The following is a 56,962-nucleotide window of genomic DNA, read 5'->3' as shown; positions in this document are numbered from 1 at the left end:
GCAGGAAGCTTTTGCTGACACCATCAGGAACACCCCTGCCCTGCAAAGCCGCAATTCCGTGATCCTCGACCGATCAGGCCTGCAAGCCTTCGATACCACGGCCGGATTGGGCGAATACGCCGGGCTGCATGAATCCGCGACCGGGAAGCGTGATGCATTGATCCTGAATTATGATTCCATGATCGCTTATGGCGGCTGGTCTGGATTTGTGAGTAAATTTGGAAGGTTCTTAGGCGCCTGGACGAAAGTCGAAGACGCGGCGTTTGATGTTCCAGGATGCCTCTATATCATTCACCGCGGACGCGCCGGGCAAAACAAATGGTCCTATGCGGCCAATGCTTTTATTGTCAAGATAACGTATCCAGAACGCTACGTGGCAAGAGATCTCTTGAGATTTGACGGTCCCTTTTGCCAATCGACCCGGTGAAAGTTGAAGGCGATGCGGCGGCAAGTGGTCTGACAGATCCGGATCATCTGTGCGCGCCCTTCCAATCCAGCGGTAGAAGCCATTGGCTATCGAATCTGCCCCAGACGTCCGCGCTGATATCTGCCAGCCTGTACGCGTTTGCACCAATCGAGTTTGTCGAGATTCCACTGTACGGTTTTTCGAACGCCGCTCTCGAAAGTCACCGTCGGGCCCCAGCCCAATTCGCGCTTTTGCTGGCATCGACGGCGTAGCGGCGGTCGAGCCTGGGTGATCCTGCAAGGCTACCCCAGCACAAACTCCAGCAGCCAAGCTTGTCCTCTTGGTTGCTGAGCAAATATCCGTTCCAACTCGGTACGGTTGCATATATCGGCCGCTCTAACACACAGCGATCTGAGCCATCGCCCTCGCCGAGTTTTCAAGGTTTCCAGCATAGGTCAGCTTGTCGACGTTGATGATCGAGTGTTCAGTATTCTGGATGATGTGACGGATAACTGCCGACCCGATAAAGCCAGCGCCCCGCCCATCACCAGAATTTCCATTACCATCGATGCTTTTGATGGGTCACCCGATGGCATCTTCCAAAACCCTGACAACGTGTTCCTGCTGCTCAGCAGTCAGATCAACCCATAAGGGCAGACGCACCAGCCTTTCCGACTGGACGTTGGTCACCGGCAAGTCGCCCCGCGTGCGGCCATACCGTCTTCCGGCGGGCGAGGAGTGCAGGGGCACATAATGGAAGACCGAATAGATATTGCTCCTCTTCAGCTCACTGAGTACCTTCTGACGATCGATCTCCGGCGCCAGCAAAACGTAGTACATGTGGGCATTGTGCTGGCATTCGTCTGGGACGATGGGCCGGCGAAGCAATCCTTTAGCCTCGAGCGGTTCAAGAAGCGTGTGATAATGTTGCCAGATGCTCAAGCGATGATTGGTGATGCGCTCGGCTTCTTCAAGCTGGGCAAATAGGAAAGCCGAGATCAGCTCGCCCGGTAAGAACGAAGAGCCCACCTCCTGCCAAGTGTATTTATCGACCTCTCCCCGGAAAAAGCGACCACGGTCCGTGCCTTTCTCGCGGATGATTTCGGCTCGCACCGCCAGAGCAGGGTCGTTTACCAGCAGGGCCCCGCCTTCCCCTGAAATTACATTCTTGGTTTCGTGAAAGCTGTAGGTCCCGAGGTCACCAATGCTGCCCAGTGCCCGGCCTTTATAGGCTGCCATCACGCCCTGTGCCGCATCTTCCACGACCCTGAGGCCATGGCATTTGGCAATGCTCATGATAGCGTCCATCTCGCAGGCGACACCCGCATAATGAACCGGGACGATAGCGCGAGTGCGCGAGGTGATAGCCGACTCGATCAGGCGTTCGTCCAGGTTCAAAGTATCTTCCCGGATGTCGACGAACACCGGCACACCGCCGCGCAGCACGAACGCATTGGCGGTAGAGACGAAAGTATATGAGGGCATGATGATCTCGTCACCAGGCTCGATGTCGAGAAGCAAAGCCGCCATCTCCAGCGCGGCGGTGCATGAGTGCGTCAGCAGCGGTTTTGCACATCCACTTTTATTTTCCAGCCACTCGTGGCAACGTTTCGTGAAAGGCCCGTCACCAGCAAGCATGTTGCCGAACTTCGCTTCCGCGATGTAATATAGCTCTTTGCCGGTCATGAACGGCCGGTTGAACGGGATTTTCTCGCTCACTGCTTATCCTCTTGAAGCCTGTGCCACTCGTCGGCGACGCCGCGCAGATAGTCGCTGTACTCGCATGCCGGCATGCGCCCAATCAAGGTTTCAAATTGAGCAATGCTGAGGAACCCTCGAACCAACGCCGCCTCTTCCGGACAACCGATTTTTAAGCCTTGCCGTTGCTCTATTGTCTCGATGTAGGACCCCCGACGCAATCAGAACGGTCAGAGGGTAATAGATCTAGGTTTGTCGAAAACAGCCTGGAGCTGCTTACTGGAGACTTGCGTCAGAGGATGCAGGCGCAACCCCGCGCCGCCAGCAAGAACAATCGCTTTCATTCATGTCTCCCCACACGATAGCCTCGCCGCGACCGGTGTCGGTTAGATGAACGCCCTTCCACTCGACAAAATGGAAAGGGACAACATCAGCCTCACATCTTTCTGGCGACCAGCAGTCGCGAACCACCCAAAGGGAAATCCAAACCAGTTCCGATGAGAGCGCTTTCCGCACGCAATATCCATCTGAAAGCGTTATTGAGCAGGCTTGGAAGTTGCATCTCGGTTCGAACGTCGATCTCGTCAACCGATTTATTTCGGCTTAGTAAACGGGAAGCAAGCATCGCCGGCAGCAGGAACGAGACGAAGGAGGTGTTGCGAAGGATGGTGAAGCCCGCGGCAGTAACTTTCCTGTTCAATTCGCTGGCCGTGTACCGACGGCAATGGTGAGCGTAATCGTCAAGGGGACTCCACAGCCATGGATGTTGCGGAACAGTCACCAGCAGCGTACCTTTAGGCTTGAGCGCGGCGTGCATTTGCTGCAGGACGGTTTCATCTTCCTCGATGTGCTCAAGAACATCAAATGCGCCGATGGCATCAAATTCCTCCGCGAATGGAATTGCCCGGGCATCCATTTGCATGAGCCTTGCATTAGGCAATCTCTGAGAAGCGAATCGCAGACCCTCGATAAATATCTCGCTTCCGAAAATCTCAGCTTCAGGATATTTGCCGGTGACGCCGGAAAGAACAAACCCCGTTCCACAGCCAATTTCCAGAAAAGAGCGGAATTTGGGATGGTACTTCCCTAAAGCCCATAGGATAAGATCGTTTCGGGACCGGAACCAGAAATTCGTCGCCTCTAATTCCGACAAAACCTTGAAATAAGAAGCCTCAAATCCCCCTCCTTGGTTAGCAAATTGTGGAGCGTAGGCTGCTATTCCACCTATTTCGTCAGGCTCCCAACGGCAAGCGGGGCAACGAGGCGTGCCGGCTTCGCTGTCGAATTTCGTTCCACAAACCAGACAACGTGAGTTCACGGGTTTTGTTTTCTCTTGCTAGTGGACGGGAAGGCATAAATGTTGGACGCCAGATATACGAATGCGGCCACAGCAACTATACCAAATGGTTGCACATAGAAGTGCGCGTAATGGAGCCTATCCACAAACACGTAGAGGATGCTGTAGTTCAGCGCGTAACCAATGCCATAGATGATTCCATATCGGACTAGGGCCCCCTGCTGCTCCGCAGCCTGAATAAAAACCCAGCGCCGATTGGCGGCAAAGCTCATCAAAACTCCGACCAAATAAAGTATAGTCATCGCCAACTTTGGCGAAATCCCAGAAAACGTGACAATGAGGTAAAGGATATATCCGAAGCCGTTGGTCAATAAGCCGATAAATCCAAAACGGGCCAGCTGCAACATACTATTTCTAGACAGAATCAGATCTCTCCACCTTATTGTCGCCCAGAACAGCCAAGCCAAAACCCGTTTTACCGTAGCCATCGCCATTGTATAGCATATAGGTATTGTCCTCGTGCCGAAACACGTAAGGGTACTCGATCATCGCGCTATCCCAGCCGTTTTCGGAAATGTCTATACCCGCCTGGTCCAATTTCAAGATCCACGCGATTCCGTCCCGGCTTTCAGAATACCCGATCCGATAGGCTTCGCCCTGACCGCTGCGGTAAGAAAACCACATCCGGTAACCACACGCCGCATCAATGAGAACCGTGGGCCTGGAGAAGGCTTGCGCCCTACCAATTTCAAAGGGAATTGCCACACCTTCCTTGTGCCATATATGTCCATCCCTTGAACTTGCGGACTTGATAACATGGAGCATTTCACCGTTGCCCGCGTCCCAGGTTAGGGTGGACCCATACCACATCCTGAACGTTTCACTATCCGTCTTTTCAACCCATGGATAGGAAAGACTGACGGAATCTTCCTCATCCGAAGCCATGAACGCTACGTCGGCGTCCAGCTCAAGCGTCAGATCGGGTCGAACCTTTACACGGCCTATATCGCCACGCCAGTGCCCTCCCGGAGGTCTCTGCCATCCCATGAATAGCATATAGCGCTGCACCCCCGCATAATAGCAGTTACCGATGCTAATACCCGCTTCAAAGAAACTGCCGCCAGCACCGTGTACCAGAAAGGGCTGCTTGTGTTCGTGAACGACTTCTCGCGTCAAGAGATTAATATCAACGGCGCCCACAGAGGAACGATTCTCGCTGTCACGCCCGCTAAAAAACACCCTGTATGTGTCACGTTCGAGGTGAAGTGCGAGCGGGTTCGCAGCGTGACTCCTCAACTTGGGGTGAACGCCGGACGGCTTGAAGAGCAGGCCGGTTTTGATCCATGTGCCGGTCATATCTTGCGCAGTTTTGAGCTGGGAACACGCGAGCGCTCAGTGGTGCTAGATACGTAGACTCCATCAGCCTCGGCATCGGACAGTATCAGCGCTGCGGCACCGATAACGCATCTTGCCCCGATACTAACGTGATCGCGAAGCGTAGCATTGACCCCTATGAAACATTGCTCGCCGATCCTGACACCACCGGACACCACAACATGGGAGGATATGAACGTGTGACTTCCAATATCCGAATGATGACCGATGTGGTTACCGCTCCACAACGTGACATTGTCACCAATATGCGAAAATGGTTGGATCGTATTGTCTTCAAGAATAAAACAATTACGCCCGAAGGAATGCCCGTTGAGGACTGTTGCGCTAGAACTGATATAGCTTGCAAGATCGTAACCGAGAGCCAGCCCGGCCTCGAATTTCTGCTTGCGGATTTGGTTCAGCTTGGAGTAGCTGAGTGCGACGAAAAGGGCATGGTCGGCCGGTGGATAGAGATCAGCGACGTTTTCGAAGGCAACGACCGGCAGGCCACAAAATTCTCGTTCAGCTAAATAGGCTTCGTCCACAGTGAACGCGACCACATCATGATCGCTGTCATTTTCAAAATAGTAATGGGCGAGTTGGGCGATATCACCAGCCCCAAAAATGACGAGCTTCCGCGTCATAGCTACTTCCTCACGATCATCGTAAACTCGTATAACTCATAATCATGCAACAAAGCCACCTGCCGTGAATAGCGCCGTTTGCAAAGATCGAATAAGTCCAGCGGGTTGGCGTAAAAAAGGTCACCCCGCATCCGGTCTCCGTCAGAATAGGATGTTAGACAGTTGAAAGAAAAACCCGTCCGACTGGATATGTCCATCATGTCCAGTGTCTCCACCAGATACGCAAGCCACTCCTCGTCCGTCCGACCAAGCCGCACATTGAAAATTCCCGACGCTACAGAATAATCGACCATCTCACCTGGCGAGTTACCCAGTCTAAAAGTCACGTCCGGCGACGCGGCGATACGCGAACGGGCGGCTTCAATCATCGGCAGAGAAATGTCGACACCTATGTACCGAGTGACGTGTCCCAACTGCGAGAGGTGGTCAAGCAACGCTCCATATCCGCATCCTATGTCGGCGATAGAGTATGGTTGCGAAGAATTGACCACTTTGAGAAGTTGATTGAAGCGCATGATTTGGCCGGCTTGGCTGTTCCAGTCAACACCTGCTGCGGTTTGGCCATGTTCAGCGATCCGTCCCGAATAATAGTTAGCCACATCCTTCAGAATGTCGTCACTCGATTCAACCATGAATGTCCCACAACGTGTAAGGGCGCTGATGTTTAGCGGCGCTAATTGTTCTCAAAATCCTATAAACACACTACCAGCCCGCCACTCAAAGAAATATGAGCTCTTCCTCCGATCTTCGTTATCGCTTTCAGCGCTCGCATTTGTGAGGGACCAGCAACATCTCGTAACCCAATTTGGTCATTTCCGTGAGCCTGTTACCGCGTCCGAATACTCGCGCGACGGGTGTCTGCGATTAACTCGGACGATCGTCAACATGAACCCCAGGCAGGTCACGCCACGGTAGCCATTCCAGCAATACTTCAACACCCGCGACAGCATATACCGCTCGGCTGACGACGTTGGAAACGCCCCTCCAACTTTTGTAAAGCGCGTGAGTATTTTTCGGAATACATCGGCTAGGTCTCTGAGGAATTCCTTTTAGAATAGATATCTTGAATGATTGAGCGGGGTCTATCCTTCACCTCCTCCAGGATCTGCTTGACATAAAGGCCCATGAGCCCCGTAAAAACAGCATTCAAGCTGAAGAAAAAGACCACGACGGCCATGAGTGACGCCCATCCGTCTTGGACCGGTCCGATCAGCGCGCGCACCACAACAAACCCGCCGTAGACGATACCTAAGAAAGCCATCATTAAGCTGAAGCACAGCATTAATATCAGTGGCTTGGCTGAGAACGTCGTGATAGCAAGGGCGGTCAGAGCAATCCGCCTTCCTAGCGAGTAGGTCGTATCCGAGGTGCTGGCTTTGATAAAAGGGAACGATGCCTGGGGATAGCCAACAAGAATGCTTAGTGGAACGAAGACTGGGTTTTTGTCGCGAAATTTAAGTAGAGCGGATACATAGCGACGGGTCATCAATCGCATCGTTGATACGTTCTGGGGTATGCCTACCTCGCTTAACGCGGAGAAAAGCCAATAAAAAAGGTGCCCCGATATCCGCTCCATCCGGCTCCCTTTCCGACGTTCCTGCAGCCCGTACAGACAATCAACGGCTTTTCCCCGCAAAACCTGCGCCATTTCCGAAAGCAACTCGGGAGGCTCCTCGAGATCGCTGTCAATCAGGAATATCAGGTCGCCTTGAGCATGCTCCAAACCCACGAGCATCGCTTTATGATGTCCGAAATTTCTGCTCAAGCGTAATAGCGAGATCCGAGCGTCGCGCTCAACCCAATTTCGCACGATGTTCGCCGAAGCGTCCGGACTGCCATCATCGACAATCACGATTTCAATATCATCCGACACCGCCTCTCCCGCGGCCAAGGCACGTTGGATGAACTCATCGATTGTGTCCATTGACCTGTATAGAGTGGTAACAATGGATAACTTGCGTGTCATGGAACTCATTTGACTTTCGGCAACCGAGACTTGAACCAGTCGCCAACTGAACGAAATTCATCTAGGCCATAGCCCAGTATTTTCTTTTGCTGCTCGGTAAAATCTGGAGCTTCACCTAGCACAGAAGGAATATGGAACTGCTGACGCAGCATAGGAATCGTGAAGACGTGATTAATGGCGCGACGATTTTTATCGGTCTTATTGGTGCTGCCGGCGTGATAAACCATGCAGTCCAAGACAATGAACGTGCCCCGCTTGACGGTGAGGTGGGTCTCCAACCGCCGAACAACTTCGTCAGGTGGAAACGCTTCACGATGATGTGTTCCAGGGATCACGCGCGTGGAGCCATTTTCGATAGTGAAGTCGTCTAATGCGAAGAGTGCATTGATAGCGAGCGGCCGAGAGCTAGTGAAATGCTGATACGGAAGATCTCTGTGATACTGGGCTTGGTGGTATTTGCTTTGGTGGCCGCGGTTTATCAGGCCGTTCACCTGGTTCAGGATGAAGTAACCGCCGAGGAGCCGCGACAATAACGCATGAAGTGGCCGATTGAAAACGACCTCCCAGAAATTGGGGCACACCATCGGAAGGAGGCGAATCGTATCACGCTCATTAATCTTGCTAAGATCATAACCTCGGTCTGTTGCCTCGGCATCGTATTCCAACTCCGCTCTATTGAACAACTGCGAGAGTTCATCGAGCTGAGCCCCGGCCAATCCGGAATCTAGCGTAGTGTATCCCAGTAGCCTGACCTCCTCCGCGAGGATGTCGTAAATGTCGTTTGCTTCAGTTGTCGCAATAACGCCGTAGCGAGAAATTTCCGTCATAGGATGGCATCCTGCCTTGCAATTTCAAGAGAATGAAAGATCGGAACATCCTCCGATCCAAAACGATCTCGGATAAGCGTCCAGCTTCGCTCATGCACAGCCGCGATCAGGGGCATTCTTGGAAAGCTCAAGAAGTCTTTGACCGATACAACAGGTTTACCATAGAAATCCGCCTCTACCGGTTGATCCCTAACAAAAAACTCTGCGTTTTCGATCACGGACGGGCTATAGGCGTGAAGAAGATCCGAATACTCACCCGTGCCGAAGATGCCATACTTCCGGCCCTTAAGCACCCGGTTGGTCGCGTCTCGTATCCTGCTCCAGGTGTTCACATACTCTGCGCGCTCCTGAGAAAGAAAGGCGAAGCCGCGAGTCTGACTGTCAACGTCAGCGTTGCCGACCTGCAACAGGTAAATCCTAAATCCCTGCAGGCTGCCCGTTAAGGGGGAGTTCGCAACCATCCGCAGGTTTGCACCCGCTACAATCATTGCCAAGGAAGCGGACGTAAAGTTGGATATATGATCGTAAAAGAGCAACTCCGACCCTACGATTTCTCCATCCGGACAAATGACGACAATATTCCCCGTTTTATCAATGACGCGTCGGCATACTTGCAGAAAACCGAGGGGATTACGTGTGTGCTCTATCACGTTAACGGACAGGCAAAGATTGTAGCCGGGGGGGGAGGCCTCGAACTGCTCAGCAAAACCCTCGTGGATGGAAATTCGACCTCCCACGTTTGAACGCGCATTCGCGGCTACCCGGGAACTAGGCTCCACTCCGGTTGAAATTTGAGCGCCAAGCCTATTGGTCAGATAACCGAGCAACGTACCGCTGCCGCATCCAAACTCTATGATTTTGGAAAAATTGGCTTCATTCCCCAGATGATGCGTCAAGAAAGCTTCTATCTGTCGGCTATATTCGGCGGAGCGCGCAGCGTCCGCCACCGCGTCTCGCAGGCCGATCGAGTAGTCGGCGCTATAAATCTCTTTTATTTGCTCTTCTGAAAAACTCTGGGTGTGAAAGCCATGGCCGCAGTTGTTACAAGAACAGCGCCTAAGAGGATTCGATACCACCTTGCCGTCGCTAACCATCGAGCGGGCTGCATGCGGAATAGGTAGATTTCTACAATCTGCTGATCCACATGCGGGACACCTAGAAATATATTCCGTCAAGCGAAGTCCCCCGCAGTGCTTGCTAGCGGACCGCAATAACGCAATTTTGTCACCACGCGCAAGCCTTAAAAATGTGAAGGATTGGCGCCAGTATCCGGTACGCTTTCTTCTTTCTGCACACGCGCACCAATGCTCCAAAGGGTGGTGCGGCACCGGAAACCCACGCCAAAGGTTCAAATGTTAGTCAACTCAAGATGCCTCTTCCAAGGATCAAAACTGCCCACGCTATTTACATTGCAACTCCAAGCTTCAGAGGGCGCCGATTATCCACCCTTCGTACCTTGTTCGCGGGAGTGGGCAAGAGTGTCGAAACACCGCCAGCGGTGCCCAATCATTTCCGCCACTCTCAAAAGTGCAACTCACCAGCGGACCAGAAATTTGGCGCTGTGAAGGTTTCATTTCAGGTATCTCATGTAATTTCGCGTGTCCCTTCCACAATTAAAGAGAAGATCAAGGATCGTCACTCCATGAACGAATTCACCCCAGAGCTGGGGGTATTTAGGATAGTCGGCATAGTCGAACCAGGTAAGCCTAATTCCTCGTTCTTCAAAGACTTCTTCATCTACATAGTCTTTTGCCGCGGGGCCAGATACGTACTCTGTGCCACCCGCTTGAGCACAAAGCGCAGCCAGACGCTCTGTCTTTCCTTCCACTAACGTGTAGTCCCATGAATGGGAAATTACAGTTTGGATTGAGAGATAATTGCAGATTGCTTCAATGAATTGGCGATTGAGCGGCGAAAGGTGACTTGGCGGTTCATTCAGGTAAAGAGGCTCCAGCCACGCAGCGATTTCCTCAAAGTGTGCAGCACGACGATAGTTCTGGATCAGGCTCTTCCAATGGGCGTTCGCCCACTCGGTGCCTTCTGTCTCAGTTTCTCGAATTTTCTGGTAGTACTTTCCCTTTACCTGAACGGGGACTGTGAGCCATTGAATCCCCTGAGGCGTCTTGATCTGATTGCGATTGCGCCAATCACGTCGCGTATATTGCATGTCATCGTAGAGGATAAACTCATCCACGGCAGCGATCATATCGAAATAACCCTTCCACGGGATATAGTTTGACTGGACGATAGCCACCTTCTTCACTTCATTTCCTTCTTCGAATGGCACCGCAGGCGTTCAAAGCCGCACTCGCTGCCGTCGGTTTGTAAAGCCCTTGAGTACGGCTGGCATCATAGCCGCGTACGCCTGCGGCTGCACATCATTGTTTGTTGAGAGATCGTCACGCGCCTGATCAGGGCATCCTGGGAAATGTAGAATGAGAGGCTAAAAGAAGTCATCAGCGCCTTTCAGTGGGTTCGCCCTGTCTGGTCAAAGTATGTGGTGACAGTTCAAGAAGATTGGCAGCGCCTGCTGATCGTTCATGGGCTGACCAGAGTGTCGACAATCAGATGGTATGGTTCGCGTCTTGATGAGCCCGCGATGATAGGAGGCCGATACGGCGGCGTGCTCGCGAAGGAGCTCTTGGTTGAACTGAACCAGTCACGTCACAGGGCAGCAGCTCGACGGTTCGCAGGAGCCGCCGACGAAGGACGATAATCCTCTTGACCACGAGGGTTTTAACAAGAAGCCGGAGCAGAAAAAGTCCTTTTGGGTCATCGCAGAAAAAACGGTTCAGGATTAGCCAACTCGCCTCCCCAGTCCTGATGAAAGATGATTGTATATGGACAGCCGCCCCTCAAACGTTGACAGTTCCGCTAAAACGTCACTTCGCAAACCAGTCGTCTCTCGCTCGCCATATATTGGCCCCGCAATAGCAAATCCACGCTGGGTAGCGGCTCCACGTACTGACGATAAATGAGGGTCTCACCGCTTGAATGTTCGTTTTCGCCAAGGTAGCTGACTTGCTGGCGAAACGCTTCAAATTGGCAGCCCTCCTTCCCGATTACGCCGCGCCTGAAAGCCACAGTGTGCCCAAAATAGACCCGGTCCGATCTGTGAGCAGCTAGACGTTTCCCGTCCTCGGAGAATATTGGAAGAAGCTGTTCGAGGCCGTCCTTGGTCTTCTTGCTGAGGGTAAACCAGTTCTCAGCCATCCGAAGATCGGTAGAATTAAACACATTGATTGGACCGACCCCGTAGATACCAGCTGCGTCGGTCGGCGCCGCAACGGATCTTTGGATTTTCCGCAGGACCGTCAGATCGTTCTTCACCAGGTACGGCAGAGGAAGCGAGATAACAAAGCATGCCAGCAAAATCATTACATGACAGAAGACGGTGGAGATCGGATCACCCGGGACGATGTCCTTGTGGACCATCTGGCCAGTTGGCAACAGAGTATACTCTGGCTTTGGCGTAGGGATTTGACAGACGCCGAACATCCTCGTCCGACGCTCGGCAACAAACCTATACACTGCCGGTCCGCCCAAATATCGACCGATTACGAGCAACGGATGAAGCGGCAGCAAAAGGAACACGTGCTTCGATAAAAGCACGTAGAACTCATAACCTTTGACGGCATTCCCGCTGCTGACGTCGACAGCGTAAAGGTCCTTTCGTGCTTCATCTGGATCGATGCCGACTTCCATCAGCCAAGGAATGTTCTTGGACAACGGCTTAAGGTGGACTCGCCTGAAGAGATCGACGGCCTTTACGAACGTCACCGTTCTATCGCACAGATTGCAGCGGTCATCGTACGCCACCTGAAGCCTGTTTGCGCCACTGATGAACGTCTTGGTCCAAAACAAAGCGGCCACGAACAGGAACTCGAATTGGGCTAGCCATCCGAGTTGGAGGACGAGTAGGCTCAGCCCGAAGAACAGCAAGCCCCACATGATTACATACTTGCGAAACACTCCGCCGAGCAGCACAAACGGAAGCAGCAGAAGATACCACGGCAACATCGCCCAGAGTGACACGCGCGCCAGGAAAACCGGGATCGGGCCTTGCGAAAGCAGCCAGCTAAACTCACTCGAATATCTGGACATGAAGTTATTGGTGAGCAGCAGTGGGCCAGCCGAACCTGACATCCAGGCAGGCTCGCCCAAATGGATCGAAAGCGAGTACAGGCACACGCACCAATAACAAGCGAGCGTCATCAACTTTGCGAGTTGCAGCCCGGATTCACTTGGCAAACCGTTGTCATAGTAGAAGGCTGAGATGACCTTGCACGCGAACGTGCTTCTTTTCATAAGCAGCCGGTCCAGCGAAAAATTCGCTCCGGCGTTTGTGAATATCAGAAGCACCGAAAGCATCGCTGCGATCCAGTTTCCCAATGTGGATGTGCGGAGCAGCATGTCTCCCATCTGCCACTGAAAAACGATCAGGTACACGAGAGCGTACTGCGTCAGCAGACCCGCTGTCACCAAGACGCCGCAGAGCAATCCCATCATGGCAGTCAACCAAATCGACGGCTGCCCCCAGTCCGAAGGCTCAAGATAGGAGATCATCCAGAAGGCGCGCTCGATCATGAAGAGCCCAAATACTATTCGGATCAGCGCGAATTTCGGTGCTTCCTCCTCTGGATTTGATACGAAGGCCCCGCGTCTAGAGAGCCAATCCCCAAGACCACTTAGTGCTACTGCGGCCTTCACTCTAACTACGGGGTGGATGCCGAGTACGAACAAACCGATCAGCAGCGGGAAAAAGCCGAAAAAGCGCTTCGCGAACCAGTCCCAAGTTCCGGTAAGAGCGACCAGGGAAAGAGCAATAATGAATATCAGGCTGGTTACGAGGATCCCTTTGCTGCGGCGCACGTTTGAAAGGGACTCCACGCCCGCTGATATATCCGTCGCATCAACCATGCCCAACCGTCGCCTTCGATGTCTTCGCTAAGTCTCATTAGGGGCGTACTGTTCAGCGCCCTGGAGATTAGCGCCTCCTGCTTCCATGACCTCTGTCCAGGCGAACGCTTACTTTAGAATCGAACGAAGCTCAAGGCACGACCGCGGAAGCCAATCGCCGCCAAGTGGCCAAATACGGCAAGTAAGCCGGACTGGTGACGAAGTCGGCCGGGATCGGACCCTTACTCTCTAGATCTTTACTCAGATCCTCCTTCTTTGATCCATATCGATCGCCACTACGATGCCTTGGGTTCAATTTGCGACAGCATGTGCAGGTCATGCCCGACTTGCGCGGTCTCTCGATCACAGACTATCTTGGTGCAGGTGTGAAACTGGGCGTTCAGTTTCCCCTCTTCAGATGGGACAATAACCTCTCGCTCTATTTGGCCGCTGCCTGTCCCAAACTGCAGACGTTCCGATGCCTTACCCAACATGACGGTGACAAACCTCTTTCCGAGGGGATGATGGAACCGACCTGCCGCAGAATTTCGACTACAGGCTCGAGCGAGGTCGATCGGTAAACGGGGCGAAGGGACGATGCCGCAAGCTCTCCGTTCCCACCATCTCTCGCGGGGCACGTCCCCTCTCCCCGTCAGAACGGGGGTCCGCAGGACGGGTCGAGACCAGTGGCTCGACCCAGGAAAGGTTAGGGTGAGGGGCAAGCGGTCGACGCGAGCCGGACAGCAGCGGCACAAGGCCGAGGATGGCGCCGAGTAAGGAACGACGTTGGTCAATAAGATAAGCCGGTGAAGAGATTCACCGGCTTCAAGCAGTCTCAAACCTGTGCGACCTTAGTCGAGCGCGGCCGTGACGATGAACTCGACCTTGTATTTCGGCGCGGCGAGCTTGGCTTCGCTGGTGGCGCGTGCCGGCGGATTGGCCGGATCGATCCAGGCTTCCCAGGCTGCGTTCATCTCGCCGAAATAAGCAATGTCGGAAAGATAGACGAGGGTCTGCAGGATCTTCGACTTGTTGCTGCCGGAGGCGGCAAGCAGACGGTCAACCTCGGCAAGCGCAGACTTGCACTGATCTGTGACGCTTTCGCCTTCGCCCACCTGGCCTGCGAGGTAGACCGTGTTGCCGTGAATGACGGCGCCGCTCATGCGTGCGCCGACGTCGATACGCTTAATGCTCATTATCGTCTCCTGAGTGAATGGAAGTGGCGGCGCTGCGGAGCAGCGCCTGAAAATCAGCGCCCCGTACGACGCTCAATTGCGGATATGCTGAGTTTTCTGGTAGATCGCCGTCGAGCGCGCCCCCGAGCGGCAATAGCCGAGCATTGGCCGCGGGAATTCGTCCAGCGCATCGACCATACCCTGCACCGCCTCTTCGGTCACGCCCATCGGTCCAACCGGGACATGGGCGATATCGAGTCCGAGCTCTTTGGCACGCGCCTCGATGAAGGAGAATGATGTCTGGTCGGGGCTTTCATGATCGGGGCGATGGCAGACGATCGATTTGAAGCCCAGCGCTTTGATCTCATCGAGGTCCTCAAGCGTGATCTGCCCCGAAACCGAATATTCATCGTCGATCTGGCGAATATCCATCGTCTTGTCTCCTCAAAGATCGTGGGCTGATGGTCTACGACGGGAGGCCCGCAAGCGTCAACAACACTTCACTCACAGGAACGCAAAGGTCAGCGCATAGCTGCGGCTTTCGCCTGGGGCGAGCATGTTAAATTCACCGGCCGCCTGAAGCTCGTCGCGCGATTCCCAGCGATGCGACACCGGCTCGATGCCGATAATATGAGCGGGCGCCTTCTGGTTTCGCCAGACCTGCAGATAAGGCAGCGTATCGGCGCGGAAGCGCACGCTGAGCGTCCTGCCGCCGATTGCGGCGATCGGCCCGAGCCGGACTTCCGCCAAGCCCTCCGCCGTCGCCGTCGCCGGCACACAGAAGATGCCGCCCGGCTCCTCGCCGAATGTCCAGGGGAAGCCGCCATTCTCCAGCATCCGGCCTTCGAGCCGCGTGCCGTCATCCAGCCATTTGCCGCCGACATTCATATGGTACATCAGGAAGGCCGGCACCACCTGATCGCTGGTATTGATAACCCGGTCTTCGAGCCGCACCTCGCCGGTTGTCCCGTCGATCCGCCACAGCCGCTCGATGCGCTGCGGCAATCCCTCGACGGTGATGATGTCGATATCGGCGCGGCATTCGGCATTGCCATTCTCGTGTTTCGTCCACAGGATCTTGGCGGCGTGGCCGGAGGCCGATCCGTGCAGCGGATAGACCTTGCCGTCGGCACGGCCGGCGATCAGCTGGCGATGGCGGATATGATCCGGCCCGCAGGTGAAGAGAAAACCTTCGAGCGAGTGGTCGATTCGCGGATCCCCATCGTCGGGAATGGCACGCTTTGGCGCGATATCCACGCCTTCGACGATGCATCCGCCGATATCCAGCACCGATGTTTCATCGAGCATCAGGCGCGGCCCACTTGCAGCGGCAAATTCGATCATCTCGGGTCTCCTCAAGGATTTATCGGCCGCCGTAGCGTTAGATTTCGCACTGGCCTTCGTCAATCGGCGGCGTTCTCCTCTTGCGCTTTTGCCGCAACCGTGGATTTTGCGGAACGGACACAAGGATGCAAACGTTTATGAGTAAAAGGAAATCTTAGGGATTTTCATATTTTGTTCAGCACGCTTTCATAAATTCCACACTAGCGTCAAAATTCGCGGGTGTGTGTCGGCCAGTCACTGTTCGAGGTGTGAGACGTGAATCGCTTTTTGAAGTCGGCATTTTCGCTTGCGGCCCTGCTGGCAGCCGTTTCGGCTGCAGCACCACAGGCTGGCGCGCAGCAGTTTCGTGACCGCCGCCAGAGCGATGTCGTGCTGGTCACTCCGAACGGCGAAATCCTCGATTATGTCCCCCGCGGCTTTGCCTATGCCCGCGACCGCAGCGGCAACCGCGTGCTGATCGACGCCTACGGCAACGTCGTCGCCACCGAAATGCGCGCCCGCGGTTACTATCCGCCCCGGTCCCGTCCAGGCGAGGTCTATGCCGACCAAGGCGGCAACGATCCTTACTATGCCGACGACAACCCCTATGGCGACACGCGTTATTCCGAGCGTGGCGCCGTCACCGGCGGCATTCCGCGCGACGCAGCGATCGAGCGCCTGCCGCTCGGCGAGGAGCCCTATCCGGACGATAACAGCATCGGCAATCCGCAGTCGGGCGACGATTACGCCTCGATCGATCCCGATCAGCAGATCCCGCCCGCCGATGCGCCGAAGGCAGCACCTGACGAGCCCGTGATCACCCTGAAGAACAAGTCGAAGCCCGAGATCGTCGCGCTGCAGGTCTTCCTCGACCGCGCCGGCATCTCTCCCGGTGTCATTGACGGGCACATGGGCTCGAACGTCACCAAGGGCATTTATGCTTACGACCAGATGACGGGGTCAAAGCTCGACCCCAACGACACCGATGCCATTCTGGAAGAGCTGCGCATGAACGGCGGCCTGCCCGTCGTCACCTATACGATCACGCCGGCCGATGCCGCCGGCCCCTTCGTCGCGGAGATCCCGGAAGATTATTCGCATAAGGCGCTGCTACCGTCGCTCGCCTATACCTCGACCACTGAAATGCTCGCCGAGCGTTTCCATATGGACGAGGCCTTCCTCAAGGAGATGAACCCCGGCGCCGATTTCAGCGTTCCCGGCACGGTGATCAAGGTCGTCAATCCCGGCGAAGCGAAGACCGGCGAGGTCGCCCGCATCATCGCCGACAAGGGGCGCAAACAGGTTTTCGCCTATGACGGCGCCGGCAATCTCATCGCCGCCTACCCGGCTTCGATTGGCTCAACCGACACCCCCTCCCCGTCCGGCACGGTGACGGTCGAGCGCGTCGCGTTCAATCCCGGTTATACCTACAACCCGAAGATCAACTTTCAGCAGGGCGCCAACGACAAGATCCTCAACATTCCCCCAGGCCCGAACGGCCCTGTCGGCACCGTCTGGATGGCGCTTTCCAGGCCGACCTACGGCATCCACGGCACGCCGGAGCCCTCCAAGATCGGCCGCACCCAGAGCCACGGCTGCATTCGCCTGACCAACTGGGATGCAACCGAGCTTGCGAAAATGGTCAAACCCGGCGTAACGGTCGAGTTCGTCGACTGAGCCAAAGCCAAACTGGTCACAAACGATAAGGCCGCCGGATCGCTCCGACAGCCTTTCTGTTTCAATGCTTGGGTATTCAGGCCGCTGTCGCCATGCGAGCCGAGGCTGTCAACCGAACAGGCACCTTGCGCACGATTTCGTCGGCGAAACAGGTGGCGTTCTCACGCGCCTTGCCGAGATTGCTGACGCGCGTGGGGTCCATGGTCTGCAGCGTGCCGCCACAGTCGAAGATGTCGCGGAAGGCCGAACGTTCGATGATCGCAGTGTCCAGCACCGGCACGTGCCGCTCGCTGAGCAGCGACTTGACGAGCTGCAGCGCCCGCGTCGTCACCATCGAGTTGACCCGGGTCAGCACCACCGAATGACCGATCTTGATGCCCGCCTTCTCGTCCAGATACTGCAACAGTTCGAGCACCTGCGCGCCGCCGCGCGCATCCATGGCACAGCCTTGGATCGGGATCAGCACGTGATCGGAAAGGCCGACGGCGGTGGCAAGCAGCGGATTGCGGGCGCCCGGCAGATCCACAATGAAATAGTCGGTATTATGCTTGTTCTCGCTGATATGCTGCGGCAGCGAGGCGGTCGTCACGAAGTCGATCACCGAAATATTGGGCACGTGCCCCGATATCTCGTGCCAGCGTGAAATCCAATGCTGCGGATCGGCATCCAGAATGGTCACGCGATAGCCCTGACGGGCAAGCTCGGTCGCGAGCAGCAGAACAGCGGTCGTCTTGCCGGCGCCGCCCTTGGTATTTGCGAATGTAATGACTGGCATGTTCGGTCCTCGGAGGAAATGGCGCGAGTCGGCATCGCTCTTGTGCGCACTGTCGGAGCATCGTGCGGTTAACCCATCCTTTACAATCATGGTTAACAAATTGCGAACGCGCGCGGCGAAATTGCAGCCTGTATTTTTCACATCCCTAAAATTCAGGATGTTTCCGAGACGAAAAGGCCCGGAAAGCAAGAGCTTTCCGGGCCGGTCTGCAGGTCCGCCGCGATCTTGTCAGAAGCAATCCTTGAAAAGCGCCTTGGTATTTTCGAGCGTCATCGCCACCGGATTGCCGCCGGCGCTCGGATCCTCGATCGCCATGGCCGACAGTTCGTCGATGCGGTCGGGCGCGATTCCCATCGCCGTCAGCGTCTCCGGCACGCCGAGCTCGGAACGAAGCGTCAGCACATAGTCGTAGAAGCCGTCGAAGCCGCCCGATATGCCGAGATAGGCGGCTGCCCGGCCGATCTTCTCCTCGATCGCGGCGCGGTTGAAGCGCAGCACCGCCGGCATGACAACCGCATTGGTCATGCCGTGATGGGTGTTGTAGACGGCTCCGATCGGGTGCGAGAGCGCATGGATGGCGCCGAGCCCTTTCTGAAAAGCGACCGCGCCCATGGCGGCGGCCGACATCATGTTGGCGCGGGCTTCGAGATCGGTACCTTCCCGATAGGCGCGCGGCAGGAATTCCTTGACGAGGCGCATGCCTTCCAGCGCGATGCCGGCCGACATCGGGTGATAGAACGGCGAGGAATAGGCTTCCAGGCAATGGGCGAAGGCATCCATGCCGGTGCCGGCGGTGATGATTTTCGGCATGCCGACCGTCAGTTCCGGATCGGAGATGACGACGCCGGGCAGGAACTTCGGATGGAAGATGATCTTCTTCACATGCGTGACGGAATTGGTGATGACGCTGGCGCGCCCGACTTCCGAACCGGTGCCCGCCGTCGTCGGCACCGCGACGATCGGGGCGATGCCTTCGAGGCTCGCACGTGTCCACCAGTCGCCGATATCCTCGAAATCCCAGACCGGCCGCGTCTGGCCGGCCATGAACGCAACGCACTTGCCGAGATCGAGGCCCGAGCCGCCACCGAAGGCGACGACGCCATCATGGCCGCCATCCTTGAAGGCCTTAACGCCGGCCTCGAGGTTCTTCTCGTTCGGGTTCGGATCGACGTCGGCGAAGATCGCCCGGCCGAGGCCGGCATCTTCGAGGATATCGAGCGCGGTCTTGGTGATCGCCATCGAGGCGAGGCCGCGGTCGGTGACGAGCAGCGGCTTCTTCATGCCGAGGCTCTTGCAGGCGTCGGCCAGCTCCTTGATGCGGCCCCGGCCGAGCTTGACCGATGTCGGATAGCTCCAGTTTGCGGTGATGTTGCTGCTGATCATGCTGTGACTTTCTTCAGGTGGAAGGATTTCGGACGCGTCAGATTCTGGAAGCCGATGATCGACAGCGAGCCGCCGCGGCCGGTCTCCTTGACGCCGGTCCAGCAGAGCGCCGGATCGAGATAATCCGCGCGGTTCATGAAGACGGTGCCGGTTTCGATGTCGCGGCCAAGCCGCGCCGCCCGTTCGGTATCCTTGGTCCAGAGCGAAGCCGTCAGCCCGTACTGGCTGTCGTTCATCAAAGCCAGCGCCTCCTCGTCGCTCTTCACCTTCATGATGCCGACGGCCGGACCGAAGGTCTCCTCGCGCATGAAGGCCATGGAATGGTCGACATCGACGAGGACCTGCGGCGCGAGATAGGCGCCGCCGTCGTCCTGGGGAAAAAGCTTCGGATCGACAAGCGCCTTGGCGCCCTTGGAAACCGCCTCGGCGATCTGCTCGCGCACCACCTTGGCGAAACGCTTGTTCGCCATCGGCCCGAGCGAAGTTTCCGGATCGAGCGGATTGCCGAGCTTGTAGTTCGAAACCCAGGTAACCGATTTCTCGACGAAGGCGTCATAGAGAGACTCGTGCACATAGATGCGCTCGATGCCGCAGCAGCACTGGCCGGAATTGTAGGTCGCACCGTCCATCAGCGTGTCGACGGCCGCATCGAGATCGGCGTCTTCCATGACGTAACCTGGATCCTTGCCGCCGAGTTCGAGGCCGAGGCCGGTAAAGGTGCCGGCGGCGGCCCGCTCCATCGAGCGGCCGCCTTCGACCGATCCGGTGAAGTTGACGAAGTTGAAGCTGCCGGCGGCAATCAGCGCCGACGTCGTTTCATGGTCGAGGAAGACGTTCTGGAACACATCTTCGGGAATGCCGGCCTCGATAAAGGCCTGCACCAGCCGCTCGCCGACGAGCAATGTCTGCGAGGCATGTTTCAGCACCACGGTATTGCCGGCCATCAGTGCCGGAGCGATCGTGTTGATCGCCGTCATATAGGGATAGTTCCAGGGTGCGACGACGAAGACGACGCCGTGCGGCTCGCGCTCGATACGGCGCTCGAAACGATCACTCTCTTCGACGACGAGCGGCGCCAGCGCATCCGCCGCAATCGAGGCGACATAGTTGGAGCGCTCGTTAAAGCCCTTATATTCGCCGCCATACTTGATCGGCCGGCCCATCTGCCAGGCAAGCTCCGGCACGACGACGTCGGACATCTCGTTCAGCCGTGCGGCGCCCTTCAGGACAAGCTGGACACGCTCTTCAAGCGGCTGTTTCGCCCAGGCCTTCTGCGCCTTGCGGGCGCGCGCCACCACGTCCTTGGCGGCGTCGAGCGAAAGTGCTGCGCGCTCCGCGTAAACCGATCCGTCGACCGGTGAAATGCATTGGATCATTGCCATGATCGGTTCCTGTCCTCGTATTGATCAAAAATTTCGTCGAGGGCATAGCCCCTCATCCGCCTGCCGGCACCTTCTCCCCGCACGCGGGGCGAAGGGGGATGGCCGCAACCTCTCCGTTCCTCGCCAACGTCTCGCAGGGCACGTCCCCTCTCCCCGTAAAACGGGGAGAGGGTTAGGGTGAGGGGCAAACAACCCGCAATCCCGTACTAAGCCCTTTCGAAACCCCGCGCCACTTCCCAATCGGTGATGCGGCGGTCGTATTCTTCCTGCTCCCATTCGGCAGCACGAGTGTAGTGGTCGATGACGTCGTCACCGAAAGCTTTGCGTAGCATCGCCGATTCCGTCATTGCAGTCGTTGCTGCGCGCAGCGTGCGCGGGATTTCGCGAATGTCCTTGCCGCCATAGGCGTCGCCGACGAAGGGGGCTTCGAGCTCCAGCTTGTTCTCTATGCCGTCGATACCGGCGGCAAGCAGCGCGGCGAAGGCGAGATAGGGATTGAGATCGGAGCCTCCGACCCGGCACTCGATGCGGATACCCTTGGTCTCCTCGCCGCAGAGACGATAGCCGGCCGTGCGGTTGTCCTTGCTCCAGATCGCCTTGGTCGGCGCGAAGGTGCCGGCCATGAAGCGCTTGTAGGAATTGATGTAAGGCGCCAGGAAATAGGTGATCTCGCTCGCATGGGCGAGAAGCCCGGCAACGTAATTGTGCATCAGCGGCGACATGCCGTATTTGCCGGCATGGTCGAAGAACAGCGGCTTTTCCTCGAGGCTCCAGAGCGACTGGTGGATATGCGAGGAACTGCCGGCGGCATTGTAGTTCCACTTGGCCAGGAAGGTGATGGCCTTGCCCTTCGACCAGGCGATTTCCTTGCAGCCGTTCTTGATGATCGCATGCCGGTCGGCCATCGCGAGCGCGTCGGCATAACGCACATTGATCTCCTCCTGACCGGCCGAAGCCTCGCCCTTGGAGTTTTCGACCGGGATGCCGGCGCCCTGCAGCCCGGTGCGGATCGCCCGCATCACCTCTTCCTCCTTGGTGGTCTGAAAGATGTGGTAATCCTCGTTATAGGCGCTGGCGAGCTTCAGATTCCGGTAGCCTGAGGCATGCGCCGCCTCGTAACTCTGATCGAACAGGAAGAATTCCAGCTCCGAGGCCATATAGGCCTTCATGCCCATGTCCTCGAGGCGCTTCACCTGCCTCTTCAGGATTGCGCGCGGCGAATGGGCGACTTCCTCATGGGTGTGATGATCGAGCACGTCGCAGAGCACGAGCGCCGTGCCTTCGAGCCAGGGAATGCGGCGCAGCGTCGAAAGATCCGGCTTCATCGTATAGTCGCCGTAACCCTTTTCCCAGCTCGTCGCCTTGTAGCCGGAGACGGTTTCCATCTCCATGTCGGTGGCGATCAGGTAGTTGCAGCTGTGCGTTTCCTTCCAGGCGCTTTCGACGAAATATTCCGCCTGGAAGCGCTTGCCCATCAGCCGGCCCTGCATGTCCACCTGGCAGGCCAGAACCGTATCGATGCGCCCTTCGGCAACATCCTTCCTGAGATCGTCGATTGTGTAGCTGCTCATGATTGATCCGCCTGACATTGGAATTGAGAAAATCGGGGCAACGAAATCGCATGCGATTGGCCGGGTGATGGCCTGATGCCTTTTCGTTGAGCCGGTGATGGGGCCGCCGGACGCGGCCCCGCCATTTGAGAGGAGGCCTCGATGCTTAACGTTCGCCGCTTTCGCCGACGGCCGCTTCTGCTGCCGCGATTTCGGCCTGGCGCTTCGCCACGTCGGCACCGATCGGCGGCCCCTTGAAGCGCCGGCTCTCGAACCCGAACCAGACGATCGCGGTGACCACGAGGAAACCGACGGTGATATAGAGCGCCCATTCATTCGGCGGCTGGATGCCGAGAATGAAGATCAGGATCATCGCAATGATTGAGAGCACGGCAAAGAGCTTGAAGACACCTTCGCCGAGGTTCCACGGACCCATCTTGTCCCACTTCGAAGTGCCCCAGGCGAAGAGGCCGAGCGTGATCGGGATCGCGAAGGAGAAGAACAGGAAGATGACCGTGCACGAGACGACGATCGTGTAAACCGGCGTGTCGCCGATCGATACGAGGGAGGAGCCCCAGACGAACAGCACCGACAGGATCGAGCCGGTCCAGATCGCAGCTACCGGCGTGCGGTACTGTGGGCTGACCTTCGACAGTGCCTTGGAGGCCGGCAGTCCGCCGTCACGCGAGAAGGCGAAGATCATGCGAGAGACCGAAGTGACGGTCGCAAGGCCGCACAGCCACTGGCTGACGAGGATCGCCAGATATAGGATGTCCTTGACGATCGGGTTCACCTGGCTATCCATCGCCCAGAAGAACACGTTCCAGCCCTGCTTCGCCGCATCGTCCATATTCGGCAGCATGAGCACGAAGGCGCACAGCATGATATAGCCGAACAGCGCCGACCACAGGACCGAGGCGACCATGCCGCGCGGCACCGACTCGGCTGCCTTGACCGTCTCTTCCGACGTATGCGCCGAGGCGTCATAACCGGTGATGGTGTAGATCGGCAGAAGCAGGCCGAGCAGGAAGACCCAGGTGCCCGAGGTGGACGGCCAGACGTTACCGCCGACTTCGCCGGAATAGTTGGCAAAGGTGAAGAGACGGCCGAACTCATAGGAAGGCGCCGCCAGCAGGCAGACGACCGCCAGCGCGATCGAACTCGCGAAGATCAGATAACCCGAAAAATCGGTCAGCTTCGCGGTCAGGCCGATACCCATGTGGTTCACGAGCGCCTGCGCGCCGGTGATGACGACGAGGAAGACGATGCGCACCGTCGTCGTGTCCGTCAGCCCGAGATAGGTGGTGCCGAAGGAGCCCATGAAGAAATAATAGGTGCCGACATTGATGGCGCCGAGCACGGTGACGAGGCCGAGCAGGTTGAACCAGGCGGTTAGCCAGCCGGTGAAGCGGTTGCCGAGGATCGAGCCCCAGTGATAGAGGCCGCCCGCCGTCGGGTAGGCCGAGCTGATCTGCGCCATGGCGACGGCGAAGACGAGCGAGATGAAGCATCCCACCGGCCAGCCGATGCCGATCGCGGCTCCGCCGGCGCCCGCGGTCGCCTGCGCCAGCGAATTGATGCCGCCGGAGAGAATGCAGATGATGGAGAATGATACGGCGAAATTCGAGAATGAACTCATTCGCCGCTCGAGTTCCTGGGCATAGCCCATCGAATGCAGGATGTGCACATCCTGCTTTTTGTCCAGATCGGTATAATCCGACATGACTTCCCCCTGTTCACGACCGGCCGCGGGATTGCGGGCCGGTTCAGTGCCAATTGCCCGCGGCATTTTCGCCGTGCGGACGTCCGCAGATAAACTGCTCCCTCGGGTCTTCTTTTTATTCAGGCTTCCAGGCTGTGCTGGAGAAGTCCTGTCAGATAGTCGGCCATGACCCTTTGGCCGCCATCGTCTGCGATGAGGTCGTTTCGGACCTCGATCATCACATTGCGCAAGCCGTTCGAAAGCCCGTGCAGGATCAGCGTGTGGGTCACGCCGTCCTGCGGCCCGTAAGGCTGGTTGCGTTCAGTCCTGTAAAGCGGCGATTCAGCCGCAGCATCCAGCATGCGGTCGGCAAGCCGACTGTCTTCGTCGTGCAGTATGCCAAGTTCGACGGCGCGTTGCCGGCCGTGATAGACCGGCGTGAAGCTGTGCATCGTCACGAGAATGCTGTCCTGCCCCCTCGCCCGGCGATCGCGGATCAGCTCGCGAATGGCGTCGTGAAAAGGCACGTAGAGCGCATCGGTGCGCGCCAGGCGTTCTTCGGCGGTCAAATCTTTGTTGCCGGGAATGGCATAGATTTCGCTGGTCTCCGGCATGGCGCCCGGTGAACTCGGCGGCCGGTTGCAGTCGTAGATGAGTCGGGAGAAGCGCTGGTGGACGAGCGTTGCGTCGAGTGCTTGCGATATGACGCGGGCAACGGCGAGCGCGCCGGGGTCCCACGCAATATGGCTCGACAGTGCTTCACTTGGCAAACCGAGATCGCCGAAGCGGACAGGAAGCGCGTTGGAAGCGTGCTCGCAGACGAGCAACACCGGGCTCTGGCCGCCGACGCGCTCGATCCCGACGCAGTTGCCGTCCGCTTCGCTGAGGATTTTCGGCCGGGCCAGCACCAAAGGCGCCACTCCTATCCATTAATAAAATGTTATAAGAAAAGAATTCTTCAGGTTTCGATCACTGTCAAGCATCCTCTGAAAAATTCTTTTCATGACACCGGTTGACATGGATTATGACAGCGTTGTTAACTTTGGTTGGGAAAGTGGCGCTAGACCATCCCGGGGAGCAAGATTAGGTGACAGTTGCGTCAAAGACGGTTTCGGACGTCATACACTCGCATTTCGGGCTGTTGACGCGCGCCGAAAAACAATTGGCTGAAAGCCTTCTCGACAATTATCCGGTGTCCGGCCTCGGCAGTATTACCACCATCGCAGAGAATGCCGGCGTGTCCACGCCGACCGTCGTGCGGATGGTGCAGAAGCTCGGCTTCAAAGGCTATCCGGATTTTCAGGCGCACCTGCATCTGGAAGTCGAAGCGACGATCTCCAACCCGATTGCCAAGCACGATCGCTGGGCGCAGAATGCGCCGGGAACCCATATCCTCAACCGTTTCGCCGATGCCATCATGGGCAATCTGCGTCAGACGCTGACCGATCTCGACACCGCGACCTTCGACAGCGTCGCCTCGCTGCTGTCGGACCGCAAGCGCGGCCTCTACTTTGTCGGTGGCCGCATCACCGGCGCCCTTGCCGAATATTTCTTCACGCATATGCAGGTCATCCGGCCTGCCACGACACTGCTGTCCTCCAATTCCAGCAGCTGGCCGCAATATGCCCTCAACATGAATACCGGCGACATCCTGATCATCTTCGACATCCGCCGCTATGAGCAGGAAATGGTCAGCCTTGCGACCGCGGCCCGCAAGCGCGGCGCCGAAATCGTCGTCTTCACCGATCAGTGGGGCTCGCCCGCCGCCAAGCTGGCAAGGCATGCCTTCCGTGTGCGGATCGAGGCGCCCTCAGCCTGGGATTCGTCCGTCGTCACTCTTTTCATCGTCGAGGCGCTGATCGAGGCCGTTCAAAATTCCACCTGGGATGAGACGAAGGAACGCATGAAGACCCTGGAAGGCCTGTTCGAACAGACCAAGCTTTTTCGCAAACCCGGTTAGGAGGACAAGAATAAAAGAGAGGGAAAACTATGACGGATTTGGCGGAAGTGAGCAATGCAGTCGCAAATGAAACATCTGTCAAAAGCGCCTGCTATTCCGGCAAAATTAACGTCATCCAACCGTCACACAAGCTTCATGTAAGCTGATTAACAGCATCGCCAGACACTGAAAACCCGAAGGAGAACAACAGTGATCTCTAATCTTTCTCGACTCCTGTCGCTTTCTACTGCGATGATCGTGGCTTCGACCGCGATTGCTGCCGCAGAACCGAGCGCTGAACTGATCGCCGCCGCCAAAAAGGAAGGCACGCTGACCACGATCGCCCTTCCGCACGACTGGTGCGGCTATGGCGACGTCATTGCCGGCTTCAAGGCCAAGTACGGCCTCGAAGTCAACGAGTTGAACCCGGACGCCGGTTCGGGCGACGAAGTCGAAGCCATCAAGGCCAACAAGGGCAACACCGGCCCGCAGGCTCCCGATGTCATCGACGTCGGCCTCTCCTTCGGCCCATCCGCCAAGAAGGACGGCCTGATCCAGCCCTACAAGGTCTCCACCTGGGACTCGATCCCGGATTCCGCAAAGGATGCCGAAGGCTACTGGTACGGCGACTATTACGGCGTTCTCTCGTTCCTCGTGAATAAGGATCTCGTCAAGGAATCGCCGGCAGACTGGGCCGACCTGAAGAAGAGCGACTATGCAAACACGGTCGCACTCGCCGGCGACCCGCGCACGGCCAATCAGGCCGTCCAGGGCGTATATGCCTCTGGCCTTTCCGCGTCCGGCGGTGATGCAGCCAAGGCAGGCGAAGAAGGCCTGAAGTTCTTCGCCGAACTCAACAAGGCTGGCAACTTCGTGCCTGTCGTCGGCAAGGCTGCGCCCTTCGCGCAGGGCTCCACGCCGATCATTGTCGCCTGGGACTACAACGCACTTTCGTGGGGTGAAAGCCTGAAGGGCAATCCTCCGTTCGAAGTCGTCGTTCCGAAGACCGGCGTCGTTGCCGGCGTCTATGTCCAGGCGATCTCCGCCTTCGCTCCGCACCCGAACGCTGCCAAGCTCTGGATGGAATATCTCTATTCCGACGAAGGTCAGCTCGGCTGGCTGAAGGGCTATTGCCACCCGATCCGCTTCAACGATCTTGCCAAGAACAACAAGATCCCGAAGGACCTGCTCGACAAGCTGCCGCCGGCGGCAGCCTATGAAAAGGCTGTTTTCCCGACGCTCGAAGAACAGGCTGCCGGTAAGGAAACCATCACCAAGAACTGGGATTCCGTCGTCGGCGCAGCCGTCAAGTAATCTCCGATCCTGCCTCCCCGCCCAAAAAGGCGGGGAGGCTTTCTCACTCCGACGCCCCAGGATGAGCTTTCCATGAGTACCGTTTCAACACCGATGGTAAGCAGCGCCCCCTTGATCAACAAAGACCGCGTGATCGACTGGCTGGGTATTGCACCCTTCATTATTTTTTCCCTGCTGTTCCTGATCATCCCCACGCTTTATCTCGTGGCCGGCGCGTTCCTGACGCCCGAGGGCGATTTAACGCTGAAGAATCTCGGCGATCTCTTCACTCCATCCATTATCAGCGCCTACTGGATCAGTATTCGCGTCTCCGTCGCCTCCGCCCTCGGCGGCGCGCTGATCGGCTTCTTCCTTGCCTGGGCCGTCGTGCTCGGCGGTCTGCCCGCCTCGGTGCGCTCGACGCTTCTGACCTTCTCCGGCGTCGCCTCGAATTTCGCCGGCGTGCCGCTCGCCTTCGCCTTCCTCGCAACACTTGGCCGCACCGGGCTCGTGACGGTTTTCCTGCGGGAATGGTTCGGCTTCAATCTCTATGGCACAGGTTTCAACCTGCTGTCTTTCCTCGGCCTCACCATCACCTACATGTATTTCCAGATCCCGCTGATGGTGCTGATCCTGACGCCGGCGCTCGACGGCATGAAGAAGGAATGGCGCGAAGCATCGCAAATCCTCGGCGCCACCAACCGCCAATATTGGACGATGGTCGCCCTGCCGATCCTCTGGCCGAGCCTGCTCGGCACGACTCTGCTGCTCTTCGCCAACGCCTTCGGCGCCATCGCCACCGCCTTCGCGCTGACCGGCAGTTCGCTGAATATCGTGCCGATCCTGCTCTACGCGCAGATCCGCGGAGACGTTCTGCACAATGCCAACCTCGGTTACGCCATCGCTCTCGGCATGATCGTCATCACAGGCGTCTCCAACATCCTTTATCTCATGCTGCGTATGCGCGCCGAGCGGTGGCAGAAATGAAAACACAACGTCTCGGAGCCTGGATCGCCATCATTCTCGGCGCATCCTATTTCATCATCCCACTGATCGGCACCATCGAATTTTCGCTGCGCATGCGCCGCGGCGAATACAGCCTCGACGCCTATCAGTCGGTTTTCTCGGACATTCAGTTCCGCGAGACCTTCGGCTATTCCATGCTGATGGCGTTGCTCACCATCGTCTTCGGCATGCTGCTCGTGGTGCCGACGGCCTATTGGGTGCGGCTGCGCCTGCCGCAGATGCGTCCCGTCGTCGAGTTCATCACGCTGCTGCCGCTCGTCATTCCGGCGATCGTCATCGTCTTCGGCTACCTCAGAATGTATAATTCGTCATCCTACTTGCCGCTGACGGGTTCGACGACAGGGACCAACGCCCTGCTGGTCTTCTCCTATATCACGCTGTCCCTGCCCTACATGTACCGCGCCGTCGATACCGCCATGCGCGCCATCGATGTGCGCACGCTGACGGAGGCCGCCGAAAGTCTCGGTGCTCGCTGGACGACTATAATGTTCCGCTGCATCTTCCCGAACGTGATGAGCGGCGTGCTCTCCGGCGCCTTCATCACGCTGGCGATCGTCATGGGCGAATTCACCTTCGCCGCCCTGCTCAACCGCCCGGCCTTCGGCCCCTACCTGCAGCTCGTCGGCGCCAACAAGGCCTATGAGCCTTCGGCGCTCGCCGTCATCGCTTTCTCGATCACCTGGCTCAGCATGGGCCTGCTCAACCTCGTTTCCCGCTTCGGCAAAGCCCGCCCGGCAAAGGCTTAAGGTAACCGGCTCATGTCTTTTCTCACACTCAACAATATCCAGAAGTCCTTCGGCCCGGTTCAGGTCGTCAAGAATTTCAACATGAACATCGAGAAGGGGGAGTTCATTTCCTTCCTCGGACCGTCGGGCTGCGGCAAGACAACTGTCCTGCGCATGATCGCCGGCTTCGAAACTCCGACCGGCGGCACGCTGACCATCAACGGCAAGGACCAGAGCGCGCTGAAACCGAACCAGCGCAACATCGGCATGGTCTTCCAGGCCTACGCGCTCTTTCCCAACATGTCCGTGCACGACAACGTCGCCTTCGGCCTCAAGGTTGCCGGCGCGCCGAAGCCCGAGATCGACGCCCGCGTCAAGGAAATGCTCGGCCTGATCAAGCTCGATCATCTCGCCGACCGTTATCCCTATCAACTGTCGGGCGGCCAGCAACAGCGCGTCGCACTTGCCCGCGCGCTTGCCGTCAAACCGCAGGTGCTGCTTCTCGACGAGCCCCTCTCCGCCCTCGATGCCAAAATTCGCGTGTCGCTGCGCGAGGAAATCCGCCAGATCCAGCAGCAGCTCGGCATTACCACCGTCTTCGTCACCCACGACCAGGAAGAGGCGCTGTCGATCTCCGATCGCATCGTCGTCATGAACGCCGGCAAGGCCGATCAGATCGGCTCGCCCTTCGACATCTACAACAAGCCGGCCACGCGCTTCGTCGCCTCCTTCGTCGGCACGCTGAACCTGATCGAGGCCAAGATCGTCGACCCGGGTACCAACCTCATCCAGATCGGCGATCAGAAGATCACGCTGAAGCAGTCCGTTGCAGGCCACAAGGTGGGCGAAACCATCTCGCTGGCGCTGCGTCCGGAGGCAGGCTCGCTCTCCGACACCGCCAGAAGCGATACGGCGCTGACCGGCCAGGTCGTCTCGGCTCACTTCCTCGGTTCGGTCATCCGCACCCGCATGAATGTCGGCGGCAACGTCATCTCCTTCGATATGTTCAACAGCCCGGGCGTCACCCCGCCGCAGGCCGGAGAAACCGTGACGCTGCGCTTCATGGCGGCAGACTTGCTCGTCATCAGCGATTGATGTTGCGGGATACCGCTTATGCAAAAGGCGCCGCAAAACGGCGCCTTATTTTTTCGATAATGGATTCGTTCAGCGGATCGCCCGGTCGTCCGCATCGAAGCGATGCACGCGCGCCTGGTCTGGCGTCGCGTAAACGATCTCGTCCGGCTCGTACTGATGTTCGCCGAAAAGGCGCGCCGTCAGCAGGCCGCACTGCTCGGATTCGAGATAGATGATCGTGTCGGCGCCGAGATGCTCGACATGCACGACCTTCGCACCCCACGTCCCCTGCTCGCGCGACAGCGTCATATGTTCCGGCCGTACCCCGATCGTCTTGGCGCTGTGATCGCCCACCTTTTCGCCCGCGATAAAATTCATCTGCGGCGAGCCGATAAAGCCGGCGACAAAGACGTTGGCCGGGCGGTTGTATAGCTCCATCGGTGAGCCGATCTGCTCGATCGCGCCGGCATTCAGCACGACGATCTTGTCGGCGAGCGTCATCGCCTCGACCTGGTCGTGCGTGACGTAGATCATCGTCGCCTTCAGGCCGCGGTGCAGCCGGGCAATTTCAAGCCGGGTCTGGACGCGCAGCGCCGCATCGAGGTTCGACAGCGGCTCGTCGAACAGGAAGAGTTCCGGTTCGCGCACTATGGCGCGGCCGATGGCGACGCGCTGGCGTTGGCCGCCGGAAAGCTCGGCCGGTCGGCGTGCGAGATAAGGCGCGAGCGACAGCATGCCGGAAGCCTTGCCGACGCGCTTGTCGATCTCGCCCTTGGCCGTACCGGCCTGCTTGAGGCCAAGCCCCATATTGTCCTTGACCGTCAGATGCGGATAAAGCGCATAGGACTGGAAAACCATGGCGATGCCGCGCTTGGCCGGCGGCGTCAGCGTCTCGTCGCGGCCGTTGATGACGACGGCGCCCGAGGTCACGTCTTCGAGGCCGGCGATGCTGCGCAAGAGCGTCGACTTCCCGCAGCCCGACGGCCCGACGAAGATGACGAATTCGCCGTCCTTGACCTCGAGGTCGATGCCTTTGAGCACCTCATGCGTGCCATAGGTCTTGCGGATGGATTTGAGTTGAAGCGATCCCACTATTTTTCCCTTACAATCTGACCGGCTGGCCGGTACGCACGCTCTCATCGGCGGCAAGGCAGATGCGCAGCGACGCCACCGCATCCGCCATATGGCGATCGAGGTTCAGATCCTCGCGGATCGCCCTCAGCATGAAGGCCTGTTCCAGGTCGCAAAGCGCCTGATGACCGGGCTCGCCCGTCATCCTCATGTCCTGGTCGGGCCGGATGAACTTGGCGTCCGGGCCGGTTTCGGCCGTATGCAGACGGATCACCGAGGTCTTAGTGTGCGTATCGATGTCGTCGGACTTGGCGTTCGGATCCATGACGATCGACACCGCCCCCTTCGGCGACATCACGTCTTTCACGAAGAAGGCGGTCTCCGAGATCATCGGCCCCCAGCCGGCCTCGTACCAGCCGACCGAACCGTCCTCGAAGAGCACCTGCAGCTGACCGTAATTATACATGTCGGCGGCGATCTCATCAGAGAGGCGCAGCCCCATGCCGCGCACCTCGATGGCCCTGGCGTCGGTGATCTGGCACATCACGTCGACATAATGCACGCCGCAATCGACGATCGGCGAGGTCGTGCGCATCAGCGACTTGTGCGTCGCCCAGGTCGGACCGCTGGACTGCTGGTTGAGGTTCATGCGGAAGACGTAAGGCGGGCCGAGTTTGCGCGCCTCCTCGATCAGCTTCATCCAGGACGGATGATGGCGGAGGATATAGCCGATCACCAGCTTGCGCCCCGCCTTCTCCGCTGCCGCAACGACCCGCTCGGCATCGGCGACGGTGGTCGCCAGCGGCTTTTCCACGAAGACATGGCAGCCGGCCTCGAAGGCGGCGATGGCATAATCGGCATGGCTGTCGGAATAGGTGTTGATCGAGCAGAGGTCCGGCTTCAGTTCGGCAAGCGCCGTCGCAAAGTCGGGGTGAATGGTATAGCCCCGCAGTTCGGGCTCCAGCGCCGGCGTCGAGCGGTTGACGAGACCGACGATTTCGAAACCGGGATTGTTGTGATAGGCGAGCGCGTGGCTGCGGCCCATATTTCCCAGTCCGGCAACGAGGACGCGGATCGGTTTCTCCTGGCTCATTTGACGGCTCCCGACGTGATGCCGCGGATCAGCTGGCGCGAGAAGATGACGTAGAGGATCAGGATAGGCAGAATCGCGAGCGAGAGCGCCGCCAGCACCGCATTCCAGTTGGTGACGAACTGACCGATGAAAATCTGCGAGCCGAGCGTCACCGTCTTGGTGCTTTCGGCCGGCGCCAGGATCAGCGGGAACCAGAGGTCGTTCCAGATCGGGATCATCGTGAAGACGGCGACCGTCGCCATGGCCGGGCGCACCAGCGGCAGCACCAGGCGGAAGAAGATCGCATATTCGGACAGGCCATCGATCCGCCCGGCATTCTTCAGATCGTCCGAAACCGTGCGCATGAATTCCGACAGGATGAAGATCGCGAGCGGTATGCCTTGGGCGGTATAGACGAGAACGAGTGCCGTCAGCGTATTGACGAGGCCGGCCGCCACCATGCCCTGCAAGATCGCCACCGTGCCGAGGCGGATCGGGATCATGATGCCAATCGCCATGTAGAGCCCGAGCAGCAGATTGCCGCGGAAGCGATATTCAGACAGAGCGAAGGCGGCCATGGCGCCGAACAGCAGCACCAGCAGGATCGAGACAACAGTCACGACGAAGCTGTTCTGGAAATAGGTGGCGAAATCGCCCTGCCCCAGCACCGTCTGATAGCCGACGAGGCTGAAGGTCGACGGCGTCGGGATCATCAGCGGTTCGCGGAAGATCGAGTTGCGATCCTTGAATGAATTGACGATGGTCAGGAACACCGGAAACAGCGCGACCAGCGTATAGGCGCCGAGCGCCAGATGCACGAGGCCGGTGCGGATGGGAGATGTGCGTGCCTTAGACATGCGTGCTCCTCAGAACTGGTAGCGACGCATGCGTCGCTGGATGACGAAGAGATAAAGCGAAACGCCGGCGAGAATGATGAGGAACATCACGGTCGCAATCGTCGCACCCATTGAGCGGTCGCCGAGCTGCAGCTGGAAACCGAAGAATGTGCGGTAGAGCAGCGTGCCGAGAATATCGGTCGACATGTCAGGCCCGGCAAGCGCCCCCTGCACGGTGTAGATCAGGTCGAAGGCATTGAAATTGCCGACGAAGGTCAGGATCGAGATGATGCCGATCGCCGGCAGGATGAGCGGCAGCTTGATCTTCCAGAACTGGGCCCAGCCGGTAATACCGTCGCATTCGGCAGCCTCGATCACCTCTTCGGGAATGCTAAGCAGCGCTGCATAGATCAGCATCATCGGAATGCCGATATATTGCCAATTGGAGATCAGCGACACGGCAATTAGCGCCGAACCCGGCTTGCCGAGCCACGGCGCAAACAGGAATTTCAGTCCAATGAGATCGAGCATCCAGGGCGCCACACCCCAGATCGGCGACAGGATCAGCTTCCAGATGAAGCCGACGATGACAAAGGAGAGCAGCGTCGGCAGGAATATCGCCGTGCGGTAGAAGGCGACGCCGCGCAGCTTCGGCACCGAAAGCAGGGCTGCAAGCGCAATGCCGATCGGGTTCTGCACGCACATGTGGATGGCGAAGAAGACGACATTGTTGACGAGTGCGTTCCAGAAATCATGCGCCCAGCGCGGATCGCCGAACAGCACCTTGAAATTCGCCAGGCCGACGAAGGCCGGCTGACCGTCGACCGTATTGTAGAGCGAGAGCCTCAGCGTTTCGATCAGCGGCAGCACCATGACGGCGGAATAGACGATCACGGCCGGCAGCATGAAGACGAAAATGTGCCAGCGCACCGGGCGCTTGATCGGGACGATATCGGCCACGTTGTCGGTTTCGCTCATGGCTTTTGCCTGTTCTTGTCGACTGGCCGCAAGGCGCAGCGCAGATGAAAAACGTTGCGCCTCACCCCAACTCTCTGCCGCCCGGGAAGAAAGGGAACGCCCTGCAGAGATGCTCTATCGGGCTGGGAGGTCGCTGCGAGTATCCTTCTCCCCGCAAGCGGCGAGAAGGTGGCCGGCAGGCCGGATGAGGGGCTGCAAACGCCGCCCCTCACCACATCACTTGGCCGGCTTGTACCAGCTGTCGAGACCCTTCTGCAGCTTCTCGGCGGCGACCTGCGGCGTATCCGTGCCGTTGATCACGTTGGCCGATTCCACCCAGGTCTCGTTTTCGAGGTTCGGCGTACCGCGCGACAGGATCTGGTAGGTCGAGCGCACGGTCGACTTGTACGGGCCGCGCCAGGAGACGAACTCCTGAGCAAGCGGATCGGACATCTTCACCGGGTTGGAGTTCAGGCTGAAGAAGCCCGGCAACGCGTTGGCATAGATATCGGCGAACTCGGGCGAAGCGACCCAGCTCAGGAACTTCTTGGCTTCCTCGGCATGCGTGCTCTTCGCGTTCAGGGCGACGCCGATATCCGGATGGTCGGAGATATAACCCTGATCGCCGGCCTTCGGAACCGGCGGCGGGAAGGCGCCCATCTTAAATTGCGCCTGCGTGTTGAAGAGCGCGATTTCCCAGGAACCGGCCGGGTAGATCGCGGCGCGGCCGAGCGTGAAGAGGTTCTGGCTGTCGGAATAGGTCTGGGCTTCGAAACCGTCGCCGAGATAGGGCTTCCACTTGGCAAGCTCTTCATAGGGCCTGACCCATTCGGGATCGGTCAGCTTCTGCTTGCCTGCGATCAGGGCTGCGCGGCCTTCTTCACCCTTCCAGTAATTCGGGCCGATGTTCTGGTAGCCCATGGTGGCGGCTTCCCAGAGATCCTTCGTGCCCATGGCGAGCGGAATATAGGTGCCATCGGCCTTGATCTTGTCGAGGGCTGCGTAGAACTCGTCCTGCGTCTTCGGCACAGAAATGCCAAGCTTGTCGAAGGCATCCTTGTTGTAGATGAAGCCGTGGATGACCGAAGCCATCGGCACGCAGAAGGTCGACTTGCCGTCGTCGGTCGTCCAGGCGGCCTTGGCGACCGGAGAGAAATTCTCCATGCCCGGCAGGCTGGTGATGTCGACGAGCTGCTTCTTGTTGAAGAGTTCGAGCGAGGCGTCGAATGGGCGGCAGGTGATGATGTCGCCTGCGGAGCCGGCATCGAGCTTGGCGTTCAGCGACGCGTTGTATTCGGTCGGCGCGGTCGGCGAGAAGACGACCTTGATGCCCGGGTTTTTCGCTTCGAACGCCGGAATGATCTTCTCCTGCCAGATCTGCAGGTCGTCGTTACGCCAGCTTTCGACGGTCAGCGTGACGTCGGCGGCATGGACGAGACCTGCCGGCGTCAGCAGGCTTGAGGCAAGCAGCAAGCTTTTCAGAGCAGTGTTTTTCATTTCCCTCTCCTGTTTTTAGCGCCGAAGGCGCCGTTTTCGATCTGAAACAAGCAATTGGCGTGTCTGAGGAAACACCCAATGCCCCTTGGAGGACCGCCAGCGAAGCCGGCCCCGAAAGCTCGATGGACCGAAAGCGGATCGCCTGCGGCCGGACTGCGCGCTTTTCGGTGACCCGCACCGGACGCGCCGAAAATAATGGGAAAGCCGATGGATGCCTGAATTCCATCGTCGGCCCGACAGGGCCGCTGGCATTCTGGCAGTCATCCTCGAAGCGGTTCCGGCTTGATTTTGCTGCCGGTTTTCGTGGGCTTCGAAACGCTGTTCCCTTTTACTGAATTAAGGCCAAAAAAATACCAATTGTCCAGACGAATTTTAACTTTTTGGCCTCAAAGGTTTCATTAAAAATTTTTATCAAAGAAAATCAATTAGATAAAAAGGTGCAATTTCTCCACCGTTCCCACTTGGTAAATGGTATTTTTTTGGTATTGTATGAAAAACAGGTGGGAACGGCGTATTCGGAGGTCCGATGACAGAGCTTGCAATCGGCATAGATGGCGGCGGGACGAGCTGCCGGGCCGCGGTCGCGGACAGAAACGGCACTATCATTGGCCGCGGCAAATCAGGCCCGGCGAATATTCTGTCCGATCTGGAAAACTCTCTTCTCAATATTGCCGAATCCGCCCGGCTGGCACTCAGCGATGCTGGGCTCGCCGCGGAAACCATTTCCTCCGTCGCAGCGGTCGTCGGTGTCGCCGGCGCTAATGTCACGGATTATGGCCAGCGAATCGAAAACGCCCTGCCCTTTGCCGAAGGCCGCGTTGTTACCGACGCGCTGATCGCCCTGCAGGGCGCACTCGGCGATGCCGACGGCATCGTCGGCGCCTTCGGCACCGGCTCGGTCTATAACGCCCGGAAAGATGGTCGGCTGAACGGCATCGGCGGCTGGGGCTTCGTCGTTGGCGACCAGGCAAGCGGCGCTCGCCTGGGCCGCGACCTGATGGAACGATCGCTGCTCGCCCATGACGGCGTGCGCCCGGCATCGCCGATGACTGAGGCGATCCTGGCGGAATATGGCGATGATCCCGAGCGCATCGTCGAATTTGCGCATTCGGCAAGACCGACGGATTTTGCCCGTTATGCGCCTGTCGTCTTCGAACATGCAACGAGCGGCGATGCGGTCGCGGTCGGCATCGTCACGGACGCGGCAACGGCGATCGGCGAAAGCCTTGAAGCGCTGCTCTGGCCCGGATGCCCGTCAATTTGCCTGCTTGGCGGCCTTGCGGAAGCCTATGAGCCCTGGCTTTCCCAACGCTACAGACAGCTGCTTGCCAAACCGAAAAACGATGCCCTTCACGGCGCGGTGGAACTTGCGGTCAAGCTCCTGAACGAGCGACAGCGAGGTGCGGCATGACCGACGATCTCGCCACAATCCTCTCCCTGGAACGCCTGCAGGCGGCCGGCACCGGCCCGCTCTACGTCAAGCTGCGCCGCACGCTCGAAGAGGCCGTGCGCGCAGGCACGCTTGGTCACGGCGACGCGCTCCCGCCGGAGCGCGACATCGCCGAACTTGCCGCCGTCAGCCGGGTCACCGTGCGCAAAGCGATCGACGAACTCGTCGCCGAGGGCCTGCTGGTGCGCCGCCACGGCTCGGGCACCTTTGTCGCCAAGCCGGTCTCCAAGGTCGAGCAGCGCCTGTCGCAGCTCACCTCTTTCACCGAAGACATGGCGCGCCGCGGCATGTCCTCCCGCTCGGAATGGCTGCATAAGGGCATCCACACCCCCTCACCCGACGAGATGATGATCCTTGGCCTCGCGGCGGGCTTGAAGGTTTCGCGCCTCTCGCGCCTGCGCATCGCCGACGACCAGCCGCTGGCGATCGAGAACGCCAGCGTCTCCGGCGAATTCCTCCCCGATCCCTCCGCCGTCACCAATTCGCTCTACGCCGAACTCGAACGCCTCAACGTCCGTCCGGTCCGCGCCGTCCAGCGCATTTCGGCGACCAATATGAAGGAAGCCGATGCCCAGCTTCTCGGCGTCTCCGTGGGTGCGGCCGGCCTGTCGATCGAACGCATCTCCTATCTCGGCTCCGGCCGCGCCGTCGAATTCACCCGCTCGCTCTATCGCGGCGACGCTTATGACTTCGTGGCCGAGCTGACGATCGGGGTGACCTGACGGCTTGAGCTTATCCAAATTATACGAATAGTTCGGGGATCGAAGGCTGGAAACCTATCAAGCAGAAGCAAACTCAATCGATCCCTTTCCAGACCGCAAGTGCGCCCTCGTCCATCGGCTTAAGGAAATCCGGCCCGTCTCCAATGACTTGCCCTTTGAGCAAGCCAATTTTGAAGCAAGACCGTACAATCGGAACAATCTTCACCACGGGCTTGCGCCCTTTCGCGATTACCACCTCCTCACCGGAAAGAGCGGCATCGATCAATTTCGACAGACTGGCCTTTGCGGCTCGGATGGTTACTTGCATTGCGGCCTCATTCCCTCACCTAGCTAAGGATGCCATTCCATCGTCATTTCCGCTATCGAATTCAAACCGCCTGACCACGGGAAATTATCGCGCCACATCAAAAGCATGAAGCCGAAAAGTGAATCACTTTCGGCTTCATCATCTCTTGATTCTTTGCATTAAGAACGGTGAGCGCATCTCTACGCCGCGTCCTCGATCTCCTCGTCCGTCTTGCGCGGCACGTAGTTCAGCACCGGCCCGAGCCAACGTTCGACCTCGGAAACCTCCATGCCCTTGCGCTTGGCATAGTCCTCCACCTGGTCCCGCTCCACCTTGGCGACGCCAAAATAATAGGAATCGGGGTGGCCGATATAGATGCCGGATACGGACGAGCCGGGCCACATCGCATAGCTCTCGGTCAGCTTCACCCCGGCGGCATGTTCGGCATCGAGCAGTTTGAAAAGCGTCGCCTTTTCGGTGTGGTCGGGCTGAGCGGGATAACCGGGCGCCGGACGGATGCCGGCATAGGCTTCACCGATGAGATCCTCGTTGCTGAGGTGCTCATCTCTTGCATAGCCCCAATATTCGCGCCGCACCTGCTCATGCATGCGCTCGGCAAAAGCTTCCGCAAAGCGGTCGGCCAGCGCCTTGACGAGGATCGAGGAATAATCGTCGTTCGACCGCTCGAACCGTTCGGCGATAGCGATTTCCTCGATACCGGCCGTTACCACGAAGCCGCCGACATAGTCCTGCACGCCGCTTGTGACAGGCGCGACGAAGTCCGAAAGCGCCACATTCGCCCGCCCGTCCCGCTTCGAAAGCTGCTGGCGCAGCGTATAGAAGGTGGCAAGCTCCTGGCTGCGGCTTTCGTCGGTGAACAGGCGGATGTCGTCGCCAACGACGCCGGCCGGCCAGAAGCCGATGACGGCGCGCGGGCGGAACCACTTCTCGTCGATGATCTTCTTGAGCATGGCCTGCGCATCGGCCCAGAGCGCACGCGCCGCCTCGCCCTGCTTCTCGTCTTCGAGAATGGCAGGGAAACGGCCGCGCAGTTCCCAGGTCTGGAAGAACGGCGTCCAGTCGATGTATCTCGCGAGTTCGGCCAGATCATAATCCTCGAACACCCGTGTGCCGAAGAACTCAGGCTTGGTCGGCTTGTAGGCCGGCCAGTCGATCTTATGCGCGTTCTCGCGGGCGCGCGACAACGGCAGGCGCACCTTCTCCGCTTCGCTGCGAGCATGCGCGGCCGCCACCTTGGCATATTCGGCTCTCACATCGTCGACATAGCCCTGCCGCGTCTCCGGCGAGAGCAGCGCCGAGACGACGCCGACGGCGCGGCTCGCATCGGTGACATAGACCGCCTGGCCCTTGTTATAGCCGGGATGGATCTTCACGGCCGTATGCACGCGGCTGGTGGTTGCGCCGCCGATCAGGAGCGGAATCTCGAAGCCCTGCCGTTCCATCTCGGACGCAACATGCACCATCTCGTCGAGCGACGGCGTGATCAGACCGGAAAGACCGATGACATCGACCTTTTCGGCGATCGCCGTTTCAAGGATCTTCGTCGCCGGCACCATGACGCCAAGGTCGACGATCTCGTAATTGTTGCAAGCGAGCACGACGCCGACGATATTCTTGCCGATATCGTGCACGTCACCCTTGACGGTCGCCATCAGGATCTTGCCGGCCGATTGACGATCGTCGCCACCGGTGAGGCGCTTTTCCTCTTCCATGTAGGGAAGCAGGACGGCAACGGCCTGCTTCATGACGCGCGCCGACTTGACCACCTGCGGCAGGAACATCTTGCCCGAGCCGAACAGGTCGCCGACCACGTTCATGCCGGCCATCAGCGGTCCTTCGATGACGTGCAGCGGCCGGGCGGCCTGCTGCCGCGCCTCCTCGGTATCGGCCTCGATATATTCGGTGATGCCGTTGACCAGCGCATGCTCGAGACGCCTCTCGACGCTCCATTCGCGCCAGGAGAGATCCTGGACACGACCCTCCTTTGCCCCGGCACCACGGAAACGCTCGGCCACTTCGAGCAGCCGTTCGGTGCTGTCGGCACGGCGGTTCAGCACTACGTCCTCGCAGGCCTCGCGCAGTTCGGGATCGATGTTGTCGTAGACGGCGAGTTGGCCGGCATTGACGATGCCCATGTCCATGCCGGCCTGGATGGCGTGGTAGAGGAACACGGCATGCATCGCCTCGCGCACCGGCTCGTTGCCGCGGAACGAGAAAGACAGGTTGGAGACGCCGCCGGAGATATGCACGAGCGGCATGCGCTGACGGATCGTCCGCGTCGCCTCGATGAAGTCGACGCCGTAATTATTGTGCTCTTCGATGCCGGTCGCGACCGCGAAGATGTTCGGGTCGAAGATAATGTCCTCGGGCGGGAACCCGATCTTCTCAGTCAGCAGCTTATAGGCGCGCTCGCAGATTTCCACCTTGCGCTCATAGCTGTCGGCCTGTCCCGTTTCGTCGAAGGCCATGACGACGACGGCCGCACCATAATTGCGCAAGAGCCGCGCCTGGGCGAGGAAGTTCTCCTCGCCTTCCTTCAGCGAGATCGAGTTGACGATCGGCTTGCCCTGCACCCGCTTCAGGCCGGATTCGATGATCGAGAATTTCGACGAGTCGATCATCACAGGCACGCGGGCGATGTCAGGCTCGGCAGCGATAAGGTTGAGGAACTCGACCATCGCCTTTTCGGAATCGATCAGGCCCTCGTCCATGTTGATGTCGATCACCTGCGCACCGTTCTCGACCTGGTCGCGCGCGACATCGAGTGCCGGCGTGTAATCGGCATTGGTGATCAGCTTGCGGAACTTCGCCGAGCCGGTGACGTTGGTGCGCTCGCCGACATTGACGAAAGGAATGTCCTTGGTCAGCTCGAAGGGTTCGAGACCCGACAGCGACATAAACGGGCGATGCTCGGGAATCGGGCGCGGCTTGTATTTCGCCACCGTCTCGGCGATCGCCCTGATATGTTCCGGCGTCGAGCCGCAGCAGCCGCCGACGATGTTGACCAGGCCTTCACGGGCGAAGCTGTCGATCTGCGCCGCCATCAGCTCCGGCGTTTCGTCGTACTGGCCGAACTCGTTCGGCAGGCCGGCATTCGGATAGGCGCAGATAAAGGTATCGGCAACGCCCGAAAGCTCCTGCAGGTGCGGGCGCATCGCGTTAGCCCCGAGGGCGCAGTTCAACCCGATCGTGAAGGGATTGGCATGGCGCACCGAGTTCCAGAAAGCCGACGGCGTCTGGCCGGAGAGTGTGCGGCCGGACAGGTCAGTGATCGTGCCGGAGATCATCACCGGCAGACGCACGCCCTTGGCCTCGAAACGCTCTTCGCAGGCGAAGATCGCGGCTTTGGCATTCAGCGTGTCGAAGATCGTCTCGATCAGGATGATGTCGGCGCCCCCGTCGATCAGCCCGTCGATCTGCTCGCCATAGGCGTCACGCAGATCGTCGAAGGTGACGGCGCGGAAACCGGGATTGTTGACGTCGGGCGAGATCGAGGCAGTACGGTTGGTCGGGCCGATGGCGCCGGCGACGAAGCGGCGGCGGCCGTCCTCGCGCTCGGCGCGGATTGCTGCCCGGCGCACGATCTCGGCACCTTCCTTGTTGAGGTCGTAGACGGCGCCTTCCATCTGGTAATCGGCCTGGGCGATGCGGGTCGAGGAGAAGGTATTGGTCTCGAGGATATCGGCGCCGGCCTTGGCGTATTTGTAATGGATCTCTTCGATCGCATCCGGCTGGGTCAGGATCAGAAGGTCATTGTTGCCCTTCTGATGGCAGGCGCAACCGATGAAGCGGGTTCCGCGGAACTGGTCCTCGTCGTAGCCGAGACCCTGGATCTGCGTGCCCATGGCGCCGTCGAGAACAAGGATGCGCTCGCTCGCGGCTTTCTTCAAAGCGGCGAAAACTTCACTGCCGTCACGCTTGCCCGTTTCCGGACCAAAGAGAGTATCAAACACGGGAGGGCTCCTTGACGTCGTAAGACCAGACTTCCAGATCACATAAAGATATCTTTATGTCAATATATGCCGGTCGATTTCGTGCTTTGCGGGCCTTGCCCGATGACAGGCCCGCGCGAGGTCTATATAGGCCTTTGCTAGGCTTGTGCACGAAATCGGAGGAGTATCATGGCACCCGCAATCGGCAACGCCGCGCTTGGAAACTGGACAAGCCGCGCCTATCACCGCAGCTGGCTGCTGGCGCAGGCAAATGGCCTTTTCGATTTCTTCCAGCACAATTCGATCAATCCCAAGGGTGGCTTCTACGATCTCGACGACACCGGCAGGCCTCTCGATGCCGAGGGCCAGGTGCGCGGCATCCATATTGCGGCGCGCGCGGTCCATTGTTTCTCGATCGGCGCCCTGCTCGGCCGTCCCGGCGCCTCCGACGTCGTCGATCACGGCATGGACTATCTCTGGAACCACCATCGTGACCGCAAGAACGGTGGCTATTTCTGGTCGCTCGACAATAACGGTCCGGTTGATTCCAACAAGCAGGGCTACGGCCACGCTTTCGTCCTGCTTGCCGCTTCCTCGGCAAAGACGATCGGCCATCCGCTGGCCGACGGCATGCTGGCCGATATCACCGAGATCCTGAACACGAAGTTCTGGGAACCGCGCCACGGCGCGATCGCCGAGGAATTCACCGCCGACTGGCAGCCGCTCGACGGCGGCGCCTATCGCGGCCAGAATTCCAACATGCACCTGACCGAGGCGCTGATGGCCGCCTTTGAAGCCACCGGCGACAGGGATTACCTCGCCAAGGCCGAAAGCATCGCCGATCTCGTCATTCGCCGTGCGGCCGGTTCGGTCGACTGGCGCGTCGCCGAACATTTCGACGCCGAATGGAACCTCAATAAGGATTACTATCATCCGAACGAAATGTTCCGCCCAGCCGGCACGACACCCGGCCATTGGTTGGAATGGGCCCGCCTCATCCTGCAGCTCTGGGCGCTCGGCGGCAAGCGCATCGCCTGGATGCCGGATGCCGCGAAGGCCCTTTTCGAGCAATCCATGGCGCTCGGCTGGGATAACGACAAGGGCGGCTTCTTCTACACGCTCGACTGGGCGGATAAACCGGCCAAGCGCAACAAGCTGTGGTGGCCGGCCTGCGAGGGTGCGGCTGCCGCGCATTTCCTCAACGAGCACTTGCCGAGCGACTATCACGAGGAATGTTACCGCAAGATCTGGAACGTGATCGAACGCGCCTTCATAGACCATAGGAATGGCGGCTGGCATGAGGAACTGACGGAAGATTTGGTTCCCTCGCACGCGCTCTTTCCCGGCAAAGGCGATATCTACCACGCCCTGCAGGCCTGCCTCATTCCGCTTTTCCCGGCAACGGGCAGCCTGACGAAAGGCATCACTGACTCCGGCGGCAGGCTCTGACGGCTGTTTCAGCGGCCGGCGCCGGCCGTCCGGCGCTCGGATTGTTCCGGCAGATGCGGCCGCGTCACAGCGGAGAGAGCCGCAACGTATCCAGATCTTTCGCCAGCATCAGCGCCAGGGCTTCGACCACAAGATTGTGGTCGTCGCGCTGCGGCAGGCCGGAGACGGTGACGGCGCCGATGCAGCCGGTACCCTTGACGTTGATCGGAAAACTGCCGCCATGCGGCGCATAATCGGCGCCATCAAGCCCGTTGTCCTCGACGGTCTTGCCGTCCTTGCTGAGCTTCAGGCCGGAGGCATAGCTGCTGCGGAAATAGCGCAGCACCATGTTGCGCTTACGGCGCACCCAGTTGACGTTGTCGGGTGTCACACCCGGGAGTGCGGCATAGAAGACCGGCATCGAATGCAGAGTCACGTCGATGGCAATGCCGAGGCCGCGCTCGCTGGCGAGTTCCTGCAGAAGCTTGCCGAGCTGCCAGGCAGTGGTGAGATCGAAGGCGTCGAAGCTCAGCGCCTTTTCCTGCTCGGCGATCCGGCTGAGATCGTTGTCGATTGTCATGATAGGCGCTCCTCTCCCGCAATGATCCGCTGCAGACCATTCTCATCAGGAGAGAAAAAGTAAAGCAAAACTTGGACCTACCCTGATGTCAGAGCTTCGGCGTCAGCATCTCGAAACGATCGCGGATGGTGGTGCAGGTATCGCCGCCCAATCGCGCAATGGCATCGACCGCGGCCGGATCGACATGCAGCCGTTCCGGATCGACGACCCCGTCGCGGTAATGCGCATAGACGATCTCACCGAGGATAATCTGCCGTGAGCGGCCGAGCTCCAGCGTCACATGCCGCCGGCATTCGAAGGCAGCCGGCGCCTCGGCGATAAAGGGCGACGCCACCTTCGCGCCCGGTATCGCCGTCAGCCCCGCCTGCTTCAGCTCATCGACGCCCCGCGGATATTTCGCGCCGCAGACATGCATCGCCTCGGCGATCGCAAAGGAGACGATGTTGACCGTGAAGACCTCGGTCATGCGAATATTGTGGCCGGTGTCCTTGAACGACATGTCGGCATTGTTCTCGACGCCGATCGCCAGGATCGGCGGATCGGCCGACAGGCAGTTGAAGAAGCTGAACGGCGCCGCGTTGATCCGGCCATGTTCGTCGACCGTCGTCACCAGCGCGATCGGCCGCGGGATGATCGTGCCGATCATCAGCTTGTAACGCTCGCGCTCGCTGAGCTCTTTAAAATCGAAGGAGACCGCCATAGTTCAGCCGATTTTCGGGGTCGGCGAGAAACCGCTCATCGCGCCCATAAAAGGTTTCGGCAGCGGCGAGGCATAGGAGCCGCGCTTGCTGGTGGAAAGCCCGAGCGAGACCAGCGCCTCGGCCTGTTTGACGGCGGCCGCCACACCGTCGACGACGGGCACGCCGTAGATATCCTGCAATTCCCTGGCCAGATCGGTCATGCCGGCGCAGCCGAGCACGATCGCTTCGGCCCTGTCTTCGGCAAGCGCCCGCTCGATCTCGGCCCTCAGCTTGCCGATCGCGCCCGAGGCCGCGTCTTCCAACTCCAGTACCGGGATGTCGGAGGCGCGCACCTTCGCCCGGTCGCCCATGCCGTAGCGCCGCACCAGATTGTCGATCAGCACCCGCGATCGCTCCAGCGTCGTCACCACGGTAAAGCGCTGCGCCAGGAAGCCCGCCGTCACCACGGCGGATTCGCAAAGCCCGAGGATCGGCACATCGGCGAAGCTCCGCGCTGCGTCGAGCCCGGTATCGTCGAAACAGGCGATGACAGCCGCGTCGTAGCCCGCCACCTGCCGCTCCTTAAGTTCCAAGAGCAGGCCGGGAATCGCGAGCGCCCCGTCGTAATGTCCCTCGATGGAGACCGGCCCCATGCTGGATGTCGCGGCGATGATCTCGGTGCCGGATGCCGCCACCGCACGTGCGGCGGCCGCAGCCTTCTCGGTCATGGAGGCCGTGGTATTCGGATTGACGATGAGGATGCGCATATCAGTCTATCTTTGCCTGCCGCCGCCCCAGCATCGTCATGATGCCGAGCGCGATGAGAATGATGGTGAAGGAAAACAGCGTCGTCACCGTGCCGAGTGCATAGAGCACCGGCGTCGTGACGTTGGTGGTCATGCCGTAGATTTCGAGCGGCAGCGTATTGTAGCTGCCCGACGTCATCAATGTGCGCGCGAATTCGTCATAGGACAGCGTGAAGCCGAACAGGCCGACGCCGATCAGGCTCGGCGCGATCATCGGCAGCACGACGTGGCGGAAGGTCTGCCAGGAGGTGGCGCCGAGGTCGCGCGCCGCCTCTTCATAAGCAGGCGAGAAACGGTTGAAGACCGCAAACATGATCAGCACCCCGAAGGGCAGCGTCCAGGTCAGATGTGCGCCGAAGGCCGAGGAATACCATGCGGGCTTGAGACCGCCCTCCTGGAAGACAACGCCGATGCCGAGCGAAATGATGATCGACGGCACGACCAGGCTGGCGACCGTGGCGTAGAACAGCGCCGTCGATCCGCGGAACCGGCGGCGGAAGGCAAGCCCGGCCAGCAGCGACACGACGACGGTCACCACCATCACCATCAGCCCGAGGGTGAAGGAGCGCCGGAACGAGGCGCCGAAATCGCCGACCGCCTGCTTCTCGAACAGGTTGAAGAACCAATGCGTGGAAACGCCGTTCATCGGGAAGGTCAGGCCGCCGTCCGGCCCCTGGAAGGAGAGAATCAGGATCGCCGAAAGCGGGCCGTAGAGGAACAGCACGAAGACGACGAAGAACATCGCCAGCAGATAGAATTCGAGACCGCGTTTCTCGTGGTTCATCTCAAAGCTCCTTGCGGATGTCGACGACACGCAGGATGGCGGCGACCATCATGAGCACCACCGCAAGCAGCACCACGGCATTGGCGGCGGCGGCCGGATATTGCAGCAGCGACATCTGGTTTTTCATCATCAGCGCCACCGAGGCGCTCTGGCCGCCGGACATCACCTGCACCGTCGAAAAATCGGCCATCACCAGCGTCACGACGAAGATCGTGCCGATCGCCATGCCGGGCTTGGCAAGCGGAATGACGACGTTCCACAGAACCTGCCAGTCGGATGCGCCGGCATCGCGCGCCGCCTCGAACAGCGACCGGTCGATGCGCATCAGCGTGTTGAAGATCGGCGTCACCATGAACAAGGTATAGAGGTGCACCATGGCGAGCACGACGGCGAAATCGGAATAGAGCAGCCATTCGATCGGCTGCGGAATGATGCCCATCTTGATCAGCGCGGAATTGACCAGGCCGTTGCGTCCGAGCACCGGGATCCAGGAGATCATCCGGATGATGTTCGACGTCATGAACGGCACGGTGCAGACGAGGAAGAGAATCATCTGCGTCGAGGTCTTGCGAATGTGGAAGGCCAGGAAATAGGCGACCCAGAAGCCGATGACGAGTGTCAGCGCCCAGACGATAGCGGTGAATTTCAGCGTGTTGAGATAGGTCTTCCACGTCACCCATGAACCGAGCGTGTCGGTGTAGTTCATGGTGAGGAAATCGGGGTAGAGGCCGGCGAAATCGTAATCCCAGAAGCTGACGACAGCGATCATCGCGATCGGCAGCAGGAAGAAGAAGCCGAGGATGGCGATCAGCGGTGTCGCCTGGAGGTATGAGATGACTGAGGGGGAGAGCCTCAGTCCACGCCTGCCGCGCACGCGCTGAGCGTCCTCCTCCGTTTCCGCTGCAATGGTCGCCATATCCGGTTCTCCGTTCTGATTGCGTCAGGTGGACGAAGGAGCGTGCCGCCCCCTCATCCGCCTGCCGGCACCTTCTCCCCGCTGGGGAGAAGAGAATCGCAGCGGCGTCTCGGCCACCGCGAACCTTGTTCTTTTGTTATCTGCCGAGCGGCAAGCTCCCCCTTCTCCCCAGCGGGGAGAAGATGCCCGAAGGGCAGATGAGGGGGCGGAGCGAAGCGACGTCTTGAGCGCTAGCGAAAGACAATCCTGCTCATCCGCCCCCTCGACGATCAAGCCGCGATGAACTCGTTCCAGCGGCGGACCATGTAGCGGTCCTCGTCCATGACCGAGTTCCAGCAGGCGACCGCACCCATGCGGGCTTCGAAGGCGCCGCCGTCGCGCACCGCACCGGCCTTTTCCATGACTTTGCCTTCGGGAGAGAGAATATCGCCCTGCGCCGGCTTGCCCTCGATCCAGTAACCCCATTCATCTGCCGTCATGAAACCCTTGGCGGTTTCCATGCAGGCGGAATAATAGCCCTGGCGGTTGAGATAGCCGCCGACCCAGCCCGACGTATACCAGTTGATATATTCATAGGCCGCATCGAGCTCAGCGCCCTTGAGATGCGAGGCAAGGCCGAGGCCGCCGCCCCAGGCACGGTAGCCTTCCTTGAGCGGCTGGTATTTGCAGGCGATGCCCTTGGAGCGGACGGCAGCGACGGCCGGCGACCACATGGACTGGATGACGACTTCGCCCGAGGCCATCAGGTTGACCGACTCGTCGAAGCTCTTCCAGAAGGCGCGGAACTGGCCGTCGCCCTTGGCCTTGATGAGGAATTCGATCGTCTTGTCGATCTCTTCCTTGGTCATGTTGCCCTTGTCGGCATATTTGATGTTGCCCAAGGCTTCCATGATCATCGCCGCATCCATGATGCCGATCGACGGGATGTTGAGGATCGAGGTCTTGCCCTTGAACTTCGGATCCATGATGTCGGCCCAGCTGGTAATGTCGCGGCCGACGAGATCGGGACGGATGCCGAGCGTATCGGCATTGTAGATGGTAGGAACCATCGTCATCCACTGCGTCGGCTCCTTGGCGAACTTCTTGGCGCCCTGCGCCTCGACGAAGCCGACCGTGTGCGGTGCCGTGCCCTGGGCGATGACGCTGTCCGGCTTCATCTTGCCGTTGATGAAGAGCGGCACGATCTTGTCGTAGTATTTCAGCTTCTTGACGTCCATCGGCTGCAGCACGCCTGTCGGAAACACCTTCTTGGCGATCCAGTATTCGATGTCGGCGATGTCGTAGCTGTCGGGCTGGGTGACGGCACGCTGAGCGGCGGCGTCGGAATCGGTTGCCGTCATCTCCAGCGTGATGCCGAGATCGGCTTTGCACTTTTCAGCGATGGCATTGATGTTGGATACGCCGGTGCCGAACTGGCGAAGCGTGATGTTCGTCTTCGCCCAAATCGTGGGAAAGCCGGTGATAGCGCCGGAGCCGGCGATGGCGCCCACGGCGGCAGCACCCGTCTTCAAGAGCGTGCGGCGGGAAAGACCCTTTTCCGCCTTGGTCGATGTCGTTTCAGTCGTCATGTCAGTTCCCCTTTTCTTGATGTGGAAGTCGACGTTTTTGATTGTTCATGCAGAGGCGCGGCCGAGAAGCACCGCATCCTCACGTTCCCAGCTGAGCGAGACCGCGTCGCCGACGGCGACCGGGCCGGCGAAATAGTCGTTGTCGTCAGCAATGACGGTGAAGTCGTCGCTGCCGGCGCCGAGAACGGTGATCTTCACGGAGGAGCCCCGGTATTCGACGTTGGAGACGATGCCGTTGAAGCCGAGCGTCCACTCGGTCGCCACCTGCAGGCGCACGCGATCGGTGCGGATGCCGATGTCGACCGGCTCGCCGACGTCCCTGCCCTCGCCCCCCACGGAAAAGCTCTGCCCCTCCGGCACGGTCATGACGAGCACGCCGTCCGCGCTCGACGTCACCCGGCCGGACAAGACATTGTGATCGCCCATGAACCGCGCGACGAAGGCGGTTGCCGGCTTCTCGAAAACCTCGCGGGGTGCCGCCGCCTGCTCGATCCGGCCGTCATTCATGATGACAATGACGTCCGCGAGCGCCATCGCCTCTTCCTGGCTATGGGTGACGTGGACGAAGGTGATGCCGAGCGACTTCTGCAGCTTCTTCAGTTCGGCGCGCATGCGGATCTTCAGGAACGGATCGAGCGCCGACAGCGGCTCGTCGAGCAGCAGCGCCTCCGGATCGGTAATCAGGGCGCGGGCCAGCGCCACACGCTGCTGCTGGCCGCCGGAAAGCTGAGCCGGACGCCTGTTGGCATAGGGCGCCATCTGCATCAGCTTCAGCATCTCCAGCGCCTTGGCCTGCCGCTCCGCCTTGTCGACGCCTTTCATCTTAAGGCTGAAGGCGACATTGTCGACCAGGTCGAGATGCGGGAAGAGCGCATAGGACTGGAACATCATCGCCGTGCCGCGCCTGGCCGGCGGAAGATCGGTGACGACCGTTTTGCCGAGCCTAATGTCGCCGGAAGAAATGCTCTCATGGCCGGCGATCATGCGCAGTGTCGAGGTCTTGCCGCAGCCCGACGGGCCGAGGAAGCAGCAATAGGAACCGGCCGGAATCTTCAAGCTGATCCCATGCACGGCCGTCGTCGTTCCGTAGACCTTCGAAACGGATACTATATCGATCTCTGCCGCTTTCGACATCATGCCTTCCCCTGTTCGGGAAAGATGACGCATCTGCCGTGCCAATCGCCTCCAACTCGACTAAACCCTTAGCAAGGAAGGGTTTTAACGCTCGAAGCCGTGCAGGCGCATTTTATGAGCACCGCATCGTCTGCACATGATTTAGGCTATCGTCTGCAATTTGCGCAGAAAATCGTATACAATTTAACCGCTATTTCGATGACAAATTCCGTTTAACTTTTGCCGCGAAGCCGGCTATGGTTTGCCCGCCATCAGGGAATAGTTTTCATGAAATCCGCCGCCAAGGCCATGCAGGCCGAAGAAGTCGCCGAAACCGGCGCGCACCAGATCCGCGACGCCATTCGCGAGGCGATCGTCGAGCGCAGGCTTTCCCCCGGCACCAAGCTTTCCGAAAGCGATGTCGGCAATCTTTTCAACGTCAGTCGCACGCTTGCCCGCGCAGCCCTGCAGGCGCTTTCCTATGAGGGCCTGGTCAGCGTCGAGAAGAACCGCGGCGCCTTCGTCGCCTATCCCTCCCCTGATGAGGCCCGCCAGATCTTTTCCGCCCGGCGCCTCGTCGAGCCCGGCATATTGCGCGAGGCGGCGGCGCGGATCACCCCGGACGACATCAGCAATCTACGAGGGCTTTTGCAGGAAGAAGGTCGCCTGATGAGCGAGCGCGGCCAGACGGCCCGGCGCGCCGAGATCAAGGCATCCGGCGATTTCCACCTGATGCTGGCGGAAATTTCGGGCAACGCGATCATGCAGCGTTTCATGGAGGAGCTCGTCGCCCGCTCATCCCTCGTCATCGCGCTCTACGGCCAGTCGACCGCTTCCAGCTGCGGCCATTCCGAACATGGCGACATCATCTCGGCGATCGAAGACAACGAACTCGACCGCGCCTGCCAGCTGATGCTGCATCACATCGCCCATATCGAGTCCGATCTCGACCTGCGCGAACGCAAGAGCCTCGGCCTCAAGGAAGCCTTCGAACTCTGAACAGGTGGGCGCACGTCGCCCGCAGCTATCACGACGCCTTCTTCGGCAGCTTGTCCAGCGCGGCGAAAATTTCTTCCGCCGTCCGCGGCTCGCTCGAGCGCAGCTTCACCGCGCCGTCACGCCCGATCAGGATCAGCCCGAACTCGCTGTAAGACGGCCCCTGCAGCCGCTCGCGAATATCGTCCGCATCAAGTTCCCAGCCATCGTCGAACAGCGAGAAAGCGCCGCCGCCGGCGATGATGAACACTTCGACGTCTTCCTCGATGAGGCGCATCTGTGCGTTCCGCAACCATTCGTCCTGGGTTGCCGCGCGGTCGTCCTGCGCATCTGCAAAGATGATCAGCACCCGTTTGCTGTCTCGAAACTGCTCGAGCGATTGCGGAAGTTCCGGCTCACGTCGCGGTGTGCCGATGATTTCATGAACGATGGATCTCAGCATGGTGCTATTCCTCGCCCGTCATCTCACGGGCTGTAACTGCGCCATTGCAGCGGCCGCGTATTTCAAGACGCGCAAGAACGCTGTAACGCGCTGAATAACTGAATAATTCCCAATCCGGTACGAACTGGGATCATGCAGTAAACGGCTGGAAATGGGGGAGGTTCCGACGAAGCGGAAAAGGATCGCAACCCCACACGGTTTGGCCACGATCCTTTTTCCCGTCAGTCGCGGCTCTGGTCCTCGGCCGCATGCGCCGAGACGGCGACGAGGTCCGCTGTGCCGTTGGCAAGGAGGCGTTTGCGCACCAGCACGCGCATGACGCGCGCCGCCGTCGAGAAGGTCATCTGGTCGAGCGGACCTTCGCCCTCCCACGGCTTGGTCAGCCGCTCGGTGACGGCGCCGACGATATTCATCGGCACGATGTCGGTGCATTCGCGCATGGCTTCGAAAACGAAGCTGATCGGGATGACCCTTCCTTCATGGGTCACGATCGGTTCGGTCAATTCGCTGTCCCATTCCTCGAAAGCGTAAAGTGCTTCCCGAAACAGCTGCTGGAGGGTAAACGGCGCGTGGCCGTTATGAAGTGGCGGCAGGGCATTCATCATGTCTGTCTCCTCTTGATGGATTAAGCCAAAATCCTCCTGGATCGGTCGGCATGAACGCGGGGAACGCAGCTTTTTTTGCCCCTGCGGACCGATAACACGATTGATTCTATAGAGTAACCTTCCGTGAATAAAGCCCAATTCTCGGCGAGGGAGGCACCCGTTTTCCTAAACGCATGAAATTCTTGCATGTTTTAGGCGAAATTTTCTCGGCGAGCCGCGTTCTTGAAAATCCGTGCCAGCCGCGCGGGAATGGTGCGGGAGGCGGAAAAAACCCTGAAAAATCACGGAACTTTTGCGGCTGTAATCTGTTTTGTTCGCGCACTTCGTAAAAGCAGATGGGGTTACCACCAATGACGCAGATCCGTGAACCGGAGCGGCGGACCAAAGTCCTGCGCGGCCGTCCTTACCGCCTTGATGAATTCGCCTCCAAATACGGCCTGCGCAGCGACCAGGCCGAGAGCCTGTTTACCCGCTTCGGGCCTTCCTCGATCGAACTCGATTTGCTGATGGCAGCCAAGCGCCGCGCGCCTGTTCTGCCGGACAGAATTGCCGAATAATGCCTTTCACGAACGGAATCGATAGATGAGCGACAGACGCCATGAGTGGATCAGCAAACGGGCCTATGCGATCTGGGAAGAACAGGGCCGCCCTGACGGCCGGGACGGCGAACATTGGCGTCAGGCAGTCGCCGAGCGGGACGCGCTGGAACGCACGCAGGCCTCCGTCGACGGACGCGAAGTGCTGGTGAAGTTCCGCCCGAAGCCGCAACGGCCGGAACTGCCGCGCGACGGCTGGCTCACCCCGCCGGCCAAGGCCGGCTGATCCGACGGCCAGCCGCGAGATTCTGCACGGCGCCGCTCAATGCTGCATCCCCGAATGCCGATGGCCGGCCTCGTCCTTCGAGGCCCCTACGGGGGCACCTCAGAATGAGGGCGGAGAGAGGCTCGGGTTGTGGCACCGGAGCGCGGAGCGGCACGCCAGAACCCCACTCTGTGGGACATAGCACATAAGGTAGCCGCTTCTGCGATGTGCCAACACCTAGCCGCGACCCGCCGCAACCGCTTGGCAACCATCCGACACATCGATCAGCCCGCCACGGCACACGATGGCCTCCAGGGCGCAGAGAAGGTGCGGCTTGCCTCACGATGGCGGACAGAGGCGCGGCTTACCTCATCGGAGCGGCGCGCCGAAGACGGGCGGGAGCGGCGATAATGGCACAGTCCACCCCCCCTTCCCCGAACGCCGCTGTTTCCGCTTGAAACACTTCGTCAACCATATTGGCACAAATCCATGGAGTACGGGTTTTTCTTTCACCCGCCCTCGAAATTGCCGCTCGACACTCTCCTCGCAAAATCGGAAACGGAACAGGGATGAAAAAGTGCGCATGCGCGAAGCGTGATTCCATCCGGCCGCGGCGTTGATCGATGCCTGGCCGGGCCTATCAAGTCGGGGAAAGCCTCACACCGCCCGCCGGGGCGGGCGATGTCACAAGGCGTTGTTTTCCTGGCAAAGCGCCCGGTGGACCTCGGTCCAGAACAGCGCCAGCGGGGTGTCGCCGTTGCGTTCGGCAACAAGGGCGCGGATCAACGCTTCGGAACCTGCCATGTCCTGCCAACTGGATTTCAGACCTTTGGCGGCCTGTCGGCATTCGGCAATCTCGAACGGTCTCTTGCTGTCCATATGAGGTCTCCTCATTCAAGGCGCTAGCAAGCGGCGGCCGGATTGTCATTCCCCGCATATGTGGGGATGCCTTGTATTTTAGACGGTCCTCACGGTAGGATTGCGGGAATTGGGACGACGGAAATGATCGAGAATACCTACAGCGACAAGTTCGAACCCGCTTTCGAACAGATCAAGGCTGCAACCAATGTGGATGCCGCTATCCGTATTCTCCAGGCGGACTATGGCCTCGATTTCGTGACCTACCATCTCGCCCAGACGATCGCGAGCAAGATCGATTCCCCCTTCGTGCGCACCACCTATCCGGATGCCTGGGTCTCCCGCTACCTCCTGAACAGCTACGTGAAGGTCGATCCGATCGTCAAGCAGGGCTTCGAGCGCCAGCTGCCCTTCGACTGGAGCGAGGTCGAGCCGACGCCGGAAGCCTATGCCATGCTGGTCGACGCCCAGAAGCACGGCATCGGCGGCAACGGCTATTCCATTCCCGTCGCCGACAAGGCGCAGCGCCGCGCGCTCTTGTCGCTGAACGCCCGCATACCGGCCGAGGAATGGGCCGAGCTTGTGCGCCGCTGCCGCAACGAATGGATCGAGATTGCCCATCTGATCCACCGCAAGGCCGTCTATGAGCTGCATGGCGAGCATGATCCGGTGCCGACATTGTCGCCGCGCGAGATCGAGTGCCTGCACTGGACGGCGCTCGGCAAGGATTACAAGGATATTTCGGTGATATTGGGCATATCGGAGCACACGACGCGTGATTACCTGAAGACCGCCCGGTTCAAGCTCGGCTGCGCCACGATTTCGGCGGCCGCCTCGCGGGCGGTGCAGTTGCGCATCATCAATCCCTGAGAAGCGGAATCGATTTTCCGAGAATACGCCGTGTCGATTCAAAAGCCGAAGGATCGCGATCCTTCCCGGCCGTGCCTCGCTTTTGTCGTGACCCAATCCTCATACTTTTGGGCTAATCCCCCCATCTGAGGGGGCCCATCTGAGGGAATTTCCGATCCGGCCCGCCTGAACCATTCTGCTCTCCACGAACTGCAAACGCTGGAGGGCAAAATGTTCGTTATCATTCAGGCACATGAGTATCAGAAACACGCCGCCGTACTCGAGCAGATGTTCCGCCTGCGCAAGAAGGTCTTCGCCGACCAGCTCGGCTGGGACGTTCCCGTCATCGGCCCCTACGAACGCGACAGCTACGATTCGCTTTCTCCGGCCTACCTCGTCTGGTGCAACGACAGCCGCACGCGCCTTTATGGCGGCATGCGCCTGATGCCGACGACCGGTCCGACGCTTCTCTACGACGTCTTCCGTGAGACCTTTCCGGCCGCCGCCGATCTCGTCGCTCCGGGCATCTGGGAAGGCACGCGCATGTGCATCGACGAGGAGGCGATCGCCAGGGATTTCCCCAACATCGATGCCGGCCGCGCCTTCTCGATGATGCTGCTGGCGCTCTGCGAATGCGCGCTCGACCACGGCATCCACACGATGATTTCCAACTACGAACCCTATCTCAAGCGCGTCTACAAGCGCGCAGGCGCCGAAGTGGAAGAACTCGGCCGCGCAGACGGCTACGGCAAGTACCCCGTCTGCTGCGGCGCCTTCGAAGTGTCTGACCGCGTGCTGCGCAAGATGCGCGCCGCCCTCGGCCTGACCCTACCCCTTTATGTCAGACATGTTCCGGCCCGCTCGGTCGTGACGCAATTCCTGGAGATGGCAGCATGAAACGCCTCGTTGAAACCGCAACACCGAAAGACATCTCCGCCCTGGAGCGCCATGTCCTCGCATCCCGCGACATCGCCACGCAGATAGGGGATCCCTTCCTCTCCTATCTGCTTTCGATGGCGCTGTTCACGATCTACGAAAAGAAGGCTCAGCATGAGAATGAGGCGCTGAAGAGCCGCTTCGGCTGAGGGCGCGGGTCCCCTCCGCCGCGCCTGAAGAGGGGCACGCCTCGCAGCGCCTCGCGCGCGGCCGCAAAACCTGTCCCCGTTTTGCGGCTGCGCGCCCCGCTCACCTCGGGTCGTCAACGACTCATGGACGTCAAGTCATAAGGGAATTGATCGTCGAAATCAGCGTGTCGTGCAGATAGGGTTTGGGCAGGAAGGCGGCATTGGCAGGCAGGGCCATCGGATCGAGCCGCACCATGCCCGACGTGATGATGATGCCGATATTCGGCAGCATCGCCCTCACCCGCTTGGCAAGCTGGATGCCATCCATCGAACCGGCCATGTTGACGTCGGTGAACAGGATATCGACATCCTGCCGGCCCTTCAGCACCACCAGCGCCTCATCCGCATTCGCCGCCTCCAGCGCCACATGGCCGACATCCTCGAGCACATCGAGGATATTGAATCGGATCAGCGGCTCATCCTCCACGATGAGCACCACGGCACTGTTCGAAGCCACCATCTGCAATCGCCCTTTCCATGCGGAATATGATTCGAATAAGTGTATCCGCCCTGCGAAGGTTCCAGTGCCTCTGCCCACGAAATACGCATCATCCACAGATGTTGCCCTGCCCGCTTGTGGCTCCCTGCAATTTGGGCTAGAGCGAACCGATGCCGTGGGAACCATTGCCCCGGCAACCAGGTGCCGGCCTCCGGCGCTGAGGGCCTGTAGCTCAATGGTTAGAGCCGGCGGCTCATAACCGCTTGGTTGGGGGTTCGAGTCCCTCCGGGCCCACCATTCGCTTCAGGGATTGTCGCTGTTTCGCCCGTTTCGACAGCACCTTCTGGGCAGCAGACTGAAATCTTCCATCCACCTCCTCTGACCACATATTGTAACGTCTCGGTCAAGAGCTTAGGCAACCGCCGAAATACGAAAAAGGCGTGGCCCAACCCCGCCAACTAGAGAAGCGTCATCCAGTGCCTTTTAGACTTCCTAGCTGGCCTCGTATCGGATTTCGAGTGCGTTGGGATCGAGATGTGCCCAGTGCCGCGGATCGATTAATGGAGGGCTGCGGGCGCAGGCGCGATCAGGGGGAACCGCGCGATTAACATACTGGTGAGTTCCTCCTGGGTGCGATGGCCGCGATTGAAAAGGTCGATTGCCGCGCTGCAGATTATTTCCGATGTCTTATCGTCCGGTTTGGCCTTGTAGTGCCTAAACCAAGATTGAACGGACAGCGAGAGCACGGCCCATTCGGTTTCTTGGACGCTCGTGACCAACATTCCTTATCTCCCCACATGTTTAATGCGGCAGCTTTGCAGGGTTTCATAAGTGAGCCTGCAATCCCAGTTGTGCCGTGACGTTGAAGAATATCTCCTGCCATTCAGTGCGAGCTGATCGCACGACCGCTGGAGGCGAGATGCTCTGTAATGGCGCGCCGGATTTCGATAACCGTGTCGAAGAGCCTGTTGTCCAGGTCGATGACATTGAAGCG

Annotated in this window: 54 protein-coding genes, 1 tRNA gene and 1 pseudogene; 16 read left to right on the top strand and 40 right to left on the bottom strand. The window is 59.2% G+C overall.

Annotation, left to right across the window (positions count from 1 at the left end; genetic code table 11):
• Window positions 1-988: 988 nt before the first annotated feature.
• From rffA to QWJ46_RS21495, 15 genes and pseudogenes are all read right to left on the bottom strand, one after another.
• Window positions 989-2,125 carry a dTDP-4-amino-4,6-dideoxygalactose transaminase gene (gene rffA, locus QWJ46_RS21565; RefSeq protein WP_302753747.1) on the bottom strand — a complete coding sequence of 379 codons (1,137 nt, stop codon included), beginning with the start codon at window positions 2,123-2,125 and terminating at the stop codon, window positions 989-991.
• Window positions 2,126-2,311: 186 nt separating this feature from the next.
• Window positions 2,312-2,448 (bottom strand): annotated as a pseudogene (locus tag QWJ46_RS21560) (sugar phosphate nucleotidyltransferase); the annotation flags it as partial.
• 92 nt (window positions 2,449-2,540) lie between these two features.
• Window positions 2,541-3,422, bottom strand: coding sequence for a trans-aconitate 2-methyltransferase (locus QWJ46_RS21555; protein WP_302753745.1), 882 nt, complete (start codon window positions 3,420-3,422; stop codon window positions 2,541-2,543).
• Complete coding sequence (locus QWJ46_RS21550; protein ID WP_302753743.1) at window positions 3,419-3,808, bottom strand: GtrA family protein; 390 nt, start codon at window positions 3,806-3,808, stop codon at window positions 3,419-3,421. The genes QWJ46_RS21555 and QWJ46_RS21550 overlap by 4 nt, the downstream gene beginning before the upstream one ends.
• Window positions 3,809-3,815: 7 nt before the next feature.
• The gene (locus QWJ46_RS21545) at window positions 3,816-4,757 is read right to left on the bottom strand and encodes a hypothetical protein (RefSeq protein WP_302753742.1); all 942 of its coding nucleotides are present in this window, start codon (window positions 4,755-4,757) and stop codon (window positions 3,816-3,818) included.
• A complete protein-coding gene (locus QWJ46_RS21540; RefSeq protein WP_302753740.1) occupies window positions 4,754-5,419 on the bottom strand; it encodes an acetyltransferase in 666 nt (221 codons plus the stop codon). The genes QWJ46_RS21545 and QWJ46_RS21540 overlap by 4 nt, the downstream gene beginning before the upstream one ends.
• A gap of 2 nt (window positions 5,420-5,421) precedes the next feature.
• Window positions 5,422-6,051 (bottom strand): class I SAM-dependent methyltransferase, encoded by a 630-nt coding sequence (locus QWJ46_RS21535; RefSeq protein ID WP_302753739.1) that lies wholly within the window; start codon window positions 6,049-6,051, stop codon window positions 5,422-5,424.
• Between the two features lie 395 nt (window positions 6,052-6,446).
• Window positions 6,447-7,394 (bottom strand): glycosyltransferase family 2 protein, encoded by a 948-nt coding sequence (locus QWJ46_RS21530; RefSeq protein ID WP_302753738.1) that lies wholly within the window; start codon window positions 7,392-7,394, stop codon window positions 6,447-6,449.
• Window positions 7,391-8,212, bottom strand: coding sequence for a phytanoyl-CoA dioxygenase family protein (locus tag QWJ46_RS21525; RefSeq protein WP_302753735.1), 822 nt, complete (start codon window positions 8,210-8,212; stop codon window positions 7,391-7,393). Before QWJ46_RS21525 ends, QWJ46_RS21530 begins: the two co-directional genes overlap by 4 nt.
• Complete coding sequence (locus tag QWJ46_RS21520; RefSeq protein WP_302753733.1) at window positions 8,209-9,306, bottom strand: bifunctional 2-polyprenyl-6-hydroxyphenol methylase/3-demethylubiquinol 3-O-methyltransferase UbiG; 1,098 nt, start codon at window positions 9,304-9,306, stop codon at window positions 8,209-8,211. The genes QWJ46_RS21525 and QWJ46_RS21520 overlap by 4 nt, the downstream gene beginning before the upstream one ends.
• Window positions 9,307-9,782: 476 nt before the next feature.
• Window positions 9,783-10,475, bottom strand: a complete 693-nt coding sequence (locus QWJ46_RS21515) for a WbqC family protein (RefSeq protein WP_302753731.1) — start codon at window positions 10,473-10,475, stop codon at window positions 9,783-9,785.
• A 611-nt stretch (window positions 10,476-11,086) separates the two neighbouring features.
• Window positions 11,087-13,132 carry a thiol-disulfide oxidoreductase DCC family protein gene (locus QWJ46_RS21510; RefSeq protein WP_302753729.1) on the bottom strand — a complete coding sequence of 682 codons (2,046 nt, stop codon included), beginning with the start codon at window positions 13,130-13,132 and terminating at the stop codon, window positions 11,087-11,089.
• 830 nt (window positions 13,133-13,962) lie between these two features.
• The gene (locus tag QWJ46_RS21505) at window positions 13,963-14,307 is read right to left on the bottom strand and encodes a RidA family protein (RefSeq protein WP_010066925.1); all 345 of its coding nucleotides are present in this window, start codon (window positions 14,305-14,307) and stop codon (window positions 13,963-13,965) included.
• Between the two features lie 72 nt (window positions 14,308-14,379).
• Window positions 14,380-14,718 (bottom strand): TIGR01244 family sulfur transferase, encoded by a 339-nt coding sequence (locus QWJ46_RS21500; protein WP_302753725.1) that lies wholly within the window; start codon window positions 14,716-14,718, stop codon window positions 14,380-14,382.
• A gap of 72 nt (window positions 14,719-14,790) precedes the next feature.
• Complete coding sequence (locus QWJ46_RS21495; RefSeq protein ID WP_302753724.1) at window positions 14,791-15,630, bottom strand: DUF4432 family protein; 840 nt, start codon at window positions 15,628-15,630, stop codon at window positions 14,791-14,793.
• A gap of 255 nt (window positions 15,631-15,885) precedes the next feature.
• Between QWJ46_RS21495 and QWJ46_RS21490 the strand changes: the two genes are divergently transcribed.
• The gene (locus tag QWJ46_RS21490) at window positions 15,886-17,286 is read left to right on the top strand and encodes a L,D-transpeptidase (RefSeq protein ID WP_302753722.1); all 1,401 of its coding nucleotides are present in this window, start codon (window positions 15,886-15,888) and stop codon (window positions 17,284-17,286) included.
• Window positions 17,287-17,362: 76 nt separating this feature from the next.
• On the opposite strand, the gene QWJ46_RS21485 is transcribed toward QWJ46_RS21490, so the two are convergent.
• The 6 genes from QWJ46_RS21485 to QWJ46_RS21460 form a co-directional block, all read right to left on the bottom strand.
• A complete protein-coding gene (locus QWJ46_RS21485) occupies window positions 17,363-18,061 on the bottom strand; it encodes a ParA family protein (RefSeq protein WP_302753719.1) in 699 nt (232 codons plus the stop codon).
• 228 nt (window positions 18,062-18,289) lie between these two features.
• Window positions 18,290-19,441 (bottom strand): iron-containing alcohol dehydrogenase, encoded by a 1,152-nt coding sequence (locus tag QWJ46_RS21480; RefSeq protein WP_302753843.1) that lies wholly within the window; start codon window positions 19,439-19,441, stop codon window positions 18,290-18,292.
• Entirely contained in the window at window positions 19,441-20,826 is a 1,386-nt protein-coding gene (locus QWJ46_RS21475; protein WP_302753717.1) for an aldehyde dehydrogenase family protein, read from the bottom strand. The genes QWJ46_RS21480 and QWJ46_RS21475 overlap by 1 nt, the downstream gene beginning before the upstream one ends.
• 206 nt (window positions 20,827-21,032) lie before the next feature.
• Window positions 21,033-22,397 (bottom strand): glutamine synthetase family protein, encoded by a 1,365-nt coding sequence (locus tag QWJ46_RS21470; protein ID WP_184459274.1) that lies wholly within the window; start codon window positions 22,395-22,397, stop codon window positions 21,033-21,035.
• 145 nt (window positions 22,398-22,542) lie between these two features.
• Complete coding sequence (locus QWJ46_RS21465) at window positions 22,543-24,099, bottom strand: amino acid permease (protein ID WP_302753714.1); 1,557 nt, start codon at window positions 24,097-24,099, stop codon at window positions 22,543-22,545.
• A 119-nt stretch (window positions 24,100-24,218) separates the two neighbouring features.
• On the bottom strand, window positions 24,219-24,989 hold the full coding sequence (locus tag QWJ46_RS21460) for an N-formylglutamate amidohydrolase (protein WP_302753712.1): 771 nt from the start codon (window positions 24,987-24,989) through the stop codon (window positions 24,219-24,221).
• A 176-nt stretch (window positions 24,990-25,165) separates the two neighbouring features.
• Here QWJ46_RS21460 and QWJ46_RS21455 point away from each other — a divergent pair, with 176 nt between their 5' ends.
• The 5 genes from QWJ46_RS21455 (at window position 25,166) to QWJ46_RS21435 (ending at window position 30,156) form a co-directional block, all read left to right on the top strand.
• A complete protein-coding gene (locus tag QWJ46_RS21455) occupies window positions 25,166-26,038 on the top strand; it encodes a MurR/RpiR family transcriptional regulator (protein ID WP_302753710.1) in 873 nt (290 codons plus the stop codon).
• A gap of 189 nt (window positions 26,039-26,227) precedes the next feature.
• Window positions 26,228-27,331, top strand: coding sequence for an ABC transporter substrate-binding protein (locus QWJ46_RS21450; RefSeq protein WP_302753709.1), 1,104 nt, complete (start codon window positions 26,228-26,230; stop codon window positions 27,329-27,331).
• Between the two features lie 72 nt (window positions 27,332-27,403).
• Window positions 27,404-28,297, top strand: coding sequence for an ABC transporter permease subunit (locus QWJ46_RS21445; protein ID WP_302753708.1), 894 nt, complete (start codon window positions 27,404-27,406; stop codon window positions 28,295-28,297).
• Window positions 28,294-29,082: an ABC transporter permease gene (locus tag QWJ46_RS21440; RefSeq protein WP_085778821.1), complete on the top strand. Its 789-nt coding sequence runs from the start codon at window positions 28,294-28,296 to the stop codon at window positions 29,080-29,082. Before QWJ46_RS21445 ends, QWJ46_RS21440 begins: the two co-directional genes overlap by 4 nt.
• Before the next feature lie 12 nt (window positions 29,083-29,094).
• Window positions 29,095-30,156 (top strand): ABC transporter ATP-binding protein, encoded by a 1,062-nt coding sequence (locus tag QWJ46_RS21435; RefSeq protein ID WP_302753706.1) that lies wholly within the window; start codon window positions 29,095-29,097, stop codon window positions 30,154-30,156.
• A gap of 69 nt (window positions 30,157-30,225) precedes the next feature.
• Here the strand turns inward: QWJ46_RS21435 and QWJ46_RS21430 are convergent, their stop codons facing one another.
• From QWJ46_RS21430 to QWJ46_RS21410, 5 genes are all read right to left on the bottom strand, one after another.
• The gene (locus QWJ46_RS21430; protein ID WP_302753704.1) at window positions 30,226-31,227 is read right to left on the bottom strand and encodes an ABC transporter ATP-binding protein; all 1,002 of its coding nucleotides are present in this window, start codon (window positions 31,225-31,227) and stop codon (window positions 30,226-30,228) included.
• 10 nt (window positions 31,228-31,237) lie between these two features.
• Window positions 31,238-32,299 (bottom strand): Gfo/Idh/MocA family protein, encoded by a 1,062-nt coding sequence (locus tag QWJ46_RS21425; RefSeq protein ID WP_184459282.1) that lies wholly within the window; start codon window positions 32,297-32,299, stop codon window positions 31,238-31,240.
• Window positions 32,296-33,135: a carbohydrate ABC transporter permease gene (locus tag QWJ46_RS21420; RefSeq protein WP_097597924.1), complete on the bottom strand. Its 840-nt coding sequence runs from the start codon at window positions 33,133-33,135 to the stop codon at window positions 32,296-32,298. The genes QWJ46_RS21425 and QWJ46_RS21420 overlap by 4 nt, the downstream gene beginning before the upstream one ends.
• Before the next feature lie 9 nt (window positions 33,136-33,144).
• Window positions 33,145-34,092 (bottom strand): carbohydrate ABC transporter permease, encoded by a 948-nt coding sequence (locus QWJ46_RS21415; protein ID WP_184459283.1) that lies wholly within the window; start codon window positions 34,090-34,092, stop codon window positions 33,145-33,147.
• A gap of 216 nt (window positions 34,093-34,308) precedes the next feature.
• Window positions 34,309-35,568: an ABC transporter substrate-binding protein gene (locus QWJ46_RS21410; protein WP_302753701.1), complete on the bottom strand. Its 1,260-nt coding sequence runs from the start codon at window positions 35,566-35,568 to the stop codon at window positions 34,309-34,311.
• 526 nt (window positions 35,569-36,094) lie between these two features.
• On the opposite strand from QWJ46_RS21410, the gene QWJ46_RS21405 reads away from it, so the two are divergent.
• Together QWJ46_RS21405 and QWJ46_RS21400 are read left to right on the top strand one after the other, a co-directional pair.
• On the top strand, window positions 36,095-36,979 hold the full coding sequence (locus tag QWJ46_RS21405; RefSeq protein WP_302753699.1) for an N-acetylglucosamine kinase: 885 nt from the start codon (window positions 36,095-36,097) through the stop codon (window positions 36,977-36,979).
• The gene (locus tag QWJ46_RS21400) at window positions 36,976-37,740 is read left to right on the top strand and encodes a GntR family transcriptional regulator (protein ID WP_302753697.1); all 765 of its coding nucleotides are present in this window, start codon (window positions 36,976-36,978) and stop codon (window positions 37,738-37,740) included. Before QWJ46_RS21405 ends, QWJ46_RS21400 begins: the two co-directional genes overlap by 4 nt.
• Window positions 37,741-37,813: 73 nt before the next feature.
• Here the strand turns inward: QWJ46_RS21400 and QWJ46_RS21395 are convergent, their stop codons facing one another.
• Both QWJ46_RS21395 and metH read right to left on the bottom strand, forming a co-directional pair.
• Window positions 37,814-38,047, bottom strand: coding sequence for a type II toxin-antitoxin system Phd/YefM family antitoxin (locus tag QWJ46_RS21395; RefSeq protein ID WP_302753695.1), 234 nt, complete (start codon window positions 38,045-38,047; stop codon window positions 37,814-37,816).
• 179 nt (window positions 38,048-38,226) lie between these two features.
• A complete protein-coding gene (gene metH / locus QWJ46_RS21390; RefSeq protein ID WP_302753693.1) occupies window positions 38,227-42,000 on the bottom strand; it encodes a methionine synthase in 3,774 nt (1,257 codons plus the stop codon).
• A 168-nt stretch (window positions 42,001-42,168) separates the two neighbouring features.
• Between metH and QWJ46_RS21385 the strand changes: the two genes are divergently transcribed.
• Entirely contained in the window at window positions 42,169-43,428 is a 1,260-nt protein-coding gene (locus QWJ46_RS21385; RefSeq protein ID WP_302753691.1) for an AGE family epimerase/isomerase, read from the top strand.
• A 64-nt stretch (window positions 43,429-43,492) separates the two neighbouring features.
• Here the strand turns inward: QWJ46_RS21385 and QWJ46_RS21380 are convergent, their stop codons facing one another.
• The 7 genes from QWJ46_RS21380 to QWJ46_RS21350 form a co-directional block, all read right to left on the bottom strand.
• Complete coding sequence (locus QWJ46_RS21380; protein WP_011426147.1) at window positions 43,493-43,987, bottom strand: heme-degrading domain-containing protein; 495 nt, start codon at window positions 43,985-43,987, stop codon at window positions 43,493-43,495.
• 88 nt (window positions 43,988-44,075) lie between these two features.
• A complete protein-coding gene (locus QWJ46_RS21375) occupies window positions 44,076-44,687 on the bottom strand; it encodes a flavin reductase family protein (RefSeq protein ID WP_302753689.1) in 612 nt (203 codons plus the stop codon).
• Window positions 44,688-44,690: 3 nt separating this feature from the next.
• Window positions 44,691-45,434: an aspartate/glutamate racemase family protein gene (locus QWJ46_RS21370; protein ID WP_302753687.1), complete on the bottom strand. Its 744-nt coding sequence runs from the start codon at window positions 45,432-45,434 to the stop codon at window positions 44,691-44,693.
• A 1-nt stretch (window position 45,435) separates the two neighbouring features.
• On the bottom strand, window positions 45,436-46,257 hold the full coding sequence (locus QWJ46_RS21365; protein WP_302753686.1) for an ABC transporter permease: 822 nt from the start codon (window positions 46,255-46,257) through the stop codon (window positions 45,436-45,438).
• Window position 46,258: 1 nt separating this feature from the next.
• Complete coding sequence (locus QWJ46_RS21360; RefSeq protein ID WP_302753684.1) at window positions 46,259-47,173, bottom strand: ABC transporter permease; 915 nt, start codon at window positions 47,171-47,173, stop codon at window positions 46,259-46,261.
• A 269-nt stretch (window positions 47,174-47,442) separates the two neighbouring features.
• Complete coding sequence (locus QWJ46_RS21355; RefSeq protein ID WP_302753682.1) at window positions 47,443-48,741, bottom strand: PotD/PotF family extracellular solute-binding protein; 1,299 nt, start codon at window positions 48,739-48,741, stop codon at window positions 47,443-47,445.
• A 45-nt stretch (window positions 48,742-48,786) separates the two neighbouring features.
• Window positions 48,787-49,875 carry an ABC transporter ATP-binding protein gene (locus QWJ46_RS21350; RefSeq protein ID WP_302753842.1) on the bottom strand — a complete coding sequence of 363 codons (1,089 nt, stop codon included), beginning with the start codon at window positions 49,873-49,875 and terminating at the stop codon, window positions 48,787-48,789.
• Between the two features lie 267 nt (window positions 49,876-50,142).
• On the opposite strand from QWJ46_RS21350, the gene QWJ46_RS21345 reads away from it, so the two are divergent.
• The gene (locus tag QWJ46_RS21345; RefSeq protein WP_302753681.1) at window positions 50,143-50,853 is read left to right on the top strand and encodes a GntR family transcriptional regulator; all 711 of its coding nucleotides are present in this window, start codon (window positions 50,143-50,145) and stop codon (window positions 50,851-50,853) included.
• A gap of 28 nt (window positions 50,854-50,881) precedes the next feature.
• Here the strand turns inward: QWJ46_RS21345 and QWJ46_RS21340 are convergent, their stop codons facing one another.
• A complete protein-coding gene (locus QWJ46_RS21340) occupies window positions 50,882-51,292 on the bottom strand; it encodes a DUF4174 domain-containing protein (protein WP_085778839.1) in 411 nt (136 codons plus the stop codon).
• Between the two features lie 221 nt (window positions 51,293-51,513).
• Window positions 51,514-51,897: a hypothetical protein gene (locus QWJ46_RS21335; RefSeq protein WP_038690240.1), complete on the bottom strand. Its 384-nt coding sequence runs from the start codon at window positions 51,895-51,897 to the stop codon at window positions 51,514-51,516.
• Window positions 51,898-52,247: 350 nt separating this feature from the next.
• Between QWJ46_RS21335 and QWJ46_RS21330 the strand changes: the two genes are divergently transcribed.
• Window positions 52,248-52,454: a hypothetical protein gene (locus tag QWJ46_RS21330; RefSeq protein WP_302753675.1), complete on the top strand. Its 207-nt coding sequence runs from the start codon at window positions 52,248-52,250 to the stop codon at window positions 52,452-52,454.
• A 25-nt stretch (window positions 52,455-52,479) separates the two neighbouring features.
• Window positions 52,480-52,719: a DUF2934 domain-containing protein gene (locus tag QWJ46_RS21325; protein ID WP_011426157.1), complete on the top strand. Its 240-nt coding sequence runs from the start codon at window positions 52,480-52,482 to the stop codon at window positions 52,717-52,719.
• A gap of 663 nt (window positions 52,720-53,382) precedes the next feature.
• On the opposite strand, the gene QWJ46_RS21320 is transcribed toward QWJ46_RS21325, so the two are convergent.
• On the bottom strand, window positions 53,383-53,577 hold the full coding sequence (locus tag QWJ46_RS21320; protein WP_184459297.1) for a hypothetical protein: 195 nt from the start codon (window positions 53,575-53,577) through the stop codon (window positions 53,383-53,385).
• A 123-nt stretch (window positions 53,578-53,700) separates the two neighbouring features.
• On the opposite strand from QWJ46_RS21320, the gene QWJ46_RS21315 reads away from it, so the two are divergent.
• The 3 genes from QWJ46_RS21315 to QWJ46_RS21305 all read left to right on the top strand — a co-directional run bounded on the left by QWJ46_RS21315 (window position 53,701) and on the right by QWJ46_RS21305 (window position 55,490).
• Window positions 53,701-54,426 (top strand): LuxR family transcriptional regulator, encoded by a 726-nt coding sequence (locus QWJ46_RS21315; RefSeq protein WP_302753671.1) that lies wholly within the window; start codon window positions 53,701-53,703, stop codon window positions 54,424-54,426.
• A gap of 210 nt (window positions 54,427-54,636) precedes the next feature.
• Window positions 54,637-55,302, top strand: a complete 666-nt coding sequence (locus QWJ46_RS21310; protein WP_184459299.1) for an acyl-homoserine-lactone synthase — start codon at window positions 54,637-54,639, stop codon at window positions 55,300-55,302.
• Window positions 55,299-55,490 (top strand): hypothetical protein, encoded by a 192-nt coding sequence (locus tag QWJ46_RS21305; protein WP_184459300.1) that lies wholly within the window; start codon window positions 55,299-55,301, stop codon window positions 55,488-55,490. The genes QWJ46_RS21310 and QWJ46_RS21305 overlap by 4 nt, the downstream gene beginning before the upstream one ends.
• A 130-nt stretch (window positions 55,491-55,620) precedes the next feature.
• Here QWJ46_RS21305 and QWJ46_RS21300 read toward each other — a convergent pair whose 3' ends face one another.
• Window positions 55,621-55,989, bottom strand: a complete 369-nt coding sequence (locus tag QWJ46_RS21300) for a response regulator (RefSeq protein WP_302753668.1) — start codon at window positions 55,987-55,989, stop codon at window positions 55,621-55,623.
• Window positions 55,990-56,189: 200 nt separating this feature from the next.
• Between QWJ46_RS21300 and QWJ46_RS21295 the strand changes: the two genes are divergently transcribed.
• Window positions 56,190-56,265, top strand: a tRNA-Ile gene (locus tag QWJ46_RS21295).
• A gap of 260 nt (window positions 56,266-56,525) precedes the next feature.
• Here the strand turns inward: QWJ46_RS21295 and QWJ46_RS21290 are convergent.
• Complete coding sequence (locus QWJ46_RS21290; protein WP_184459302.1) at window positions 56,526-56,750, bottom strand: hypothetical protein; 225 nt, start codon at window positions 56,748-56,750, stop codon at window positions 56,526-56,528.
• Between the last annotated feature and the right edge of the window lie 212 nt (window positions 56,751-56,962).

Origin of the sequence: Rhizobium sp. CBN3 (assembly GCF_030518245.1) — a bacterium.
Lineage (GTDB): Bacteria > Pseudomonadota > Alphaproteobacteria > Rhizobiales > Rhizobiaceae > Rhizobium > Rhizobium aethiopicum_A.
The sequence above is the reverse complement of the archived record's forward strand: the minus strand, read 5'-3'. Positions and strand labels throughout refer to the sequence as shown.

Coding starts and splice junctions, on each gene's coding strand:
- QWJ46_RS21550 (WP_302753743.1), bottom strand. CDS start 3,808: ATGTTGCAGCTGGCCCGTTTTGGATTTATCGGCTTATTGACCAACGGC.
- QWJ46_RS21545 (WP_302753742.1), bottom strand. CDS start 4,757: ATGACCGGCACATGGATCAAAACCGGCCTGCTCTTCAAGCCGTCCGGC.
- QWJ46_RS21540 (WP_302753740.1), bottom strand. CDS start 5,419: ATGACGCGGAAGCTCGTCATTTTTGGGGCTGGTGATATCGCCCAACTC.
- QWJ46_RS21535 (WP_302753739.1), bottom strand. CDS start 6,051: ATGGTTGAATCGAGTGACGACATTCTGAAGGATGTGGCTAACTATTAT.
- QWJ46_RS21530 (WP_302753738.1), bottom strand. CDS start 7,394: ATGAGTTCCATGACACGCAAGTTATCCATTGTTACCACTCTATACAGG.
- QWJ46_RS21525 (WP_302753735.1), bottom strand. CDS start 8,212: ATGACGGAAATTTCTCGCTACGGCGTTATTGCGACAACTGAAGCAAAC.
- QWJ46_RS21520 (WP_302753733.1), bottom strand. CDS start 9,306: ATGGTTAGCGACGGCAAGGTGGTATCGAATCCTCTTAGGCGCTGTTCT.
- QWJ46_RS21510 (WP_302753729.1), bottom strand. CDS start 13,132: ATGGTTGATGCGACGGATATATCAGCGGGCGTGGAGTCCCTTTCAAAC.
- QWJ46_RS21505 (WP_010066925.1), bottom strand. CDS start 14,307: ATGAGCATTAAGCGTATCGACGTCGGCGCACGCATGAGCGGCGCCGTC.
- QWJ46_RS21500 (WP_302753725.1), bottom strand. CDS start 14,718: ATGGATATTCGCCAGATCGACGATGAATATTCGGTTTCGGGGCAGATC.
- QWJ46_RS21495 (WP_302753724.1), bottom strand. CDS start 15,630: ATGATCGAATTTGCCGCTGCAAGTGGGCCGCGCCTGATGCTCGATGAA.
- QWJ46_RS21485 (WP_302753719.1), bottom strand. CDS start 18,061: ATGCCAGTCATTACATTCGCAAATACCAAGGGCGGCGCCGGCAAGACG.
- QWJ46_RS21475 (WP_302753717.1), bottom strand. CDS start 20,826: ATGGCAATGATCCAATGCATTTCACCGGTCGACGGATCGGTTTACGCG.
- QWJ46_RS21470 (WP_184459274.1), bottom strand. CDS start 22,397: ATGAGCAGCTACACAATCGACGATCTCAGGAAGGATGTTGCCGAAGGG.
- QWJ46_RS21465 (WP_302753714.1), bottom strand. CDS start 24,099: ATGTCGGATTATACCGATCTGGACAAAAAGCAGGATGTGCACATCCTG.
- QWJ46_RS21445 (WP_302753708.1), top strand. CDS start 27,404: ATGAGTACCGTTTCAACACCGATGGTAAGCAGCGCCCCCTTGATCAAC.
- QWJ46_RS21440 (WP_085778821.1), top strand. CDS start 28,294: ATGAAAACACAACGTCTCGGAGCCTGGATCGCCATCATTCTCGGCGCA.
- QWJ46_RS21435 (WP_302753706.1), top strand. CDS start 29,095: ATGTCTTTTCTCACACTCAACAATATCCAGAAGTCCTTCGGCCCGGTT.
- QWJ46_RS21425 (WP_184459282.1), bottom strand. CDS start 32,299: ATGAGCCAGGAGAAACCGATCCGCGTCCTCGTTGCCGGACTGGGAAAT.
- QWJ46_RS21420 (WP_097597924.1), bottom strand. CDS start 33,135: ATGTCTAAGGCACGCACATCTCCCATCCGCACCGGCCTCGTGCATCTG.
- QWJ46_RS21415 (WP_184459283.1), bottom strand. CDS start 34,092: ATGAGCGAAACCGACAACGTGGCCGATATCGTCCCGATCAAGCGCCCG.
- QWJ46_RS21410 (WP_302753701.1), bottom strand. CDS start 35,568: ATGAAAAACACTGCTCTGAAAAGCTTGCTGCTTGCCTCAAGCCTGCTG.
- QWJ46_RS21405 (WP_302753699.1), top strand. CDS start 36,095: ATGACAGAGCTTGCAATCGGCATAGATGGCGGCGGGACGAGCTGCCGG.
- QWJ46_RS21400 (WP_302753697.1), top strand. CDS start 36,976: ATGACCGACGATCTCGCCACAATCCTCTCCCTGGAACGCCTGCAGGCG.
- QWJ46_RS21395 (WP_302753695.1), bottom strand. CDS start 38,047: ATGCAAGTAACCATCCGAGCCGCAAAGGCCAGTCTGTCGAAATTGATC.
- QWJ46_RS21385 (WP_302753691.1), top strand. CDS start 42,169: ATGGCACCCGCAATCGGCAACGCCGCGCTTGGAAACTGGACAAGCCGC.
- QWJ46_RS21380 (WP_011426147.1), bottom strand. CDS start 43,987: ATGACAATCGACAACGATCTCAGCCGGATCGCCGAGCAGGAAAAGGCG.
- QWJ46_RS21375 (WP_302753689.1), bottom strand. CDS start 44,687: ATGGCGGTCTCCTTCGATTTTAAAGAGCTCAGCGAGCGCGAGCGTTAC.
- QWJ46_RS21370 (WP_302753687.1), bottom strand. CDS start 45,434: ATGCGCATCCTCATCGTCAATCCGAATACCACGGCCTCCATGACCGAG.
- QWJ46_RS21365 (WP_302753686.1), bottom strand. CDS start 46,257: ATGAACCACGAGAAACGCGGTCTCGAATTCTATCTGCTGGCGATGTTC.
- QWJ46_RS21360 (WP_302753684.1), bottom strand. CDS start 47,173: ATGGCGACCATTGCAGCGGAAACGGAGGAGGACGCTCAGCGCGTGCGC.
- QWJ46_RS21355 (WP_302753682.1), bottom strand. CDS start 48,741: ATGACGACTGAAACGACATCGACCAAGGCGGAAAAGGGTCTTTCCCGC.
- QWJ46_RS21350 (WP_302753842.1), bottom strand. CDS start 49,875: ATGTCGAAAGCGGCAGAGATCGATATAGTATCCGTTTCGAAGGTCTAC.
- QWJ46_RS21345 (WP_302753681.1), top strand. CDS start 50,143: ATGAAATCCGCCGCCAAGGCCATGCAGGCCGAAGAAGTCGCCGAAACC.
- QWJ46_RS21340 (WP_085778839.1), bottom strand. CDS start 51,292: ATGCTGAGATCCATCGTTCATGAAATCATCGGCACACCGCGACGTGAG.
- QWJ46_RS21335 (WP_038690240.1), bottom strand. CDS start 51,897: ATGATGAATGCCCTGCCGCCACTTCATAACGGCCACGCGCCGTTTACC.
- QWJ46_RS21330 (WP_302753675.1), top strand. CDS start 52,248: ATGACGCAGATCCGTGAACCGGAGCGGCGGACCAAAGTCCTGCGCGGC.
- QWJ46_RS21325 (WP_011426157.1), top strand. CDS start 52,480: ATGAGCGACAGACGCCATGAGTGGATCAGCAAACGGGCCTATGCGATC.
- QWJ46_RS21320 (WP_184459297.1), bottom strand. CDS start 53,577: ATGGACAGCAAGAGACCGTTCGAGATTGCCGAATGCCGACAGGCCGCC.
- QWJ46_RS21315 (WP_302753671.1), top strand. CDS start 53,701: ATGATCGAGAATACCTACAGCGACAAGTTCGAACCCGCTTTCGAACAG.
- QWJ46_RS21310 (WP_184459299.1), top strand. CDS start 54,637: ATGTTCGTTATCATTCAGGCACATGAGTATCAGAAACACGCCGCCGTA.
- QWJ46_RS21305 (WP_184459300.1), top strand. CDS start 55,299: ATGAAACGCCTCGTTGAAACCGCAACACCGAAAGACATCTCCGCCCTG.
- QWJ46_RS21300 (WP_302753668.1), bottom strand. CDS start 55,989: ATGGTGGCTTCGAACAGTGCCGTGGTGCTCATCGTGGAGGATGAGCCG.
- QWJ46_RS21290 (WP_184459302.1), bottom strand. CDS start 56,750: ATGTTGGTCACGAGCGTCCAAGAAACCGAATGGGCCGTGCTCTCGCTG.